Annotated in this window: 57 protein-coding genes; 19 read left to right on the top strand and 38 right to left on the bottom strand. The window is 36.3% G+C overall.

The window, feature by feature from the left end; all coding sequences use genetic code 11:
• Positions 1–399: 399 nt before the first annotated feature.
• Complete coding sequence (locus tag ACM6F9_RS00285; protein WP_047373671.1) at positions 400–744, top strand: zinc ribbon domain-containing protein YjdM; 345 nt, start codon at positions 400–402, stop codon at positions 742–744.
• Between the two features lie 297 nt (positions 745–1,041).
• Here ACM6F9_RS00285 and ACM6F9_RS00280 read toward each other — a convergent pair whose 3' ends face one another.
• Positions 1,042–1,977, bottom strand: coding sequence for a sulfate/molybdate ABC transporter ATP-binding protein (locus ACM6F9_RS00280; RefSeq protein ID WP_414843888.1), 936 nt, complete (start codon positions 1,975–1,977; stop codon positions 1,042–1,044).
• A 75-nt stretch (positions 1,978–2,052) separates the two neighbouring features.
• Between ACM6F9_RS00280 and ACM6F9_RS00275 the strand changes: the two genes are divergently transcribed.
• Positions 2,053–2,712: a YceI family protein gene (locus ACM6F9_RS00275; RefSeq protein ID WP_414843887.1), complete on the top strand. Its 660-nt coding sequence runs from the start codon at positions 2,053–2,055 to the stop codon at positions 2,710–2,712.
• 126 nt (positions 2,713–2,838) lie between these two features.
• Positions 2,839–3,849, top strand: a complete 1,011-nt coding sequence (locus ACM6F9_RS00270) for a phenylalanine--tRNA ligase subunit alpha (protein ID WP_414843886.1) — start codon at positions 2,839–2,841, stop codon at positions 3,847–3,849.
• 270 nt (positions 3,850–4,119) lie between these two features.
• Here the strand turns inward: ACM6F9_RS00270 and ACM6F9_RS00265 are convergent, their stop codons facing one another.
• Positions 4,120–4,890: a DUF3108 domain-containing protein gene (locus ACM6F9_RS00265; RefSeq protein ID WP_414843885.1), complete on the bottom strand. Its 771-nt coding sequence runs from the start codon at positions 4,888–4,890 to the stop codon at positions 4,120–4,122.
• Positions 4,891–5,043: 153 nt separating this feature from the next.
• On the opposite strand from ACM6F9_RS00265, the gene ACM6F9_RS00260 reads away from it, so the two are divergent.
• Together ACM6F9_RS00260 and ACM6F9_RS00255 are read left to right on the top strand one after the other, a co-directional pair.
• A complete protein-coding gene (locus ACM6F9_RS00260) occupies positions 5,044–6,099 on the top strand; it encodes an NAD(P)/FAD-dependent oxidoreductase (RefSeq protein WP_105702597.1) in 1,056 nt (351 codons plus the stop codon).
• Between the two features lie 12 nt (positions 6,100–6,111).
• Positions 6,112–6,441 carry a 2Fe-2S iron-sulfur cluster-binding protein gene (locus ACM6F9_RS00255; RefSeq protein ID WP_034697026.1) on the top strand — a complete coding sequence of 110 codons (330 nt, stop codon included), beginning with the start codon at positions 6,112–6,114 and terminating at the stop codon, positions 6,439–6,441.
• Positions 6,442–6,505: 64 nt separating this feature from the next.
• On the opposite strand, the gene ACM6F9_RS00250 is transcribed toward ACM6F9_RS00255, so the two are convergent.
• The 6 genes from ACM6F9_RS00250 to ACM6F9_RS00225 all read right to left on the bottom strand — a co-directional run bounded on the left by ACM6F9_RS00250 (position 6,506) and on the right by ACM6F9_RS00225 (position 10,752).
• Positions 6,506–6,874 (bottom strand): hypothetical protein, encoded by a 369-nt coding sequence (locus ACM6F9_RS00250; RefSeq protein ID WP_414843884.1) that lies wholly within the window; start codon positions 6,872–6,874, stop codon positions 6,506–6,508.
• Between the two features lie 17 nt (positions 6,875–6,891).
• The gene (locus tag ACM6F9_RS00245) at positions 6,892–7,473 is read right to left on the bottom strand and encodes a TIGR00730 family Rossman fold protein (RefSeq protein WP_414843883.1); all 582 of its coding nucleotides are present in this window, start codon (positions 7,471–7,473) and stop codon (positions 6,892–6,894) included.
• Between the two features lie 201 nt (positions 7,474–7,674).
• A complete protein-coding gene (locus tag ACM6F9_RS00240; RefSeq protein ID WP_414843882.1) occupies positions 7,675–8,094 on the bottom strand; it encodes a hypothetical protein in 420 nt (139 codons plus the stop codon).
• 13 nt (positions 8,095–8,107) lie between these two features.
• The gene (locus ACM6F9_RS00235) at positions 8,108–9,550 is read right to left on the bottom strand and encodes an aminoacyl-histidine dipeptidase (RefSeq protein ID WP_414843881.1); all 1,443 of its coding nucleotides are present in this window, start codon (positions 9,548–9,550) and stop codon (positions 8,108–8,110) included.
• A gap of 81 nt (positions 9,551–9,631) precedes the next feature.
• On the bottom strand, positions 9,632–10,123 hold the full coding sequence (locus ACM6F9_RS00230) for a hypothetical protein (protein WP_414843880.1): 492 nt from the start codon (positions 10,121–10,123) through the stop codon (positions 9,632–9,634).
• Positions 10,124–10,146: 23 nt separating this feature from the next.
• Positions 10,147–10,752 (bottom strand): hypothetical protein, encoded by a 606-nt coding sequence (locus ACM6F9_RS00225; RefSeq protein ID WP_414843879.1) that lies wholly within the window; start codon positions 10,750–10,752, stop codon positions 10,147–10,149.
• Positions 10,753–10,966: 214 nt separating this feature from the next.
• Here ACM6F9_RS00225 and recR point away from each other — a divergent pair, with 214 nt between their 5' ends.
• Positions 10,967–11,578 (top strand): recombination mediator RecR, encoded by a 612-nt coding sequence (recR, locus tag ACM6F9_RS00220; RefSeq protein ID WP_414843878.1) that lies wholly within the window; start codon positions 10,967–10,969, stop codon positions 11,576–11,578.
• Positions 11,574–12,413, top strand: a complete 840-nt coding sequence (locus ACM6F9_RS00215) for a glycosyltransferase family 2 protein (RefSeq protein ID WP_414843900.1) — start codon at positions 11,574–11,576, stop codon at positions 12,411–12,413. Before recR ends, ACM6F9_RS00215 begins: the two co-directional genes overlap by 5 nt.
• 51 nt (positions 12,414–12,464) lie before the next feature.
• Here the strand turns inward: ACM6F9_RS00215 and secG are convergent, their stop codons facing one another.
• The 3 genes from secG to ACM6F9_RS00200 form a co-directional block, all read right to left on the bottom strand.
• A complete protein-coding gene (secG, locus tag ACM6F9_RS00210; protein ID WP_414843877.1) occupies positions 12,465–12,818 on the bottom strand; it encodes a preprotein translocase subunit SecG in 354 nt (117 codons plus the stop codon).
• A 133-nt stretch (positions 12,819–12,951) separates the two neighbouring features.
• Positions 12,952–14,997: an insulinase family protein gene (locus ACM6F9_RS00205; protein ID WP_414843876.1), complete on the bottom strand. Its 2,046-nt coding sequence runs from the start codon at positions 14,995–14,997 to the stop codon at positions 12,952–12,954.
• 53 nt (positions 14,998–15,050) lie between these two features.
• A complete protein-coding gene (locus ACM6F9_RS00200; RefSeq protein WP_414843875.1) occupies positions 15,051–16,364 on the bottom strand; it encodes a M16 family metallopeptidase in 1,314 nt (437 codons plus the stop codon).
• Positions 16,365–16,779: 415 nt separating this feature from the next.
• On the opposite strand from ACM6F9_RS00200, the gene ACM6F9_RS00195 reads away from it, so the two are divergent.
• Both ACM6F9_RS00195 and ACM6F9_RS00190 read left to right on the top strand, forming a co-directional pair.
• A complete protein-coding gene (locus tag ACM6F9_RS00195; RefSeq protein ID WP_414843874.1) occupies positions 16,780–19,110 on the top strand; it encodes an ATP-dependent helicase in 2,331 nt (776 codons plus the stop codon).
• 406 nt (positions 19,111–19,516) lie between these two features.
• Positions 19,517–22,294 carry a TonB-dependent receptor plug domain-containing protein gene (locus tag ACM6F9_RS00190; protein WP_414843873.1) on the top strand — a complete coding sequence of 926 codons (2,778 nt, stop codon included), beginning with the start codon at positions 19,517–19,519 and terminating at the stop codon, positions 22,292–22,294.
• A gap of 75 nt (positions 22,295–22,369) precedes the next feature.
• Here the strand turns inward: ACM6F9_RS00190 and ACM6F9_RS00185 are convergent, their stop codons facing one another.
• The 5 genes from ACM6F9_RS00185 to ACM6F9_RS00165 form a co-directional block, all read right to left on the bottom strand.
• Positions 22,370–24,211 (bottom strand): carbon starvation protein A, encoded by a 1,842-nt coding sequence (locus ACM6F9_RS00185; protein ID WP_414843872.1) that lies wholly within the window; start codon positions 24,209–24,211, stop codon positions 22,370–22,372.
• 193 nt (positions 24,212–24,404) lie between these two features.
• Positions 24,405–25,442 (bottom strand): alpha/beta hydrolase fold domain-containing protein, encoded by a 1,038-nt coding sequence (locus ACM6F9_RS00180; protein WP_414843871.1) that lies wholly within the window; start codon positions 25,440–25,442, stop codon positions 24,405–24,407.
• A 21-nt stretch (positions 25,443–25,463) separates the two neighbouring features.
• Positions 25,464–25,847, bottom strand: coding sequence for a DUF3037 domain-containing protein (locus tag ACM6F9_RS00175; RefSeq protein WP_414843870.1), 384 nt, complete (start codon positions 25,845–25,847; stop codon positions 25,464–25,466).
• Entirely contained in the window at positions 25,834–26,607 is a 774-nt protein-coding gene (locus ACM6F9_RS00170; RefSeq protein WP_414843869.1) for a HipA family kinase, read from the bottom strand. Before ACM6F9_RS00170 ends, ACM6F9_RS00175 begins: the two co-directional genes overlap by 14 nt.
• Positions 26,608–26,622: 15 nt before the next feature.
• On the bottom strand, positions 26,623–27,879 hold the full coding sequence (locus tag ACM6F9_RS00165) for a T9SS type A sorting domain-containing protein (protein WP_414843868.1): 1,257 nt from the start codon (positions 27,877–27,879) through the stop codon (positions 26,623–26,625).
• Positions 27,880–27,939: 60 nt separating this feature from the next.
• On the opposite strand from ACM6F9_RS00165, the gene ACM6F9_RS00160 reads away from it, so the two are divergent.
• Together ACM6F9_RS00160 and ACM6F9_RS00155 are read left to right on the top strand one after the other, a co-directional pair.
• Positions 27,940–28,782, top strand: a complete 843-nt coding sequence (locus ACM6F9_RS00160; RefSeq protein ID WP_414843867.1) for an alpha/beta hydrolase family protein — start codon at positions 27,940–27,942, stop codon at positions 28,780–28,782.
• Between the two features lie 48 nt (positions 28,783–28,830).
• On the top strand, positions 28,831–29,319 hold the full coding sequence (locus tag ACM6F9_RS00155; RefSeq protein ID WP_414843866.1) for a hypothetical protein: 489 nt from the start codon (positions 28,831–28,833) through the stop codon (positions 29,317–29,319).
• A 150-nt stretch (positions 29,320–29,469) separates the two neighbouring features.
• Here ACM6F9_RS00155 and ACM6F9_RS00150 read toward each other — a convergent pair whose 3' ends face one another.
• The 8 genes from ACM6F9_RS00150 to ACM6F9_RS00115 form a co-directional block, all read right to left on the bottom strand.
• Positions 29,470–30,294: a flavin reductase family protein gene (locus ACM6F9_RS00150; RefSeq protein ID WP_414843865.1), complete on the bottom strand. Its 825-nt coding sequence runs from the start codon at positions 30,292–30,294 to the stop codon at positions 29,470–29,472.
• A gap of 164 nt (positions 30,295–30,458) precedes the next feature.
• Positions 30,459–31,706, bottom strand: a complete 1,248-nt coding sequence (gene fahA, locus ACM6F9_RS00145) for a fumarylacetoacetase (RefSeq protein ID WP_414843864.1) — start codon at positions 31,704–31,706, stop codon at positions 30,459–30,461.
• A 53-nt stretch (positions 31,707–31,759) separates the two neighbouring features.
• Complete coding sequence (locus ACM6F9_RS00140) at positions 31,760–32,221, bottom strand: hypothetical protein (RefSeq protein ID WP_126653757.1); 462 nt, start codon at positions 32,219–32,221, stop codon at positions 31,760–31,762.
• Between the two features lie 71 nt (positions 32,222–32,292).
• Positions 32,293–33,423, bottom strand: a complete 1,131-nt coding sequence (gene hppD / locus ACM6F9_RS00135) for a 4-hydroxyphenylpyruvate dioxygenase (RefSeq protein ID WP_414843863.1) — start codon at positions 33,421–33,423, stop codon at positions 32,293–32,295.
• Positions 33,424–33,661: 238 nt separating this feature from the next.
• Positions 33,662–34,453: a hypothetical protein gene (locus ACM6F9_RS00130; protein ID WP_414843862.1), complete on the bottom strand. Its 792-nt coding sequence runs from the start codon at positions 34,451–34,453 to the stop codon at positions 33,662–33,664.
• Positions 34,454–34,591: 138 nt separating this feature from the next.
• Complete coding sequence (locus ACM6F9_RS00125; RefSeq protein ID WP_414843861.1) at positions 34,592–35,866, bottom strand: acetyl-CoA hydrolase/transferase family protein; 1,275 nt, start codon at positions 35,864–35,866, stop codon at positions 34,592–34,594.
• Positions 35,867–36,089: 223 nt separating this feature from the next.
• The gene (locus ACM6F9_RS00120) at positions 36,090–37,601 is read right to left on the bottom strand and encodes a succinate CoA transferase (RefSeq protein ID WP_414843860.1); all 1,512 of its coding nucleotides are present in this window, start codon (positions 37,599–37,601) and stop codon (positions 36,090–36,092) included.
• A gap of 172 nt (positions 37,602–37,773) precedes the next feature.
• Positions 37,774–38,925 (bottom strand): homogentisate 1,2-dioxygenase, encoded by a 1,152-nt coding sequence (locus tag ACM6F9_RS00115; RefSeq protein ID WP_414843859.1) that lies wholly within the window; start codon positions 38,923–38,925, stop codon positions 37,774–37,776.
• A gap of 122 nt (positions 38,926–39,047) precedes the next feature.
• Here ACM6F9_RS00115 and ACM6F9_RS00110 point away from each other — a divergent pair, with 122 nt between their 5' ends.
• Positions 39,048–41,117, top strand: coding sequence for a TonB-dependent receptor plug domain-containing protein (locus ACM6F9_RS00110; RefSeq protein ID WP_414843858.1), 2,070 nt, complete (start codon positions 39,048–39,050; stop codon positions 41,115–41,117).
• On the top strand, positions 41,114–41,575 hold the full coding sequence (locus tag ACM6F9_RS00105; RefSeq protein ID WP_414843857.1) for a thioredoxin family protein: 462 nt from the start codon (positions 41,114–41,116) through the stop codon (positions 41,573–41,575). The genes ACM6F9_RS00110 and ACM6F9_RS00105 overlap by 4 nt, the downstream gene beginning before the upstream one ends.
• Positions 41,576–41,879: 304 nt before the next feature.
• Here ACM6F9_RS00105 and ACM6F9_RS00100 read toward each other — a convergent pair whose 3' ends face one another.
• Both ACM6F9_RS00100 and ACM6F9_RS00095 read right to left on the bottom strand, forming a co-directional pair.
• On the bottom strand, positions 41,880–42,365 hold the full coding sequence (locus ACM6F9_RS00100) for a cupin domain-containing protein (RefSeq protein WP_414843856.1): 486 nt from the start codon (positions 42,363–42,365) through the stop codon (positions 41,880–41,882).
• 3 nt (positions 42,366–42,368) lie between these two features.
• Entirely contained in the window at positions 42,369–43,358 is a 990-nt protein-coding gene (locus ACM6F9_RS00095) for an NADP-dependent oxidoreductase (RefSeq protein WP_414843855.1), read from the bottom strand.
• 92 nt (positions 43,359–43,450) lie between these two features.
• Here ACM6F9_RS00095 and ACM6F9_RS00090 point away from each other — a divergent pair, with 92 nt between their 5' ends.
• Positions 43,451–43,837 carry a winged helix-turn-helix transcriptional regulator gene (locus tag ACM6F9_RS00090; protein ID WP_121490111.1) on the top strand — a complete coding sequence of 129 codons (387 nt, stop codon included), beginning with the start codon at positions 43,451–43,453 and terminating at the stop codon, positions 43,835–43,837.
• A gap of 61 nt (positions 43,838–43,898) precedes the next feature.
• Here ACM6F9_RS00090 and ACM6F9_RS00085 read toward each other — a convergent pair whose 3' ends face one another.
• From ACM6F9_RS00085 to ACM6F9_RS00070, 4 genes are all read right to left on the bottom strand, one after another.
• Positions 43,899–44,753, bottom strand: a complete 855-nt coding sequence (locus ACM6F9_RS00085; protein ID WP_414843854.1) for a glycine betaine ABC transporter substrate-binding protein — start codon at positions 44,751–44,753, stop codon at positions 43,899–43,901.
• Between the two features lies 1 nt (position 44,754).
• On the bottom strand, positions 44,755–45,582 hold the full coding sequence (locus tag ACM6F9_RS00080) for an ABC transporter permease (protein WP_414843853.1): 828 nt from the start codon (positions 45,580–45,582) through the stop codon (positions 44,755–44,757).
• A 1-nt stretch (position 45,583) separates the two neighbouring features.
• Positions 45,584–46,834 (bottom strand): quaternary amine ABC transporter ATP-binding protein, encoded by a 1,251-nt coding sequence (locus ACM6F9_RS00075; RefSeq protein WP_414843852.1) that lies wholly within the window; start codon positions 46,832–46,834, stop codon positions 45,584–45,586.
• Positions 46,835–47,362: 528 nt separating this feature from the next.
• Entirely contained in the window at positions 47,363–47,728 is a 366-nt protein-coding gene (locus ACM6F9_RS00070; protein ID WP_047429381.1) for a DUF1304 domain-containing protein, read from the bottom strand.
• A gap of 64 nt (positions 47,729–47,792) precedes the next feature.
• Here ACM6F9_RS00070 and ACM6F9_RS00065 point away from each other — a divergent pair, with 64 nt between their 5' ends.
• The 3 genes from ACM6F9_RS00065 (at position 47,793) to ACM6F9_RS00055 (ending at position 49,312) form a co-directional block, all read left to right on the top strand.
• Complete coding sequence (locus tag ACM6F9_RS00065; protein WP_414843851.1) at positions 47,793–48,365, top strand: Crp/Fnr family transcriptional regulator; 573 nt, start codon at positions 47,793–47,795, stop codon at positions 48,363–48,365.
• Between the two features lie 63 nt (positions 48,366–48,428).
• On the top strand, positions 48,429–48,860 hold the full coding sequence (locus ACM6F9_RS00060) for a DoxX family protein (RefSeq protein WP_414843850.1): 432 nt from the start codon (positions 48,429–48,431) through the stop codon (positions 48,858–48,860).
• 8 nt (positions 48,861–48,868) lie between these two features.
• Complete coding sequence (locus tag ACM6F9_RS00055) at positions 48,869–49,312, top strand: carboxymuconolactone decarboxylase family protein (protein ID WP_255814085.1); 444 nt, start codon at positions 48,869–48,871, stop codon at positions 49,310–49,312.
• Positions 49,313–49,548: 236 nt separating this feature from the next.
• Here the strand turns inward: ACM6F9_RS00055 and ACM6F9_RS00050 are convergent, their stop codons facing one another.
• From ACM6F9_RS00050 to ACM6F9_RS00025, 6 genes are all read right to left on the bottom strand, one after another.
• Positions 49,549–50,517 carry a cyclase family protein gene (locus tag ACM6F9_RS00050; RefSeq protein ID WP_414843849.1) on the bottom strand — a complete coding sequence of 323 codons (969 nt, stop codon included), beginning with the start codon at positions 50,515–50,517 and terminating at the stop codon, positions 49,549–49,551.
• Between the two features lie 220 nt (positions 50,518–50,737).
• Positions 50,738–51,721, bottom strand: coding sequence for an aldo/keto reductase (locus ACM6F9_RS00045; protein ID WP_414843848.1), 984 nt, complete (start codon positions 51,719–51,721; stop codon positions 50,738–50,740).
• 165 nt (positions 51,722–51,886) lie between these two features.
• Positions 51,887–52,639 carry a type 1 glutamine amidotransferase domain-containing protein gene (locus ACM6F9_RS00040; protein WP_414843847.1) on the bottom strand — a complete coding sequence of 251 codons (753 nt, stop codon included), beginning with the start codon at positions 52,637–52,639 and terminating at the stop codon, positions 51,887–51,889.
• A gap of 2 nt (positions 52,640–52,641) precedes the next feature.
• A complete protein-coding gene (locus tag ACM6F9_RS00035; RefSeq protein WP_414843846.1) occupies positions 52,642–52,929 on the bottom strand; it encodes a putative quinol monooxygenase in 288 nt (95 codons plus the stop codon).
• A gap of 1 nt (position 52,930) precedes the next feature.
• On the bottom strand, positions 52,931–53,815 hold the full coding sequence (locus ACM6F9_RS00030) for an NAD-dependent epimerase/dehydratase family protein (protein ID WP_414843845.1): 885 nt from the start codon (positions 53,813–53,815) through the stop codon (positions 52,931–52,933).
• Entirely contained in the window at positions 53,812–54,429 is a 618-nt protein-coding gene (locus ACM6F9_RS00025; RefSeq protein WP_414843844.1) for an NAD(P)H-dependent oxidoreductase, read from the bottom strand. The genes ACM6F9_RS00030 and ACM6F9_RS00025 overlap by 4 nt, the downstream gene beginning before the upstream one ends.
• Before the next feature lie 191 nt (positions 54,430–54,620).
• On the opposite strand from ACM6F9_RS00025, the gene ACM6F9_RS00020 reads away from it, so the two are divergent.
• On the top strand, positions 54,621–55,367 hold the full coding sequence (locus ACM6F9_RS00020; RefSeq protein ID WP_414843843.1) for a metallophosphoesterase family protein: 747 nt from the start codon (positions 54,621–54,623) through the stop codon (positions 55,365–55,367).
• A gap of 40 nt (positions 55,368–55,407) precedes the next feature.
• Entirely contained in the window at positions 55,408–56,304 is an 897-nt protein-coding gene (locus ACM6F9_RS00015) for a LysR family transcriptional regulator (protein ID WP_414843842.1), read from the top strand.
• On the opposite strand, the gene ACM6F9_RS00010 is transcribed toward ACM6F9_RS00015, so the two are convergent.
• Together ACM6F9_RS00010 and ACM6F9_RS00005 are read right to left on the bottom strand one after the other, a co-directional pair.
• Complete coding sequence (locus tag ACM6F9_RS00010; RefSeq protein WP_414843841.1) at positions 56,281–56,748, bottom strand: GNAT family N-acetyltransferase; 468 nt, start codon at positions 56,746–56,748, stop codon at positions 56,281–56,283. The two genes, ACM6F9_RS00015 and ACM6F9_RS00010, sit on opposite strands and share 24 nt — an antisense overlap.
• The gene (locus ACM6F9_RS00005; RefSeq protein ID WP_414843840.1) at positions 56,749–57,183 is read right to left on the bottom strand and encodes a GNAT family N-acetyltransferase; all 435 of its coding nucleotides are present in this window, start codon (positions 57,181–57,183) and stop codon (positions 56,749–56,751) included.
• Between the last annotated feature and the right edge of the window lie 140 nt (positions 57,184–57,323).

The following is a 57,323-nucleotide window of genomic DNA, read 5'->3' as shown; positions in this document are numbered from 1 at the left end:
GATTGAGTTGATGAGTTTGGGAATTGGAGGAGTAATGTAATGTGATCTAATCTGGTATTATTGATGTAAAGTCAAGCTGTTTATTGATTTTTTAAATGATAGAAATAAATTTTAATCCTGAATTTGTAAAGATTTTCCTAATATTTATATTTTTTATTTGTTGATAATAGCCTTTCACTTTAGAATGAATAAGCCTATGTTTTTTGCTTGATGAAAAATATTTGCTAACAAAATGTACACTGTTCATTACTATACTTTATTTTCTTTGCAGCAAGTTTATTTAATTCATATTAATTCACAGTATTGTGTAAAGTTGACGTACGCTTATTATCTACTATACTGAACTTTATCTCTTGACTTCAACCTCCAAAAAGCTCTACCTTTGCAAAAAATAAAAATATGAGTGATACAGTACTTTGTCCAAAATGCAGCTCTGAGTTTACCTACCCAAGCGATAATATGATGGTATGTTCCCAGTGTTTCTATGAATGGGATCCGGCAGAAGCAGCTTCTGAAGCCGCAAATGAAGGGAAAATATTGGATTCAAACGGAAACGAACTTCAGGATGGAGATTCTGTAGTGGTAGTAAAAGATCTTCCTGTAAAAGGAGCTCCAAAACCGGTAAAAGCTGGAACAAAAGTGAAGAATATCCGTTTAAGACCAGGAAGTGATCACAATATTGACTGTAAAATTGATGGTTTCGGGGCGATGGCTCTTAAGTCAGAATTTGTAAAGAAAGCGTAGGAAAACATTGTTTTTCTTAAGGCTTAAAAATAAGAAAAGGAAAAAATTGGACAGTGTAATCTTTCATAAGACTTAATTGCAAGATTGCTAATGTCCGTCTGGAAGGCAGAAAGAGAAATAACCAAAAATTTCCTTAAGCTTTAGAGATACAAATGTAAGAAAAAGTTTGACAACTGATTCTTATGTTTGTATTTTTTTTATTGATAAGTGTAAGGAAATGTATAAGTTATGCGTGAAATAACTAAAAAGTAAAACGGTGAATTTGCTTTGCAATTTTACTCTTTTGAAATTGAGCCTTTAAACAAAGGAAATAAATGTAGTTCCTGATATTTTTTCATCAGTATATACAACCAGCTCTTTCCCGTTTGCTTTTAGTTTATTCCAATAGTAATTTCCTGCAAATCGACTTTCAAGAACTTCGGCTTCAAGACCGGTTTCTGTGATTTTGATTTCTTTAGGGTAATAGGAAAATTTGGCAATCTGGAAATCTTCAGCTTCGGTTTCACTGAAAATATTCACTTCTCCAAATAATTTAGCTACGTAAGAGTTGTAAGGATTTCTGTACGTTTCTTCCGGACTGTCATTTTGAATCAGTCTTCCATTTTGCAAAATCACGATTTGATCCAGCCATGGCATGATATCCTGAAGTTCATGAGTGGAAATAATTAAAGAAACTCCATGTTGTTTTACGTATCTGAAAAGTCTTTCTCTGAGCTCAATTTTTCTCGGAAAATCCAGATTACTGAATGGTTCATCTAAGATCAAAAGCTTAGGAAGGACAGATAAGGCTCTGGCAATCGCTACTCTCTGCTGTTGTCCACCACTTAAATATTTGGGAAGTACGTTTGCGAATTCCTGAAGACCTACTACTTCAAGAAGCTCGGAAACGGTTTCTTTTTTTTGTTTTAAATTGATATTTGAAATAAACTTCCCTACATTTTCGGCAACAGTAGCGTAAGGCATAAGATCAAAATTCTGTGCTACGAATTTCATTTCCGGTTCTCCGGGAACAAGATTTCCCTTCGGTCCCAAAAGCTTTGTTCCGCTAAAAATAATGTCTCCGCTTTCCCAATCCAAAAGACCATAAATCAGGTTAAGAAGAGTAGATTTTCCACATCCGCTTTCACCTGCAAGAGCTATGATTCTGTTTTCTTCAAACCTTAGGTTAAGGTTCTGAAACAGGGGATTTTCTTTGTTGTGAGAGAAAAATAAATTGTTTATTTCTAATAGCATATTACAAATGTAAGGTTTTTATGAAAACATAATTTTTTTTATTATATTAGCGGAACTAATAAAAATAAATCAAAAATGAGAAAAAAACTGTTTTCATTAGCTATCCCTGCATTATTTATTGCTGCTGTAATGGTTTCTTGTAAAAAAGATAAACCGCTTACCAGCGAGAGTAATGAGGTGACGACAACCAAAGAAGGGAGTCAGTTCACTTTGGATACGCTAAACAGTAAGGTTGAATGGAAGGGATATAAAGTATTTAAATCTGAGAATACGAGCCATTTTGGAACAATCAGGTTTGAAAGTGGAGATGTGACGGTGAAAGACGGAAAACTGGAAAGCGGAAAATTCGTTGCTGATATGAACTCTTTAACTTCTGTGGACTTGAAAGATAGTCCGGAAGACTTAGGGAAATTAAATGGACACCTGAAGAGCGGTGATTTCTTTGAAGTTGAAAAATTCCCAACAGCTTCTTATGAAATTACGAAAGTTACTCCGGCTACAGAAGGTGATTATAATACTCTTTTGGATGGTAATTTAACCATTAAAGGAATTACAAAACCAGTTCAGTTTAAAGCTAATATTTCTGTGAAAGAAGGAGAGGTGAGTGTAGCTACTGAGCCGAAAGATATTAAAAGAGAAGAGTTTGGAGTAAAGTTCCAGGCTCCTGCTGAAAACGGTGTGATTAAAGACGAGGTGACTCTTCAGATCAGCGTTAAAGCTTTAGAAAAGAAATAATTTTTTTATTTAAGTGAAATAAGTGATTGAAGTCTGCCTCCCGAAAAAGAGGCAGATTTTTTTTTGACAGACTTATTATTCAACTTAAAATCGTATTTTTGCAAAACATTTTGAAAGGGTAAAATAATGATAGAAAAGATAGAAGAACTACTGGTCGAAGTAAATGGCTTCAATGCTACCTCTAAGGAAGATATCGAAAGCTTCCGAATTAAGTACAACGGTAAAAAAGGGGTTCTGAATGATTTTTTTGAAAAATTTAAAGAAGTTCCTAACGACCAAAAGAAAGAATTCGGACAAAAGATCAACACGTTAAAACAGGCAGTTGCTGTAAAACTGGAGGATTTGAAAAATGCTTCAGAATCTTCTGTTGTAATAGAAAAAGAAGATCTTACGAGACCTGCTTTTCCATTGGAGTTGGGTTCCAGACATCCTATCAATCTGGTAAAAAACAGAATTATTGAAATTTTCAAATCTATTGGCTTTGCAGTAGCAGACGGACCAGAGATTGAAGATGACTGGCATAACTTTACGGCGCTTAACCTTCCGGAATACCACCCGGCAAGAGATATGCAGGACACCTTCTTTATTGAGCAGAATCCTGATATTCTTTTGAGAACGCATACCTCTTCTGTACAGACCCGTTATATGGAAGAAAACCAGCCGCCGATCAGAATTTTATCTCCGGGTAGAGTTTTCAGAAATGAGGCAATTTCTTCACGTTCTCACTGTATATTCCATCAGATTGAAGGATTATATATTGATGAAAATGTAAGTTTTGCAGATTTAAAGCAAACTATTCAGTTCTTTACCACTGAGCTTTTCGGAAAATCTAAAATCAGAATGAGACCTTCATTCTTCCCGTTCACAGAGCCAAGTGCTGAAATTGATGTATATTGGGGATTAAACTCTGAAACGGATTACAGAATTACGAAAGGAACAGGATGGCTGGAGATCATGGGATGTGGAATGGTAGATCCTGCCGTACTGAAAAATGTAAATATTGATTCTGAGAAATATTCAGGATATGCATTCGGGATGGGAATTGAAAGAATCACCATGCTTCTTTATCAGATGAGTGACATCAGAATGTTCTTCGAAAACGATATCAGAACACTGGAACAGTTCAAAACACTATAAAAAATCAAACCTCCGGAGCTCCGGAGGTTTTTTGTTTTTAATTACTGACCTAAGAAACAAAACGTAATTAAAAACTGATCTTATTGAAAAATTTACACGTGTCTGTTTCTTATGCCCATACTTTGGATCAACCGCTGTTGAATTGAAGTATTGACATGCTGCAGCTCTTGCTGCCTCTATTATAAAGACAATCAATGTTAACATTCTATTACATTGAACATAAAAAAGCCTGTAAAATTTACAGGCCTTATCTTTAAAAACTTATGATTGTTATTTACTGAATTTTAAAGGATATTTTACGTTTTTGTAATCATCAATACTAGCCTTTAGTGCACCTACTGCAAGTTCTGCTTTCAACAGCATAGGAACGTGGTTAGCATCATTGGAAACCCACATGGTTACACCTTCTTTTTCTTTAAATACTCTTCCGCTTTTTACCGATGGAATAATCTTTAAGCAGTTGATAGTCCCGAATTTTGTTTTTAAATTTTCTGTTCCTGTTACTTTCAACTGGAAAGGAAACATTTCATCATCAATCCATACATTCATATTGATGATGGTTCCTACTTTCAGTTCATCCGGGCTTTTACTTCTTAAATAATAAAAACATGAAAGCATATCCTGAACTCCTTTTACAGATTTTAAAACCTTAGAACCATTGGCTGGAGTCTTTTTATCTGTTAAAATTAAAGTATTATTATCATGATTAAAAACCGTTTCAAAATGTTGGCGATAGCTTCCCTCACGTACATTTCTTACGTAGAAACTTGGTAATCCTGTCTGTGTATTGATAAAACTTTCATATAAATCTTCTACTTTGAAGAATGCTTTTACGGCACCAGTAGTCTCTCCTGTACCTTTTACATACAGATGAGGTACCCCTTTGTAATTGGTTTGTTTGGTAGTAAGGTTTGCTGTTCCTGCATTAAGGAAGCCGTAGTGGATCCTAAGAGTGATGGATTCGCCGTCCGCGATATTATCAATCTGGGCTGAGCCAAAAAAGAATATTAATAATGCAAAAAGGATTGAAATTTTCTTCATAACAAGACATTTACAAAAATATTGCCAAATTTAAAATCTTAATTAATAGATATTTGACAAATCTCAGGTTTTTATTTAGAATCAATTAAATATGCTTCGCATTAAAATTAGTAAATTTGCAGTTACATGTATAATTAAATTATCTTAAATATTATGATAACCACTGATATATTGATCATAGGTGCGGGACCTACAGGACTTTTTGCAGTTTTTGAAGCTGGTTTATTAAAAATGAAGTGCCATATTATAGATGCGCTTCCACAGCCGGGAGGGCAATTGGCGGAACTTTATCCTAAAAAACCTATTTTCGATATCCCAGGTTATCCTTCAGTGAATGCTGGAGAATTGGTGGATAATTTGATGGAACAGATCAAGCAGTTTCAACCTGGATTTACTTTGGGAGAAACAGCTGTTTCCTATACAAAAGTAGATGACGAGTGGTTTGAAGTGATTACGAACAAAGGAACTGTTCACAGATGTAAAGCAATTGCTATTGCAGGTGGATTAGGAACATTTGAGCCTAGAAAACCTACTTTCGACAATCTTGCTGATTATGAAGAAAAAGGTCTTGAATATTTCGTTAAAGAACCTGAACATTTCAGAAACAAAAAAGTAGTGATCGCCGGAGGAGGAGATTCTGCTTTGGACTGGAGCGTTTTCCTTTCTAATGTTGCCAGTGAAGTGACTTTAATTCACAGAAGAAATGAGTTCAGAGGAGCTTTGGATTCTGTAGAGAAAGTTCAGGATTTGAAAAATCAAGGGAAAATTAAATTAATTACTCCTGCGGAAGTTACTGGTGTTAAAGGTGACGGAAAAGTTGAAGCTATCACAGTACAAGTTGAAGGGCAGGAAGCTTACGATATTGAAACAGATTACTTTATTCCATTATTCGGATTGACTCCAAAATTGGGTGAGATCGGAAACTGGGGACTGAATATCGAGAAAAATGCTATTGTTGTAAACAACGCACTTGATTATCAGACGAACATTGATGGTATTTATGCGATCGGGGATATCAATACATATCCTGGAAAATTAAAGTTGATCCTTTGTGGATTCCACGAAGCTACTTTAATGTGTCAGAGTGTTTATAACAGATTAAACCCAGGTAAAAAATTCGTATTAAAATATACAACCGTAAGTGGTGTAGACGGATTTGACGGTAGCCGTAAAGAAGCAGAGAAGGCAGTTGTGAAAAAAATTGACTAATTTTGCAGAATTATGTCAGACGTTAATATTAAAATCACCGACAGAGAAGGTGTAACCCACGATGTCGTAGCTCCTACGGATATGTCCATGAACTTAATGGAAATTATCCGTTCCTATGAATTGGCAGAAGAAGGTACTATTGGTGTATGCGGAGGAATGGCGATGTGTGCTTCTTGCCAGGTATATGTAATTAATGATCCCGGTTTGGAACCGATGGGAGATGAAGAAGACGCCATGCTTGCTGAAGCTTTCCATGTGAAAGACAACAGCAGATTGGGATGTCAGTTACATATTGCCGATGCCATGGAAGGGCTCGAAGTGGAAATTGCTCCTTATCCTTAGAAAATATTTTTTAATCTTAATAAGAAACCCGTCCGGATTTTCCGGACGGGTTTTGTTTTTATATTTATTTCTGAGAACATATATACTCGTGTCTGATTAGAGTGTCTTCTTTAATGATTTCTAAGTAACTTTCACCTTCATTCTTTACAAAGTAATCTCCTGGTTCTATTTCATCTTTATAGGAAACCCACCATTGGCCGTTGTCATAACATTCACAAGGCTGATTGCTTTCAGGAATAGTTCCCTTTAATTTAAGAGATTTTATACCTTCAATACTTTCGACTCTAATTTTACATTTTTGCTTCTTGACTCTTTCCATCGCAGTCTTACAATCTTCCATAAAATAAGAAGAAAGAGCCGGAACAATAACGAGCATAGTTACAAATACTGTGGCAACTCCAAGCATTTCTTTATTAACGTTGTAGTTATTCATGTGAAAGACTATAAAACTTATATTTCCTCCTTAGAAATCCATTTTCCAACTGTAGGAGCCTCATAATTTCTCATCTGATCCAACAAATCATCTATATTTTCACTAATCAGCACCATATCCTTATTGGCTTGTTTTAAAAATCCTTTATCCACCATGGTCTGAACCAGATTGATCAGATCATCATAAAAACCGTCAATATTCAAAATTCCGATCGGTTTTTTATGAAGTCCGAGCTGTGCCCAGGTGATCATTTCGAAGAATTCTTCCAATGTACCATAGCCGCCGGGAAGAACGATAACTCCGTCGCAGAGTTCATTCATTTTGGTTTTTCTTTCGTGCATGGTTTCTACGATGATAAGCTCAGTCAGATTTTTGTGAGCAATTTCTTTGGTTTGTAAAAATTGGGGCAGCACTCCGATTACCTTGCCATTTTCACTTAAAACACCATTGGCTACCGTTCCCATTAAGCCCGTTTCCGAACCGCCATAAACAAGTTGTATATCTTGTCTGGCTAAGGTCTTACCAAGTAAAAAAGTCTGTTCTTTATAAATATCATGCGAGCCAAAACTTGAGCCGCAGAATACGGTGATACTTTTCATTGTATAAGATTTGTTTTTTATGTTATTTTTTAGGTGCTTCGACAGGCTCAGCATGGCGCTGCTAAAAATTAATCTCTAAAAAAGCAGTTAGTATTAGAGATGTCATGCTGAGCCTGCCGAAGCATTTTTTATTTCAATTAAAACTAAAAATATCCAAAATCATAAGACTTTGGATATTTAATATAGTAATTTTATACTTACTTATTCTATTTTGATCATTTCCCAGGTGCCTTTTACTCCAATAAGAAGACAAAGTAATTTGTTAATGAAACCACTTCCTTTTATTTTCCATTGCCCGGAATAAAAATCTTTAAGGTCTGAAATGCCGGTATAATAAATGGGGGGATGTTTTTCTTTTTCATTTTCCAACCTTTTTCCATTCATAGACACCATTGTTTTAATAGGCATTTGTTTAATAAATTCTATACTGTTATTATTAATCTTTCCTGTAATAGTTCCTACACCTCTGGTTCCATAATCGTGATCATTATCCTGTACTGTTCCTGTAAAATTTTCACCATCAAACTCTGTTATTTTTAATAGGAATTCAACTTCCTTATCGTAAAACTTGGAGCTTTTTTTAATGTTGTATTTATACTTTCCTTTCCAGCTTCCGATCATAGCTTTAATCTGTTTATTTCTGAGGAATATTCGCTAAAATATCTTTCAGGAAGCTCCAGAATTTCTGTGCTGAAGGAATATTCGCTCTTTCATCCGGTGAATGCGCCCCTCTAATGGTTGGTCCAAAGCTTACCATTTCCATTTCAGGATAGTTGGCACCGATAATCCCACACTCAAGGCCTGCATGGCAAGCTACTACATGAGGTTTTTCGCTGAACTTCTCAGTATAAAGTTTCTCCATCAATTGTACAATCTCTGAACCTGGTTTTGGTTTCCATCCCGGGTATGAACCGCTGAATTCAACATTCATTCCAGCCAGTTCTGCTACAGATTTCAATTGCTCTGCTACTGAATATTTGGAAGAATCTACAGAAGATCTCGTAAGGTTTAAAATCTTAAGTTCTCCGCCTTTTAATTCTACTCTTGCTACGTTGTTGGATGCTTCTACAAGATCAGCCACATCCGGACTCATTCTGTAAACTCCGTTGTGAAGCGCTTTTAGAGTAAGAATTACTTTTTTGGAATCACCTTCTGAAATCGCTTTGTCAGAAGACGTAGAGTTCTCAATATTGATCTGGAGTCCCGGCTCTACCGTTGCAAATTCTTCTAAGATATCTTTTTTAAGAACAGTAGCATTTTCTATAAATTCCTGAGCATTTCTCACAGAAAATAGAGCAGTACCTTCTCTTGGGATAGCATTTCTTAAACCTCCGCTGTCGATAGAAATTAATTCAATATTCTGGTTTTCCAGTCCGCTGTAAAGAAGTCTTCCCAAAATAATATTGGAGTTTCCGAAGCCTTTATGAATATCCATTCCGGAGTGTCCTCCCTGAAGTCCTTTTACTTCAATTCTTACAATTTGTCCTTTTGAAGCTTCTGTAGCATAGGTTTGAGTGATGGTTACATCTACACCTCCTGCACAACCGATATCAATCTCATCATCCTCTTCCGTATCAAGATTCAATAGAATTTGTCCTGTCAGTTGCCCTGGTTTTAATCCTAAAGCACCTGTCATTCCTGTCTCTTCATCAATTGTGAAAAGAGCTTCCAATGCAGGGTGTGGAATATCTGAACTTTCAAGGATAGACATGATAGTAGCTACTCCTAAACCGTTATCAGCTCCTAAAGTAGTTCCTTTTGCCTTTACCCAGTCACCATCAATTTCCATTTTAATTCCTTCCGTTTCAAAATCGAAATTCACATCATTGTTTTTCTGACAAACCATGTCAAGGTGCGATTGAAGCACAATAGATTTGCGGCTTTCCATTCCTGCAGTAGCAGGTTTTTTAATAATAACGTTTCCTACTTCATCTACCGTAGTTTCCAGTCCTAAATTTTCACCAAATCCTTTGATAAATGCGATCACTTTTTCCTCCTTTTTTGAAGGTCTTGGAACAGCATTTAACTTGGAGAAATTTTTCCATATAATCTGCGGTTCTATATTAGATAATTCCATTGAATTTTATTTTTCTCAAATTTACGAAATAAAAAATGCTTCCGTGAGACACAGAAGCATTTTTGTATGATTTTACTTGTATTAACATCCGCATTCTCCATAGATCGGAGTAGTGAATGTAGTGCCATCCGGTTTCTCAATCGTCAGAGTCCCTTCAAACAATAAAGCTTCCTCGCCTTTTATTTTTTTACCTTTAACAGAAATTTTATAGTCATCATTTTCTATTTCTTTGGTAAGCAGTTCATCTACTTCCATATCGCTTGATGAAATAAGATTAAGAGCCAGCCTTTTGCCATCCAGCATCATATAAGCTGTTTTTCCGGCATCATCTGCATAGATGTATTTTTCGTTTTCAAAATCAGCTTTGCTTACAGCAAAATAGCATGAGCATTCCTTGATTTCTTTCGGAAAAGGAATCGTTCCTACCAAAATATTTCCGGATGAAGAACCTGCTGAAGCAGAATCTTTAGCAATAGTTAAAGAATCGGCTGTTTTGGATCCTGAAACAGTTTCTTTTTCCTTTTTACAGGCTACCAGTAGAAATGCGGAAAATACAATGATTAAATATTTCATGTTTTTGTGGTTTTATTATTTGTTTATCCTCTTGCTCTTTCAAGAAGTGTCATCATTAATAAAGAAAGGATTACCAAGCTTTCATCTTCATCATCAATATCGATCAGTCTGTCCAGCTGGAATCTTCTTCCGAAGAATGAAGGCATTTTTTTCAGTTTAAAATAAGCCTTTCCATCAATTCCTGTTACAGTATAAGATGGATTAAGAAAATACCCGGTGAACATTCCTATGATAGGAAGTTCTCCTACAAAGCTATCCCAGAATCTTACCCATGCACTGTCTTCCTGAACTTTAAACTTAGGCTGATCGTTTGCATCCAGAATATCATAACTTGCTTTCCAGATAGAACGCATTCCTTTTCTGGCTAATCTACCAAAGTTTTTATTGTCAATAAGATCATTTAAAGAATAAGAAGCATTGAAATCAATCCATTTATTGGCTCTGATTCTGAAAAGCTCCTTAGACTTGCTCTCATCATTAAAAACTACAACATCTTCTTTCAACTTGAACATTTTCTGGCGAACATATGCTACATAATTTCCATTTCTGTCCGTAATGTTGAAGTCGCTTGCTAAAGTAGTGATTTTGAATTTGAAATCCAGAGGATAATTGAGATTGTTAAGTACCATGTTAGTTAATTTTTTTCATATTTAATTAGAGCCGCAAATATAGAGGTTTTTTTAGAGTTCTCAGACAGGGGAGAAATGTAAAATATCATCATGGGACATTATATTGACAGGAATTTAGAAGATTATTTATGTTATCCAGAAATTCATAAGCAAAGCGAATTAACGATTCATTATTAACTGTTAATTATCAACTTTAATCCTTATTTTTGTACCTATGGATTACCCAAGTAAAGTGTTGGCAAAGGCAGTAGATGAGATTTCAGGACTGCCTGGGATTGGAAGAAAAACGGCCTTAAGGTTAGCATTACATTTGTTGAAGCAACCCAATTCCAGAGCCGTAAGCCTTGGAAACTCGCTGATTAATCTTGTCAACGAAATAAAATACTGTAAAGAATGTCATAATTTTTCAGATTTTGACATCTGTGAAATATGCAGCAATGAAAAGAGAAATGGAGAACTGATCTGTATCGTGGAAGATGTAAGAGATGTTATTGCTATTGAAAATACCGGGAAATACACTGGGAAATATTTAATTCTTGGAGGTAAAATTTCACCCATGGAAGGAGTGGGGCCAGGCCAATTAAATATTCCAAGCATTGAAAAGAAGCTGAATGAAGGGCAGGTAAAGGAATTTATTTTCGCTCTGAGCGCGACGATGGAAGGAGATACCACAGCGTATTATATTTACAAGAAATTTAAAAATTCCAATGTGAATTTTTCGAGCATTGCAAGAGGAATTTCAGTAGGGGATGAATTGGAATATGCTGATGAAATTTCTTTAGGTAGGTCTATTATCAACAGGTTGCCATACAACGAAAAGGATTAATATGAAGCTGTCCATTATTATTGTTAATTATAATGTTACCCAATTACTCAGAAGTTGTCTTCTGTCACTTCAAAAATACATACAAGAAGTAGAATATGAAGTGATTGTGATTGATAATGCTTCTACAGATACTTCCTGGGGTGATCTTATCCCTGAGTTTCCCAACGTACATTTTATATCTTCTGAAACCAATGGCGGGTTTTCAAAAGCCAATAACCAAGCGATCAAAACTGCAAAAGGTGAATATATTTTGCTTTTAAATCCGGATACAGAATTTGAAGGGTTTTATATGAAAGAATTGCTGGATTTTGCAGATGCTCAGCCTTCATTTGGATGTTTGGGAGTGAGAATGCACGACAGGGAAGGATATTTTCTTCCTGAAAGCAAACGTTCAGTTCCGGATATGTTTAACTCTTTTGAAAAGCTGTTTACCAATTTTAAAAAGAATACTTCTAAATCCTATTACAGAAGTGATATAGAAGAAAATGCTGTTGCAGAAGTAGAAGTGATCACCGGAGCATTTTTGTTGGCTAAAAAAGCGGTTTATGAAAAAATAGGAGGGCTGGATGAAGCGTACTTCATGTATGGAGAAGATATTGATCTCTGCTATACGTTTTTAAGAAACGGATATAGAAATTTCTACTACGGTAAAGTGTCTATCCTTCATCACAAAGGAGAAAGTACAATTAAGAATGAAGTATATCTCAGTAGGTTTTATGGAGCCATGAAGATCTTCATTGATAAATACTATAAAGAATCAAAGCCTGTACAATATTCGTTTTTAAAGGCAGGATTGAAGCTTCGCCATCAGATTGAAAAGATTAAGCTCAAATAAAAAAGCAACTCAATTTGAGTTGCTTTTGTTTTATATAAGATGATATTCTTCTTATTTAGCCGGTGCTAGAGGAGTTTTAGCCGGAGTTGTTGTAGAAGAAGCAGGAGCTGACTGTTTTGCAGGAGCTTCTTTCTTCGCTGGCTGCTTTTGTGTAGGAAGTGCCTGAGAAGGCTTACCTGTAATAACAACGCTTAAAAGGATAAGAACGATGATAGTTCCGCCTAGAGTCCATGTTGCTTTTTCCATGAAATCATTGGTTCTTTGTACTCCGAACTGTGCAGATGATGCACCTCCGAATGTACTTGAAAGGCCTCCTCCTTTAGGATTTTGTGCCATAACAATAATTACCAATAAAACACTGGCAACCATAACAAGAACCATCAATAGTGTAAATATAGTATCCATTAATTCTGATATCTTTTTGAATGGGCAAATTTAATGTTTTTTTACTGAATGACAAAAAAAGATGTCGTCAAATGTTGATAAAAATAAAAACGGCAACAATTGTTGCCGTTTTTTCTATAAAAAAAGGATGTTATTATTTAAAATCAGCATCAGTAGCCTTATTGATCTCATAAGACTTTACTGTCATCGTCATATCCATTCCCATTTGGTTTATAGAGATTGTGTAAGGCATTTTTAGACCTTCTACCTCTTTGTAGTTAGAGAATGTTGTAGGAATTGTAATCTCCTGACCTTTAGCTTTTACTTTTTGGGTTTCTCCGGTCTTTAATCCTGTTGCAACACTGTAGTAATAGGTAGTATCACCACCTTTAATCACGTAAGAATCTTCACCTCCGATTTTCTCAATTCCGCTTAATTTATAATCTGTAGATTTTGCAAAGCCTAATTCCTCAAAAAGTTCAGTGTTCTTTTGTTTCTTAGCAATTTCTTCTGGTGTAATATCCACTTTCTGACCCATTTGCATAGAGTAACCTGTTTTTCCGTCAAATACCTGTTTTTGAACTACCTGTCCCATTGTTGTTACCGTTCTTAGTTCCTTTCCACCTTGTGCTTTAATGATTTTTAAATCAATATTCTGTCCTTGCATAGATATTGAAGCATTTGTTGTATAAGATGTGATTTTTGCCAGATTAGCTTTTCCTCCGATAGCATTGATGTATTTATCCACTACAGAGGCTACCGTTACACTGGCGTCCACATTTTGTACAGTTGGCTTAGCAACCGGGTTGGCATCTTTATCGAAATATTTTACAGGATACCCCAGTTTTTCCAATCCTTCAGAAATATCAGACGCTTTACCAGCGATGAAAATTCTACTTTGGTTAGGTAAAATGGTAGTTTTTACAGCATTTGAAACATCTGCAGTAGTTACTTTGTCAATAGATTTTAAATAATTGGTATAGAAATCAGCTGGTAAATCCTGAACTTTTTGATCTAATGCAAATGTTGCTATTGTCTCTGGCTGTTCTAAAGACATGATGAAAGCTCCCTTCAGTTTCGATTTAGCATTGGCCAGCTCTTCTGGTTTTATCGTAGAAATTCCGTTAAGCTCGTTCATGAATTCCTTAACCGCTTTGTCGGTAACTTCATTTCTTACTTTTGCACTTGCAGAGAATTCCGGTGAATATTTACTGGCAATCATTTCTGAGTAAGCACCATATGTAAATCCATTTTTTTCACGAAGGTTCATGAAAAGTCTTGCTTCACCACCACCACCAAGGATGTAGTTGGCAATTGTTGCAGGGAAATAGTTAGTATCCTTCATTTTCAGAGTGTTCAGGTTGCTTAATGAAACAATAGACTGTACCGCAGAAGGAACATCCACTACGTTGATCTCTGTTTTAGTAACATTAGAAGCCAGTTCCAAAGATGTAACAGGAGTGTTTGCTTTTTTCCAGCCATTGAAAGATTTTTCAATTAAAGGCTTTACCTGATCAAATTTTACATCACCAACGATTACTAAGTAGGCATTATCCGGAGCGTAATATTTTTTGTAAGTATTCTGAACGTCAGCAAGCTGAATTTTATTGATAGATTCAACTGTTGCAAACTCACCTCTTGAAGTATTTTTTCCATAGATCAAAGCATTGGAAACTCTTTGTGCGATAGCAGAAGCATTTTTTTCTTGAGATTTTAATCCTTCAATGGCTCTTTCTTTAGAGTTTTGAATTTCTTCAGCAGAGAATTTAGGATTAATGATTGCATCAGCCATTAAGTTTAAAACTTCCGGGAAATATTTTGAAAGTGAATTGGCTGAAGCACCTCCCGAATAGAAATTAAGATTTGCTCCAAGATAGTCTACTTTTTTGTTGAAATCGTCTTTGCTGATGTTGGTAGTTCCGTTTTCGAACTGTTCAGCCATAATTCCGCTTACTCCGGTTACAACTCCTTCATTGTACGGAGGTCTGTCCATAGAAAGGCTTGCGTTTACTCTTGGAAGTTTGTTGTTTTCCACCACCATTACTGTAAGACCGTTACTTAGCTGAAAAGTTTTTGGCTTAGCAATGTTGATTGAAGGAGTAGGCCCTGGCTTGGGCATTGCATTAAGATCTATTTTTTGTGCTGAAACCATTCCTGTAAAGAAAAACGCTGCAGCTATATATGTTAATTGCTTTTTCATTTGTAAAAATTTAATTTTTAATAATCATATTATCACCTAAAAAGATGAATTGATTACTTTTTCTCAGGTAAGTAATTAATGATTATTCTTTGGTTAGAATTAAGATACTTTTTAGCAGCATTTTGAAGATCCTGTCTTGTGATAGATCTGTAAATGTCGATTTCTTTGTTGATCAAATTCGTGTTACCCATCAATACGTAGTTGGTTGCCAATGAAGCAGCAATTCCCTCAATGCTTGAATTGGCATTTACAAACTGATTCTCATACTGGTTCTGAAGTTTCTGATAATCCTCTTCAGAGATTAAATTAGTCTGAAGTTTCTTGATTTCAGCATCAATGTCAGACTGTAAAGTCTGTTTTGTAGTTTGTCCCATTGGAATCGCATAGAATGCGAAAATACTATAGTCTTCATAACCTTGGTTGAAAGCTCCCACTTGAAGGGCTTTTTTATCCTGGTCAACTAATTTTTTATATAAAACTGAAGATTTACCATTGCTTAGATAAGAAGAAAGCATATCCAGAACATAAGCATCATTTTCTTTATTAGATGGTGTTCTGTATGAGAAAATATAAGCAGGAGTCTGAATGTTCAAATCAGTAGCAGTCACTTCTTTTTCCTTAGTAATAGGATCATCTTTCGGGAAATCTTTCGGATAAAGGGTTCCTTTTGGAATTCCTCCATAATACGTTTCTATCCATTTTTTAGTCTGCTCAGGTTTGATGTCTCCTGCCACTACCAAAGTTGCATTATTCGGAACGTAATACTTTTTATAGAAGGCCTGGAATTCTTCTAATTTAGCAGAACCCAGATCTTCCATTAGTCCAATATTAGGATTATGATAAGGGTGTTTAATAAATAGATTTTCTTGAATTTTGTGCATAAAATTGCCATAAGGCTTATTATCATATCTCAATCTTTTCTCTTCTTTTACAACCTCTCTTTGTGTATCAATACCGATCTGATTGATAACAGGGTGACGCATTCTTTCAGCCTCCATCCAAAGTCCAAGCTGTTCGTTGTTGGAAGGGAATGTTTCATAATAATAAGTTCTGTCAAGGGTAGTATTAGCATTGTTTTGCCCCCCGTTTGAAGAAACGATTTTAAACCAGTCTCCTCTTTTGATATTAGGAGTTCCTTCAAATAAAAGATGTTCAAAGAAATGAGCAAAACCACTTCTTCCTTTTTCATGATCTTTACCACCAACATGATACATTACGCCTGTCGTCACAATAGGTGCTGAGTTATCCTGATGAAGAATTACATGAAGACCATTGGGAAGGTCATACTCTTCGAATTTGATTTGCTGTGCTTTTAGCATTAGCCCGAAGAAAGCTATAGCAACAGCAGAAATAAATCGTTTTTTCATAAAATTTTAAGTTGTTTGACAATTAGTATAAAAAGTGAATTAAATGTTACAAAATATATAGAAATATAAGTTTGAAGAAGAGAAATGTCAGAAAAAAATAACTTATTTTTTTAATGAATTTGTATTTTAACGCAAGGTTTGCTAAGAAATTTTATAATTTTTAAGAATGATTGCAAAGGCGTTTCACTCAGCAATAGTTAAAAGTTGATATTCTAGCTGAACGAAGTGCCTTTGCGAACGGAATAGATAAGTTTAGAGATAATCATTGCGAACATTAGCGTTTAATTCAAATTATAGTTAATGTATAAAGTACTTAGTATCCAAAACTGAATCCCTCAAATTCCTAACTTCTATACGAAAGTTTGAATTCTCCTCCGAATACCTTAATTTTGTGTTCCCAAAATTTTTTTGCTGTATGGACTATTTGAAAGGACTCAACGAATCACAATATGAAGCCGTTACCTCTTTACAGGGACCTCTGATGGTACTTGCTGGAGCTGGTTCCGGGAAAACGCGTGTGCTTACCATGCGTATTGCCCATTTAATACATAACGGAATAGACCCTTTCAATATCCTGGCTCTTACCTTTACCAATAAGGCGGCACGTGAAATGAAAGACCGTATCGCAAAAGTAGTAGGGGACAGCAATGCAAGAAGCCTTTGGATGGGAACATTTCACTCGGTTTTTGCAAGAATTCTGAGAATTGAGGCCCATTATCTTGGGTATCCTTCCAATTTTACCATTTATGACCAGCAGGATGCTTTGAACGTGATCAAAAAAGTTCTGAAGGATATGAATATTGATGCTGATCTTTATAAACCTAAAAAAGTTCAGGCAAGAATTTCAACCTATAAAAATAACCTGATTACAGTAAAAGCTTATTTCAACAATCCTGAACTGATGGAAGCGGATGAAAAAGCGAATATGAAATTCATCGGGCAGATTTATCAGAAATATGTGGATCAGTGTTTCAGAAACGGATCTATGGATTTTGATGATCTTTTGTTGAAAACCAATGAACTGTTGACCCGTTTTCCGGAAGTATTGGCAAAGTATCAGGACAGATTCCGATATATCATGGTGGATGAGTACCAGGATACGAACCATTCTCAGTATCTTATTGTAAAAGCTTTGGCTTCAAAATTCGAGAATATCTGTGTAGTAGGGGATGATGCACAGTCTATCTACTCCTTCCGTGGAGCGAATATCTATAATATCTTAAACTTTAAAAAAGATTATACAGATGCCAAAACAGTATCATTGGAACAAAATTACCGTTCTACACAGAATATTGTAAATGCGGCTAATGTAGTTATTGCTAAAAACCTTCAGCAGTTTAAGAAAAATGTATTCAGTGATAATGAAGAAGGGGATAAGATTAAAATTTACCGTTCTCTTTCTGATGCTGATGAAGCCAACTTTGTAGCAGGAAATATCTGGGAGCTTCGTAACCGTGACCAGAGAAAATACAGCGATTTTGCTATTTTATACAGAACAAACTCTCAGACACGTGCTTTTGAAGATGCGCTGAGACGTAAAAATATTCCGTACAAAGTGTATGGAGGACTTTCTTTCTACCAAAGAAAAGAAGTAAAAGACCTTATTGGGTATCTTCGTCTTCTGATCAATGAAAATGATTCTGAAGCATTGATGAGGATTATCAATTATCCTGCAAGAGGAATCGGAGAAACAACTCAGAATAAACTGATCGTTTTTGCAGATGCTCACAATCTTGCGGTTTCAAAAGTATTGGAGAATCTTCCGATGTATGCACCACAATTAGGTCTGAACAATGGCGTTTTAAACAAACTGAATGACTTTTGGTCAATGATAAAAGCTTTTCAGGTATTGCTGAAAACAGATACGGCTTACAGTGTTGCTATGGAAGTGGCGAAGCGAAGCGGTTTAATCAAGTTTTTAAAAGATGATCAAACGCCGGAAGGGATTTCCAGAGTGGAAAACGTACAGGAATTGATGAACTCCATGCAGGGATTCATTGAAGAGCAGATGCAGCTTGAAGATGGTGATCCGAGTCTTTCCAATTTCCTTGAAAACATTGCACTTTCTGCAGATACTCAGGATAAAGAACTTGGAGATGATATGGTTTCTTTGATGACGATTCACCTTTCAAAAGGATTGGAATTCCCGGTGGTACACTTAGTAGGACTTGAAGAAAATCTTTTCCCTAGCTTTATGAGTTCAGCTACCAGAGAAGATCTGGAAGAAGAGAGGAGATTATTCTATGTGGCATTGACAAGAGCCGAAAAACAGGTCTTTTTCTCCTATGCTGTTTCCCGTTTCCAATGGGGGAAAATTACGGATGCGGAACCTTCAAGATTCTTAAGTGAAATTGATGATCAATATATTGAATTCCTTAATCCAGCTTTGGAAAAAAGATTTATCAATAATTCAGGAGTGAAATCCAATATTTTTGATGAACATCCTTCGGAAATGAAATCTTTCAAAAAGGTTGAAAAGAAAACTATCGATAGAGGAGATACTTCGAAGCCAGCCCAGGAAGTCAGAAAGCTGAAGCCTGTAAGCACAGCTAAAATTATCAATCCAAGCGGCGCTTCTTCTCAGGATATTGAAGTAGGAGATAAAGTGAGACATGACCGTTTTGGTATAGGGGAAGTTTCTTTCCTGGACGGAACAGATCCTCAGAATATCAAAGCAAAAGTCATTTTCATCCATGAGGGTGAGAAAAACCTGATCCTGAAGTATGCTAAGCTAACTAAGATTTAATTTTAAAATAAAAATATAAAGAAAAACGGATTCAATTTTTGGATCCGTTTTTTTATTGTTTAAACACGAAGTTCGCGATGTGACTATTACGCTGTGTATGTTTTTTCGATCGCTAAGGCGTTTCACTTAGCAAAGTAACCTGTATTGCTGAACGGAGTGCCCTTGCGATGGTCAGAATAATATATTTCTTAGCGTGCATGGTATTTTTAATATTTACTTTGGATTTAACTTTCTATAAAACAATGTTTTTATGAATATTTCCTTAATTTATCTTAACTTTAATAGGGGATAGAAAGAAACGATAACTCTTTTTTACAAAAACAAAGTCTATTAGTTTTGTGGACTAGTAAATAAATTCTACATTTGCACCTTGTAAAAAACATAAATGTTAATCAAATTCTAAACTATGAATAATAAGAAAACTATTCTTTCGGCCTCTGTCCTGTTTTTCCTCGGCGTGTTTACTTACGGGCAGGAAAAAGACAGCATAAAAACAAATAAAGACACCATAAAGACCAATAATGTAGAAGAAGTAGTAGTATTGGGTTCCAGAGCCGGAGCCAGATCTAAAGTAGACAGCCCGGTTCCCGTAGACGTATTCAATGTAAAGGAATCTTCAATTATACTTCCACAAACCAATATCGGACAAATTCTGAATGCTGTTGCTCCATCATTTACTTCCACAATTCAGACCAATTCTGATGGGACAGACCATTTGGATCCTGCTCAGTTGAGAGGTTTAGGGCCAGATCAGGTTTTGGTTTTGGTAAATGGAAAAAGAAGACATACTTCAGCATTGGTAAACGTAAACGGAACACCCGGAAGAGGTACTGTTGGTACAGACTTGAATGCCATTCCTTCTTTTGCTTTAAACAGAATTGAAGTATTAAGAGACGGAGCTTCCGCACAATATGGATCTGATGCCATTGCCGGAGTTATCAATCTTGACCTGAAAAGAGATACGGGAAAACTTGCAGGACAGATAAGTTATGGTGGAAATCTTACTCCAACGGCTAACGACCATACCGGAGATTTTGACGGTCAGAATATTCAGCTGGATTTGAACTATGGGAATAAAATCGGAACCAAAGGTGGTTTCTTTAATATCACATGGTCTTCACAGTTCAGAAACCCAACATATAGAGCAGGGACAGAAAGTGGAAAAATCTATAACGCTTATAATGCCATAGAGCAACGTGCCTTGAATGATGGAGTAAACCTTTCTTCTCTTTTTACCAATATAAATAATACTCCCAATTCACAGCAAATTATTAATTATGTACATCAGTATGCTCAAGGGGTAAACTACTTTAGTGCAACTCAACTTTCTGACATACAAAATACAAATACATTCAAAGACATAACGGATGCTTCAGGGAATGTTCTTCAGAAAGGACTTTGGTCTCTACTCAGTGCTGACGTGACAGATCAGGAACTTGCTTACAGAGGACAGGCTAGAAAGGATTTTAATATGCAGGTTGGACAATCTAAACTAAATAATCATCAGTTTTTTTTGAATGCTGAAATCCCTGTAAGTGATAACTGGAAAGTGTATACCTTTGGAGGATACAGTATAAGACACGGAACTTCCGGAGGATTTTACAGAAGACCAAGAGAAAACAGAACTTTTACAGGATTATATCCTAACGGCTATCTTCCACAGATCGGAACAGATATTCAGGATATCTCATTAGCTGCCGGAATCAAAGGTAAATGGGACGGCTGGAATATTGATTTCAGTAATACCTACGGACAGAATTCATTTACTTATAATATTCAAAATACAGGAAATACATCCTTACGTTTTGCTTCACCTACTGAATTTAATGCAGGTGGATTAAGATTTACTCAAAATACCATCAATTTAGATTTGTCTAAAAAATATGATGTATGGGAAGGAATCAACATAGCGTTTGGAGCAGAGCACCGTTATGAGAATTTTAAAATTACCCAGGGCGAAGAAGCTTCTTATGCAACCTATGATGCTTCCGGAAATGTATGGAACGGAAACTCTGTGAGACCTACCGACTTCTTTGGAGCAGAGCTTCCCGGAGGATCACAGGTATTCAACGGATTTAAGCCTGGAAATGCTGTAGATAAAAACAGACAGTCGGTAGCAGCCTATGCAGATGTGGAATTTAACTTTACCAACTGGTTATTGGTAGATGCTGCGGCCAGATATGAAAATTATTCGGATTTCGGGTCTACATTCAATTATAAATTAGCTTCAAGAATCAAAGTAGCACCTAATTTCAATGTTAGATTTGCAGGATCTACAGGATTCAGAGCACCATCTATCCACCAGATCTATTATAATGTAACTTCTACGTTATTTACGAATAATCAACTTTTGGAAGTGGGAACTTTCAGTAATGATTCTCAGCTGGCAGGATTGCTGGACATGCCAAAATTGAAGCAGGAAACTTCCAAATCTGCAAGTGTAGGATTTACCTACAAAATTCCTTCGGCTAATCTTACCTTTACAGCGGATGGATATTTCACGAGAATTGACAACCGTATTATTCTTACAGATCAGTTCTTAAGAAAAGATGTACCTGCTGATGCACAAAAAGAATATGATAAATTAAATGTGAATGGTGCCCAGTTCTTTACCAATGCCATTGATACGGAAACAAAAGGTTTAGATGTGGTGATTTCACACAATGCCAGATTCTCTGGATTTAAATTAGATAACAACTTCGCTATTAACCTTAATAAAACAAAACAAGTTGGTGATATCCATTCTGCAGGACTTTTACAGTCGCCACAGCTTGAAAAAGTATACTTCTCTGAAAAATCAAGAGTTTATCTGGAAGAAGCTGTACCTAGAGTGAAAGCCAGTCTTTCTCATACGCTTTCTTGGAAGAGTGCTACTTTCTATTTGAGAAATACCTATTTTGGAAAAGTAACAGGAGCTGATATTATTGATGTAAACGGAGACGGAATTATTGATTTTAATGAACACCAGCCGATTGGAGATAAAATTATTACGGATTTATCTGCCGCTTATCAGTTTACTAAAAATGTAGGATTGACCTTAGGGGTAAACAATTTGTTTGATATCTATCCAACGAAAAACCTTACCGCTTCTACCAATAACGACCAATTCATCTATTCACGTTCCACTTCACAGTTTGGACAGAATGGAAGATATGTCTTTGCTAGGCTTAATTTCAATTTTTAAATAAAACAAAAGATAATGCTTATAAAAAAACAGTTCAGGATTTCTGAACTGTTTTTCTTTTATATAATCTAAATTTTATCTTTCTACCAATTCCTTCACAGGCTCACCATAATGATCAATTTCAGTGGTGTTGATCTGAAGCAGCTGATACCATTTTCTGAAAGCTCCAATAAATACAATAAGCATAAGAATCATGGCCGTTGCTGCTAAAACTGCCAATAAATATTGTCCTTTGGGAATATAAATAGCGGTCACTTGAATATAACCCGCCCAGAACGTAATTCCAGCCATGAAAACACCCGGAATAGCCGAGCATAAAGCATATTTTCCTCTTTTCATCCTAATAAGCATTGTTGTACAAACAATAAGTCCACAGGCAGCGAGCAGCTGATTACTGATTCCGAATAGCGGCCAGATGCTGTTTACATTTCCTGTGTACACCAGATATCCCCATGCAAAGGTGAAAAGAATACTGCTGATGATGATTCCCGGAATCCAGTTTTTATCATTAAATTTTGGAATAACAGACCCCAGCATTTCCTGTAAAAAGAAACGTCCAACCCTTGTTCCGGCATCAATAGCCGTAAGAATAAATACCGCTTCAAACATAATCGCGAAATTATACCAATAAGCCGTTAGCTGATCCATGTACGGGATTTTATTGAAAATATGAGCCATTCCCACCGCCAGAGATACAGCACCTCCGGTTCTTCCGTACAGATCAATGCCTATTTTTTGTGAATAATAATCAATATCTACTCCGTGTAGAGACGGATGTGCAGCCAGAAAAGAATCATAAGCCTCTTTGGGAGTATTGATCGCAAAATAATCACCCGGCATCAAAGTACATGCTGCAATAAGTGCCATCAGCGCTACAAAACCTTCCACAAGCATCGCTCCATACCCTACAAAAAGAATTTCTCTTTCTTTGTTAAGCATTTTCGGAGTAGTTCCCGTAGCAATCACCGCATGGAATCCGGAAATCGCTCCACAGGCAATCACAATGAAGATAAAAGGAAGTACCGGACCGCCAATAATAGGCCCTCCGCCATTCACAAAAGCTGTAATAGCCGGCATCTGAATAGTAGGATGAATCACAATTACTCCAATAGCCAGCATGATAATAGTTCCGATTTTTAAATAAGTAGAAAGGTAATCTCTGGGAACCAAAAGAAGCCATACTGGTAATACTGAAGCGATAAAACCATAGAGAGGAATCGCAATAGAAATGGTTTTAATATCCCAGGAAAATAAACCATTCATAGTTGGGTTCTGCATCAGGGTGTGTCCGCCTATAATCCCTGCAATCAGAAGAATTCCTCCCAAAATACTTGCAAACAGAACACTGTTCTTTTTATAACGCATAATCAATCCCATAATGATCGCAATAGGCATTGTGATCACAACCGTAAAGAGAGACCAGGAAGCTTCATGCATCGCATTGATACAGGCTAAAGATAAACCTGCAAGGGTAAGAATCAGGATGAAAAGAATCGCAAATCCTGCTATCGTTCCCGTTGTTTTTCCGATTTCTTTAGAAGCAATAGTCGCAAGACTTTGTCCTTTATGTCTCACTGAAGCAAAAAGTACAATCATATCATGTACGCCGCCTCCCAGGACACATCCAATCAATATCCATAATGCACCGGGAAGATATCCAAACTGTGCAGCAAGAACTGGTCCTACCAAAGGTCCAGCCGCTGCAATAGCTGCAAAATGATGTCCAAAAAGTACGTTTTTATTAGTAGCAACATAATCTTTACCGTCTGCAAATTCTACAGCAGGTGTCATATTCTGGTCATTAAGCCGGAGAACTTTATTGGCGATGAAAATACCATAAAAACGGTACGCTATCGCAAAAATAAGAACAGATACAAAAATGAGAGTAAGCGCATTGATATTGTTTAAAGATTCCATATTGCTTATTTTGTTGATGAAAAATTAAAGTATTGGTGTTTTTGTTGTAAATAATTTAAACAATAGCCAAGGTAATTAATTCTCAATGAAAAAATATCAATAAGTATATCAATCTAGCAAATTTGTTGAATGTTTTTAATGTATTATTTTGATTTTTAATATATTGTATAGAAAATGAATAAGTGTATGTATATTATTTTTTCTGTGAAATAACGAAATCCACCATCTGATCTGTCATCTGGTCTAGATAAGCTTTATCAGTTGTTCCGAATCCGTGTACTCCGCCTTCTATGATGATGAGAGAGTTTTGGATTTTGGCTCTGTTTAATTTTCTGTGAAGCTTTTTAGACTGGTTTAAAGGAACAATTTTATCATTATTGCCCTGAACAATTAATGTAGGGACTCCTCCGGAAACAAAATTAACGGGAGACATCGTTTTAAGATAATCAATAGCGCTGTCCTGATCTTTTCTAATGTCATATCCGGAAATGCCTTTAACAAGATTTTCCTGTAAACCAACAATTTTTTTGGACATTAATCCAATCAGCGCTACCGGAATCGTTCCTAATTTTGTGTGAAAAAGCTTGTTGAGGTCTGCAGGACCATAATGATCAATCACATAATTCACTTTAGCAGAATAAGACGAAAGTTCCGGATTACCGAGATAAGAATTATCCGGAGTATAAGCTGCCATCAGGGAAAGGTGAGCTCCAGCCGAAGCCCCGAACAACCCAATATTAGTAGTATCAAAATGATATTGCGCTGCATTTTTTCTTACCCATCTTACTGCATCTTTCGTATCTTCCAAAGGGAGTGGGAAATGCGTGCTGTCATTCAAAAGAGTATAATTAATGCTAATTACAGCATATTTTTTTGCCATCAGTTTGGCAATGGTAGTTTCTACATAATTATCAGCGTGAATTACTTTATCGCCTTCTACCCATCCACCTCCGTGAACATAGATCAGTACAGGAAGCATCTGGTCTGCAGTTACATTTTTAGGAGTAAAAACATCCAGTTTTGCAGCATTTCCTTTTCTGTTGGTTTTATAAACAATATCTTCAGAAAGATTAGCTATTTCAGGAAGTAATGTACTTTTTACAGGAGGGGTCTTTATCTGTACCTGTGAAAAGTTCTGTGAAAAAAATAAATTAGAAGAGCTTATAATTAAAACAAAAAACAGGTTTGTGAAAAACCTGTAGATTGATATGTTGTTTGTCGATAAATTCATAATAAATTTTTTAAGGAAGTCTTACTTTACTAACTCCTCAAAAAGCTTACCAAAAGTAGCATTCAGGTCCTTGGATTTCCCCGGATGAGGTCTTGAAGTCTGTACAACAGAACTTCTCACGGCCGTCAGCCAGCGAAAGCGTTCCGGAACATCAAGAAAGGCAATAGGGCCGCCGTCTTTATCACCATTCGCGATCTTCTGAAAGCTTTCCAGATTGTGAATAACATCATCATAATCCAGTTTGCTGTGCATCAGTTTGAATTTGTCAGGACACAAATAGAATTCCACTCTGATGAATTTTTCCTTCTTAGAAAACATTACTAGTCCGATATTGAAAAATTCTTCTCTTTCAACTTTGGGTACCAGGCGTATTACCGCGTATTCATATATTTTATCCTCTTGCATTTTTCGCTTCGTTTACAAAGATTTGAGAATTTTCTAATCTGGTTTTCATAAATTGAAAATAGATTTCACGGATTTCTTCTGGCGTTTCATCAGCATCATTCCACTGTAACCAATCTTCAGGAATCATGTTGACAATTTCTCTGAAAAGAGTATCATTCAGTATTTCATGGGCAAACTTGTCTGCCTCGTCAAGCATTTTTGCTTTAGGCAGCAGTACATGGTCTTTCACATATTTGAAAGGTGTTTTGGCTGCCGCATCAAAATTCTGCCATGAATGGTGGAAATAGAACGAAGCACCATTATCGATGATCCAAAGTTCTTTATGCCACATCAGCATATTGGTATTTTTAAAAGTACGGTCGATGTTGGTAATAAATGCATCCAGCCACACTATTTTTGAAGCTAAAAGCGGATCCACACTTACTCCCGGATCATAGGTAATGGAGCCGGAAAGATAATGTAACCCAAGATTCAGACCTTCGGAATGTTTCAGAAGATCCTGTATTTCCTCATCGGCTTCTGTCCTTCCAAAATCCGCATCAAGATTGATAAACACAAGCTCAGGAATCTTAAGTCCCAAAGCTTCCGTAATTTTTCCACCCAAAAGTTCGGAGATCAACATTTTTACTCCATGGCCGGCACCACGGAATTTTAATATATATTTGAAATCATCATCAGCTTCTGCCAGAGCCGGAAGAGATCCTCCTTCTCTCAGTGGCAGAATGTAACGCATCACGGTTACAGTTCTTAAATTCTGCATGAAGCAAAAATAAGGTTATTTTTTTATAATCTTTTTAGTGGATTCCTTTTCACCTGCTTTATATTGTAGAAAATAAACTCCACTGCTCAAATGCTGAAGTGGTAGAATATATCCTGAATCTGTTTTATTCAAATGAAATTGAACTATTCTTCCGGAAGCATCTTTAAGTGAAATTACTTCAATCCTCTTTTTAGAAGTAATGTTAATATGATCTTGAGCAGGATTAGGATAAATTTGAATTGGATTCTCAATAGCTGTTTCTGCTGTATTTAATGTGTTTATGACAACCAACTTTGTTTTGGTAGTAATTGTTCCACAGGCATTTGTTGTCAGTTTAACATTATAACTTCCTCCTGTATTATAGGTGTGTACGGGACTTTCTATAGTAGAAACCGAACCATCACCAAAATCCCATGAATAAGAGACTGCATTCTGTGTACTATTCATAAACTGAACTGTTCCGGTTCCGGTAACCTGATAGGAGAATCTGCTGTGAACATCATTACTGGTTACAAGCCATTTAGCAGGCTGATTATAAACCTCTGTTTTAACGATTTCCTTGATCAACTGAGCCTGTGCCGGACTAAGATTCCCATTAAAAGGGATCAGCGAAGGATCTTTCTTGAATAGAATAGTGTAAAATGTATATGCAGCAGCCATAGACCCAATATAGCTTGGGTGTGATTCGTCCTGATCATACAATTCAATAGCTGGATTTTGCTCTCTGATTGTTCTCCATACTTTACCTACAGGTGAAACAATGCCTTCATTGGCAGCTGCCATTTCCATATATCGACTATAGATTTGGTGATCCATGCTTTGATAAGTGCAGGTTGCCGGTATATTGGGGCAGTTAGCGGCATCACCATTTTTACGTCCCCAGGTCATATAAAAAATAATGTTTCCGCAGGGATTTGATGTTTTAATCAAATTTGAAAGCTGAAGTGCATAAGGATACATCTGATTTTGAACCTGAAAATCCGGAAATGATGGAAGCTGGCTCTGTTCCTGTAATACGACATAATCCCAGTTTCCTTGATTGATAGCTGCGATCACTGTCGGGTTATTAAAGTGATTCTGTAGTGTTGATCCTCCCGGCGTTTGGCTACTATGTTCCAATAAGTCACCATTAGAAGCAGCTATGTTTTTGATTAAAACAGGTAAATCATTAACATATGTGTAGCTGTTTCCAATAAATAAAACCCGTTTGGTTGCCTGGCTATGAGTAAAATAAAAAATGATCAGGAATAAAAGAAAAATAATTTTTTTCATATATTTATAATTATATTAACTTTATATGTGTGATTGTGTTGATTATAACGAATTTGTTTTATGAATATTGTTTTAAAAAAAGAGGTCGGTTTAGAGAATAAAGAAACAAAAAAATTTTTAGCTGATGTTTTTTATCCTGATATAGAAAAAAAGCTTCCACTGATTATATTTGTTCACGGATATAAAGGTTACAAAGATTGGGGAGCCTGGAATCTGATGGCAGAAAAGTTTGCGGAAGCTGGATTTTTCTTTGTGAAGTTTAATTTTTCTCATAACGGAACTACAACAGATGATCCGTTTAACTTCGGAGATCTTGAAGCTTTTGGCAATAATAATTATTCTAAAGAGCTTTCTGATCTTGGAGTGGTGATCGATCATTTTAGTAAAGATCCACATGTGGATAATGAAAGAATTGTTCTGATAGGACATAGTAGAGGAGGAGGAATTTCTATTATTAAAACTTCCGAAGATGAAAGAATCAACGGTTTGATTACGTTGGCAAGTGTAGACACATTAGACCGTTTTCCAAAAGGAGACGCTTTTGAGAATTGGAAGAATAATGGAGTGTATTATGCACTGAATGGACGTACAAAACAAGAAATGCCTCATTATTACCAATTTTATGAAGATTATGCGAGCGATATTCACCGTTTTGATGTAGAAAGAGCGACTGAAATGGCTAAAGCTCATATGCTGATTATTCATGGAACAAACGACGAAGCTGTAGAAGTAAAACAGGCAGAACACCTTCATCTTCTTCACCCAAATTCTGAATTATTTCTGATTGAAAATGCCAATCACACATTCGGAGCAAAAGAACCATGGACAGATTCTGATTTACCAAAAGATTTGAATAACGTAACGGAAAAATGTATTGATTTTATAAAAGAAAAATTGAAATAAAACGTTCAAAACTACGTTGTTATAAATTAACCACCATAAAATATAATTATGAAAAAAATTATTGCAGGCGCATTTGTGCTTTCACTATGTGTTATTTCCTGTAAAAAAGAAACAAAAACAGAATCTTCTGTAAATACAGATACTTTGGGTGCAGTAACACCTAAGGATTCCGTATCTGCTCCAAAAAATGATTCTGTTGCTACTCCTCCTTCAAGATCAACCGATATTATTACTAAAAATGTAGGAAAGTATCCCCATGATATTAAATTTTTTGAAGATAAGACCATAACAGAAAGGCTGAAAAAGTTAGTAGAAACCCAATATGACGAATTGGTAAAGAATTTCAATGTGGAAAGTCCTATTGCTTTTGAAAACGGAATCTATAAGCTGACAGGATGTAAACAGCATGATTGCCCGGGATTTGCTACAAGCATTTACTATAACGCTAAAAATGACAATCTGAGTGTTTTCATTGAAAAAAATCGTAAAGTGATACATTTTGATGAAAAAGGAAAATTATTTTTTAAGAATCATTAAAAGCTTAATAAGAAAGGGAGCTGGAAGACAGAAGCTGGGAGCTATTGACGTTTTTCCTATCTATTGAAATCAAATACGTATGGACTTCCAGTCTCCAGCTTCTAACTTCCATTATCCAATAAAAAACGGTCTGAAATTTCAGACCGTTTTTTATTGGATTGTGAGCAAAACCCACGCTTCTTCAATTTTGCTTTCCAGAAGCAGCTTCTGGGCATCCAAATGAATATTTTCATCAGCATGGAAATCGCCCGCAGGTAATACTTCTGTATTGGCAAGCATTCCAAGGTCATTTCCTGTAAATACTTTACTGTACTTTATGGAATCCGGCAGCAGATCAAAACCAATTCCTTTTGTTACCAAAGGTTTAGGTACTTCAAAAAGACTGTTCTCATTGCTTCTGGAATACCAGTTGCTGCCTAAACGGGCTACCATATCCAGTTTTTTCTGATCCAGATTCCCTGCTTCGTTCAGATATTCTTCCCTGATATGAATTTTCTGCACTTCACAGATCACCAGATTTCCTGCACCACCCTGATCTCCCAATGGTTTTACCTCTAAAACTTTACATTCAAAGTTAACAGGACATTCTTCAATCAGTTTGGGCTGTACAAGATCTGCATCTTTCATGGTAAGACCGGATTTGATAAACTCATTAACTCCCGTTTCATATTCTGTAGAAGCTAAAGAGATCTGTTGTACAATCGGAAAATTCACAGTTCCGATTACCACTTCCGGTACTTCAAGAACATTTTCCAGCGTATGTTTGGTCGTATTGTCCCGAACTCTTCTTGAGGGTGAAAAGATCAAAATCGGAGGAACCGTACTAAACATATTAAAAAAACTGAATGGAGATAAATTATTATTACCGTCTTTATCTACCGTAGAAGCCAATGCAATAGGACGTGGTGAAACGGCTGTCTGCATAATCGTCTGAAGCTGTACGGAGGTTATCTCGGAGGGGATTACTGTTTTCATGTTTTTAATTTTAACACTTAATTCAACGTTAAGTATTCAAATAATATTAAAAAGATGCTTCGACTATAGCTCAGCATGACACTCTAATGCTAACTGTTTTTACAGGATATTTCTAGCGATGTCATGCTGAGCGATGTCGAAGCATTTAATGATTAACTTTTATATTAGAGAGTTGGGATAATTTTACCTGAAACTTCACCGAAACCTACTCTTACACCGTCTTTTTCAGCCCATGCCTTCATTGTAACGGTGTCATTATCTTCAATGAATTTTCTTTCTTCTCCGTTGCTTAATGATAGAGGGTTTTGTCCTCTCCATGTAAGCTCAAGCATAGATCCGAAAGATTTTGGGTCACTTCCTGAAATGGTTCCGCTGGCGTATAGATCGCCCACTTCTACGTTACATCCGTTTACAGTGTGGTGTGCCAGTTGCTGAATCATATTCCAGTACATGTGTTTGTAGTTGCTTTCGCAAATCAGGTTTTGATCTCCGTTTTCAGGCTGGATATATACTTCAAGGTTGATATCGTAATTTTTATCACCTTCAAATTTTAAATACTCTAAAACCTCAGGATCCTGAGTTGGAGAAGCTGTTCTGAATGGTTCTAAAGCTTCAAGCGTAACTACCCATGGAGAAATAGAAGAACCGAAGTTTTTTGCAAGGAATGGACCTAATGGAACATATTCCCATGCTTGAATATCTCTTGCAGACCAGTCATTGAAAACTACCATTCCGAAGATGGCATCTTCAGCGTCTTTGGTAGAGATACTTTCTCCCATTTCTGTATTCTTATTGATGATGAAAGCCATTTCCAATTCGAAATCCAGCTGTTTAGATGGACCAAAAAGCGGTTTGTCTGCATCTGCAGGTTTCGTCTGACCTTTCGGACGGTTGATATCTGTTCCTGAAATTACGATAGAAGATGCTCTTCCATGATAACCTACCGGTAAATGTTTCCAGTTTGGCAATAAAGCGTTTGCAGGGTCACGGAACATTTTTCCAACGTTGGTAGCATGTTCAATGCTGCTATAGAAATCTGTGTAGTTTGGAATGTGAACAGGCATCATCATTTTTACTTTATCCAAATCATAGAAGGCTTCTTCAATGGTTTTTTGATCTTTTGACAAAGTAGATCCTTCCTGTAACAAGGTTTGGATTTTAGCACGAACAGCATTGGTAACAGGTTTACCAAGTTCGATAAATTCGTTGATGGTATACGCTTCAAAAACATTGTCGTCTAATCCTTCAATATCTTCAAAATAACCTAAGTCGTACAAGGTGGCAAGATCAATTACCTGATCTCCGATTCTTGTGCAGCATCCGATATATTCTTTGTTAAAAACTGCGACTCCAAAAGGAATATTGTGTATAGAAAAATCCGAATTTGAGGAATAGTCTACAAATGATTTCATAAGTTTAGATTTTAGTTAGATTACATATCATCCCGAGAAATTCCCCGGAATATTTATTTTGCCTTTTTAGAGAAAGATGCTTCATCTATCCATCTGTCTTTGGTATTGACATCAATGAGGTACAGGATATTGTCCTGCTGGGTCAACAATAAAGTTTTGGTAACAGGCATTGGGATTTTTTTATTTTCAAGCATATCTGCCCGTAAAGAAATAATATTTTTTTTCCTGATGATATCGCCACTGAAAACATTAGAACTGCTTTCTCCTGTTGCTTTGTCATCAAAAACTTCTACATACGTGGCATTATTCCCTTTGATGATAATAAAGTCCCGCTCTGTATGATCGGCCTCATCTTTAATGAAGATGAACTTCTTATTGTCAATATTTACATTTTCAAGATGTTGATTGATGCCTTTTCTTTGTTCAAGTCTTTCAAGGATTCCGTTTAAAGAACCAAATTGAGCTTTAAGCCCCAATGTTCCCAATAGAAAAATCCCGATTAAAAATTTTCTCATGTACTGTGTTTTATAAAAAAGTTTTGCCAGAATACTTTATCCTGACAAAACTTGTATTTTTTAATGTAAAATTAAAGATTACCTCTTCTTTCCTGCTCTCTCTCTAATGCTTCGAATAGAGCTTTGAAATTTCCGGCACCAAAACTTTGTGCACCGTGTCTTTCAATGATTTCGAAGAATAGAGTAGGACGGTCTTCTACAGGCTTCGTAAAGATCTGTAACAAGTATCCTTCTTCATCATGATCAATAAGTATACCTAACTGCTGAAGTTTTTTAAGATCTTCATCAATATGACCAACTCTTTCAGGAACCATATCATAATAAGCCTCTGGTGGAGCAGAAAGGAACTCTACACCACGCTTCTTCAATTCAGTTACGGTGTGGATAATATCTTTCGTAGCCACAGCGATATGCTGTACTCCTTCTCCTTCATAGAAATCAAGATATTCTTCTACCTGAGATTTCTTTTTACCTTCTGCAGGTTCGTTGATAGGGAATTTTGCAAATCCGTTTCCATTTGACATTACTTTAGACATTAATGCAGAATATTCTGTGTTGATCTGCTTATCATCAAAAGAAAGGATGTTTACAAATCCCATTACTTTTTCATACCATTCTACGGTTGGGATCATTCTGTTCCAATCAACATTTCCTACACAGTGGTCTACATACAATAAACCTGCTTCTTCAGGCTTATAATCACTTTCCCACTTTTCATAACCTGGCATAAATGCTCCGTTATAATTTTTTCTTTCAACAAACATGTGAACGGTTTCTCCATACGTATAGATTCCGGACATTCTTACCTCACCCTGCTCATCAGTTAACGTTACTGGTTCTAAATAAGGTTTTCCACCTCTTTTAGTTGTTTCTTCGAAAGCTGCATAAGCGTCATCTACCCAAAGTGCCAAAATTTTTACTCCGTCACCATGTTTTTTTACGTGCTCGCTGACAGGAGAGTCAGATTTTAATCCGGTAGTTAATACCAATCTGATTTTTCCCTGTTGAAGCACATAAGATGCACGGTCTCTTACTCCTGTTTCAGGACCGGCATAAGCTACAGACTGAAAACCGAAAGCGGTTTTGTAATAATGGGCAGCCTGTTTTGCATTTCCTACATAAAACTCAATATAATCTGTACCGTTAATCGGTAAGAAATTTTCTGCTTGAGCTATTTTCTCGGCAAATGTAAGTGTTGACATATTTTCTCTTTTACTTTTATTTTATTGGTATGCAAATTACAAAATTCTTAGATAAGGCGAAAATAATACCGCGGATTCATTGAATATATTTAACATAAAGTTAAAGAAGAGTTTACTTAAGTATATTTAAGTTTCTTAAGTTTAAAATTGGCTACTTACATTTGTTATACAAAAGACAAGTGAAAAAAATATTTCGAAACATGAAAGCCGTAGAGATTCTCCACGGCTTTCTTATTTTTCAGAGCGTTTCAATTCTTTTGTTGAGCATTCCTGCATCGGGATTATAGTTATCCCAGATCTTCCAGGTGTCATTTATTTTTCGGATAAAATAGATCTGAGTGCTCAATTGATTTACAAAATGTTCTTCTCCGGTTTCTCCTACTTTGAAGAGAAGATTCCAGAATTCCTGAGATTCTAATATTTTTTTGTCTGGTTCGTCAGTAACAATATGAATATCAAATACTTCATAGTTGGATCTGTTGTTTTTGGTAACCAGATGAAAATCCCTGTCGCACAGTTCTTTACTGAATTGTGATGCTCTTTCGAGGAAAGGAGAATCATCAAATACCAAATCTTTTAAAAGTTCAGTGTTATGAATGGGGAACAGTTTATAAAACTCAAAAGCGGATGCACAGTAATCATAAACCATCTGGGTTAGATAGGAATGGTCATCAATTTCTTCGTCGTCTTCTTTCCTGTATCTTACCGTAAGGATGTAATCGTTAAGGTCTTTATAGCCCAAGAAGATACAAATCTTATCTAATGTTTTTAAAAATCTGAGATCACTGTGGGTTTTATCCTGATAATCGTTTTCAAAAAAACGTTGAAGGGTAACATGTGAAATGGTATTTCCAATTTCAAATTTTTTTCCTCCTTTCAGCTCTTCAGCTTCAAAGAGTTCGTCTTTAATAATTTCGGAAAGAATAATATAGTGGCTTCTTTTCCAGTCACTCACATTCCCCAAAACAGAATTCCTTACCTTAGAATGCTTTACAACTTCTTCTCGTATCGAATTATATATAGTTTTCAATTTCCTTGTTTTTGAAAGAGTTTTATCAAATATACTGCCAAAATTTTAATATTTTCGTATGATTTTGAGATGTTGATTTCAAAATATGTTTTAAGTTTTCGTATAAAAAACAATTTTGGAGTCTTTATGATTTGATTATCAGTGTTTAAACCTTTCAAATGCAGCTCTTTCTAACATTTCTCTGTCATCCGGATGAGCAATACTTATAAGCTCCTGTGCTCTCTGGCGAAGATTTTTTCCATACAAATAAGCTGTTCCGTACTCAGTAACTACGTAATGAATATGGCCTCTTGTGGTGACTACACCGGCACCCTGTTTAAGAAAAGGAACAATTCTGGAAATCCCTTTCTTCGTTCTTGCAGTAATGGCTATGATAGGTTTTCCGTCATCACTTAAAGCAGCTCCACGCATAAAGTCCATTTGCCCTCCGATTCCGCTATACTGCATGGTTCCGATAGAATCTGCACATACCTGTCCTGTAAGGTCTATTTCAATGGCAGAATTGATGGCTACCATTTTTTTGTTTCTCATAATATTGATCGGGAAATTAACTTCACTTACATCTCTGAAGGCAAACACAGTATTGTCATCCACATAATCATAGAGTTTTCTGGTCCCGAAACAGAAACTTGTAATGGTTTTATTATCATTGTAGCCTTTGTATTTATTGTTGATCACATCATCCTGAATCAAGTCAATAACACCATCACTCAGCATTTCTGTGTGAACTCCAAGATCTTTGTGGTTGGTAAGACATTTCAAAACAGCATCAGGAATAGTTCCGATACCCATCTGAAGGGTAGATCTGTCTTCAATAAGTTCTGCTACATTTTTACCAACAAGCATTTCTTCAGGGCCTACTTTTGAACCATAATCTACGGTAGGAAGCTCTTCTTCATGCCAGACCAGTTTATTGATTCTGCTGATGTGGATCATTCCGTCTCCATGCGTTCTTGGCATTCTCGGATTAACGATGGCAACAATGATTTTTGCTGTATCTACTGCTGCTCTGGCAATGTCTACAGAAGTTCCCAATGTGCAAAAACCATGTTTGTCAGGAGGAGAAACTGTGACAATGGCTACATCAAGAGGTAGAATATTTTTTCTGAATAAAATAGGAATTTCACTTAAGAAAACCGGAACAAAATCACCACGGTCAGAATTTACGGCATCACGTACAGGAGTGGAAACAAATAAAGAATTGATGAAAAAACTGTCTTTATATTCCGGCTTTGCAATTTCCACATTTCCCTGCTGGGTAATGGACACCATTTCCACATTTTGTAATCGGCCAGACTGTCTTGCCAGCTCATCAATCAAATAATTGGGAGTACATGCACTGCCATGGAAAAATACACGGTTTCCGCTTTTTATCGTATAAATTGCTTCTTCTGCACTGATGTAATTATTCATATTTTGTCTTTTTTAAGTAGGTGTTAAAAGTATTTACAGGAGTCGTAAAATACTTCCATTCTTTCAAAGATAATCTTTATAATTTTATATTCATATAAATATTTTGAGGATATTATACAGACTTTTGTCATGTAAATAAGACAGGTAGTATTACAAAGAAAAAGAACCGAATGCATTGGTATTCAGTTCTTTTTTTTTTTATTTATTATTTTGATGAGAAATCTTAATTGGCCTTTTCTACAACTGTTTTTTGCAGCATGCTTCCGGTTTCTGCAAATCGTAAATGCCAGCTGAATGCTTCCTGCAGCAAATGAGGAGTATGACCTCCTTTTTCACAAGCTCTGTCGAAGTAAGATTGTAATTCTTCTTTATAATCCGGGTGAACACAATTATCTATAATTTTCTGTGCTCTTTCTCTTGGAGCCAATCCTCTTAAGTCAGCCAATCCAACATCTGTTACCAGAATATCTACATCATGTTCTGTATGATCAGTATGAGAAACCATGGGAAGAACGTGGGAAATATTGTTGCCTTTTGAAGCTGCCTGAGTTACAAAAATACTTAAATAGGCATTTCTTGCGAAGTCTCCGGATCCTCCGATTCCGTTCATGATTTTTGTTCCTCCGATATGAGTAGAGTTTACGTTTCCATAGATATCGAACTCAATGGCTGTATTGATGGCGATTACTCCTAATCTTCTGATCAATCCTGGTGTATTGGAAATATTCTGAGGTCTTAGAACGAATTTGTCTTTATATTTTGAAAGGTTTCCTAACACTCTTTCATAGCATTCCTGAGAAACAGTAATGGAAGATGCAGAAGCAAAACTTAGCTTACCGGAATCTATCAGATCAAATGTACTGTCCTGAAGAACTTCAGAAAACATGGTCAGATCATAAAAATTACTGTCTTTGAATCCTGTAAGAACAGCGTTGGCTACCTTACCGATACCTGCCTGAAGAGGAAGTAATCTGTCGGTAAGTCGTCCTAAAAGAACTTCATTTTCAAAGAAGGCAAGAAGGTGTTTGGCGATGGCTGTTGTTTTTTCATCTGGCTCTGCAATATCGGCCGGGCTGTCTTTACGGTTGGTAAAAACAATCGCTTCAATTTTTTCAGGATCTACAGGAATGCTTTTTCTCCCGATTTTGTTCCAAGGAGCGACGATTGGGATCACATTTCTGTAAGGATAATCCTCTGCCTGGTAGATATCATGGATTCCGTATATTTCTTCAGGAACTTCGGTGTTGATTTCAATAATCACTTTCTTAGCCAAAGCTGCAAAGGTCACTGAATTTCCTACAGATGTAGTAGGAACAATACTTCCGTCTCTTTCAATATAGGCTGCTTCAATAATTGCTACATCAATGCTCTGAAGATTTTTAGTGTGAAGAAGTTCTGCACTTTCGCTTAAATGTTGATCGATGAAGAGAATTTCACCGTTATTGATCTTGTTTCTTAAGATAGGATCTACCTGAAACGGCATTCTTTTCTTGAGGACATTAGCTTCTGCCAGTTTTCCGTCTGTACCGTGACCCAATGAAGCTCCCGTCATTAGAGTGACTTTCAGGTCTTCCGTTTTTCCTCTTTCTGCGAGTGCTGGCAAAATCGCTTTGCTGTCACCTGCTTTTGTAAAGCCGCTGGACCCGATGGTCATACCGTCTTTAATGATTTTTACTGCATTTTCAGCTGTAGTAACTTTTTCGTGTAGACTTTCTAATCTGATTCTTTCTAACATGTAATATTGATTTTGTTTTAAACCACCATTACTTAGGATGCGTTATGAAAAATAATGATGGTTAATATGGTAACCATACTTCACAAATTTACGAAAAAAGACGCTTTAAATAAAGGATTTAAAGCGTCTTTTGTATGTATTCAGTAATACTTTTTTTGATAATTTTACTGTTTTATTCCAACCATGAAGTTTTATAAGAAGGATCTTCTACTTTTAAAGCTTCTTCTGTAATTTTTAAAGGACGGAAAGGGTCTACCATTACGGCATATTCTTCCGTGAATTTTTTACCGATACTTCTTTCCATAGCGCCTGGGTGAGGTCCGTGTACAATTCCTCCCGGGTGAAGGGTGAAGTCCATCAGGTCAATATGGTTACGGCTCATGAAATCACCTTCTGTGTAGAACAATACCTCATCAGAATCAATGTTTGAGTGATTATATGGTGCCGGAATTGCCTGTGGATGATAATCATACATTCTTGCACAGAATGAGCATACTACGAAATTGTGTCCTTCGAAATTCTGGTGAACCGGTGGCGGTTGATGAATTCTTCCGGTAATCGGTTCGAAGTTTTTAATATTGAATTTATAAGGATAAAAATATCCGTCCCAGCCAACTACATCAAACGGGTGTGTTGCATAGATGAAATCTGTAATCTGGTTTTCTTTTTTTACTTTGATCAGAAATTCTCCTTTTTCATCAACAGGTTCTTTGTAAGTAGGAGCAATCATATCTCTCTCGCAGAACGGAGAATGTTCCAGAAGCTGCCCGAATTCATTTCTGTATCTTTTTGGAGTATAAATAGGAGAGTGGCTTTCTAATATAAAAAAGACTGTATCATCCGACTTCAGTTCTACCTGATAAATGGTTCCTCTTGGAATAATAAGATAATCTCCCGTTACGAATTCAAGATCTCCTACAAATGTTTTCAAAATTCCGGTTCCATTATGAACATACAAAAGCTCATCACATTCTGCATTTTTGTAGAAATAATCCATCGATTTTCTTGGCTTTGCCAATCCCATTTTCAGGTCGTTGTTCATCAAAAGGATCTTTCGGCTGTCCATAAAATCATCTTCAGGAGTCACATTCATTCCCTTAAACATTCTTGGAGCAACATTTTTTTCCACAGCAATTTTTGGAGTGACATCTTTCGGTTCACCGATAGATTTTATCTGTGTAGGGCGGTGGATATGATATAACAGAGAAGAAATACCATGGAAGCCTTCTGTACCGAAAAGCTGCTCATAGTAAAATTTATCTTCAGGAGACTTAAAGATCGTATGCCTTTTTGGTGGGATATTTCCCAATTGATGATATCTCATTTTACTTTCATATGTAGTTTCTCAAATTTAATCATTTTTCATGAATTGACTCAATCTATATTTTTGCATTAAGTTTCGTATTTGAAAAATAATTGTTAGATTTGTCTAACAATTTTAATTTCATGAAACGAATATTATTTTCTATTACTTTTTTATCAACTTATTGTTTTGCGCAGGAGACAGACAGTTTGAGTTTACAGCAGGCTAAGAGTCAGGATTCTGCAAAAGTTATGAAGAGGGAAATCAAGACAAGTAACATTGAAGATGTAGTGGTTACCGGTACCATAAAGCCGATGAGCAGGTCCAAAAGTCCTGTAGCAGTAGAAATTTACAGTCAGAAATTTTTTCAGAAAAATCCTACTCCCAGCATTTTTGAAGCCATTGCGATGGTGAATGGTGTAAAACCTCAGCTGAATTGTTCCGTATGTAACACAGGAGATATTCATATCAACGGACTGGAAGGACCTTATACTATGATTCTGATTGATGGAATGCCGATTGTAAGTTCACTTTCCACCGTATACGGATTGAGCGGGATTCCGAATAGTCTGGTAGACAGAATAGAAGTTGTAAAAGGGCCGGCTTCTTCCATTTACGGTTCTGAAGCAATGGGAGGAGTGATCAATATTATTACTAAAAATGCATTGACCGCTCCTAAATTAAGTGTTGACCTGATGACAACAAGTTGGTTTGAAAATAATCTGGATCTTTCCACCAAGTTTAATGTAGGGAAGAATGCCGCTTCATTATTAAGTTTGAATTATTTCAGTTTTCAGGAAAGAATAGATCAAAACAAAGATAATTTCACAGATACCACTTTACAAAGCAGAATTTCCGTATTCAACAAGTGGAACTTTAAGAGAAAAGAAAACAGACAGGCAAGTTTTGCTTTGAGGTATCTGTATGAAGACCGTTTTGGGGGAGAAATGCAATGGAATAAATCTTTCCGTGGAAGTGATCAAGTATATGGAGAAAGTATTTATACCAACAGAGCGGAGGTTTTCGGATTGTATGAATGGCCCATGAAAGAACATATTGTAACTCAATTTTCTTATAATTATCACGACCAGAATTCATTTTATGGATCCAATCCGTTCAATGCGACACAAAAAGTGGCTTTCGTGCAGACGTATTGGGACAGAAGTTTCGGGAAACATGATATCACAGCCGGACTTACTTTCAAAAGAACTTTTTACGATGACAATACACCAGGAACATTAGCTTCAGATGGTATCACCAATGCCCCGATGAAATCTCCTATCTGGGGAGCTTTTATCCAGGATCAGTGGGAAATTAATGATAAAAATACGTTGTTGCTTGGGTACAGATATGATTATGATAAGGTGCATCATTCCGTACATTCACCGAGGTTTGCATGGAAATTTAATCCCAATCCGTATCACACTTTACGTTTCAACTTTGGAACAGGTTTTAGAGTGGTTAATTTATTTACGGAAGATCACGCAGCATTGACAGGTTCGAGGGAAGTTGTGGTAAAATCAGATTTGAAGCCGGAAAGATCCATCAACGGAAACCTTAATTATATCTGGAAAATTCCTGTAGGCAGCCGAATGGTGAATCTTGATGCTTCTGCATTTTATACTTATTTCAGTAATAAAATTGTAGGGGATTTTGATTCCGATCCCAATAAAATTATTTATGACAACCTTCACGGATACGGAATTTCAAGAGGAGCTTCTTTGAATGTGGATTTTAGCTTTCAGTTTCCTCTAAGTGTTAATCTGGGAGTAACTTATCTGGATGTATACCAGAAATTTGATAACGAAAATCAAAAAACACAACAGCTGCATGCTCCAAAATGGAGTGGAACTTATAACCTGACTTATAAGTTTGCCAATAATCTGACCATCGATTTTACAGGACAGTTCTACGGACCGATGAGACTTCCTGTTTTAGTGAACGACTACCGCCCCGAATATTCACCGTTTTATTCTCTGGCCAATATTCAGGTGTCCAAGAGTTTTAAATCCGGATTTGAAGTGTATTGCGGGATGAAAAATTTATTCAATTTCAGACCTAAAGATCCTCTAATGAGACCGTTTGACCCATTTGATAAGCATGTTGATGATCCCATCAACAATCCTAATCATTATACTTTTGATACGGCATACGGCTATGCACCGATGCAGGGGATCAGAGGTTTCTTAGGAGTAAAATATACTTTAAAATGAAAAAAATAGCTTTATTTTTAATGTTAGTGCCCTGTTTTTATCTGTCTCAGATGAAGACAGGCACTTTTTCTGATCTTGAAGTTCAACAGAAAGAAAATCCTAAGCCGGTTGTGATCCATCTTTATACAGACTGGTGCTCGGTTTGTAAGATTGAGTCTTTCCGTATGAGTAAAGATAAGGAGCTGGTTGATATGATCAATGATCATTTTTATTTTGTCAATTTCGAGGCAGAGAAGACGAAGGAAAAAATTCATTTCCAGAATCAGCAGTTTGAATATCTACAGAACGGAAATTCCGGGATTCATGAGTTGGCACTGGCATTGTCTAAGAATAAAAACCAGCCTGTTTATCCTTTGTGGGTATTCCTGGATAAGCATCAGAATCTGGTGTATTATCAGGAAGGACAGATGACTCCTGAAAAAATGAAGGCGAAGTTGCTGGAGATTTCTGCTTTGTAAATTGTGAGATTTTTGTTGGGAAAACGCAAAGACGCAAAGTATTTCTTTTATTATGCTGTAAGACGCAAGGATTTTATCTGTGATAAAATTGTATATTCCTATACTTTATAGATTATTTCTTGCTGAAAATCTTCGATTTTCTTGCGCCTTAAAACAGTATGATATTTATTTTCTTTGCGCCTTTGCGTTTTTCTAACCTTGCAAAATTTTATTTCCCACAGATGCCACAGATGCCACAGATTTTTTAGCTTGTTGAACTTTTAAAATTTGTAAGAATTATCCCAATCTTTAAATTTTTAAATAATTAAATCTTTCCATTCTCACCCTCAGCATCAATCAAAACAGCCAGCTGAATGCAAGGCTCGTCAGAACGGTTGCTCCATGCATGATTTGTTCCTCTTTGAATAACGATGTCGCCCGGTTTGAGAAGTGATTCCCCTTCTTCCATGATGAGGTAAAGTTCACCGGAAAGGATAATGATATAATCCAGTGTTGGCGTTTGATGCATCATCGGATGAGGTTCATTCTTTTTCCATTCTACACCTAAATCTTTATCTGGTGGAACCACTACATATCGAAAGTAGGTACCATTTTTAGGAGTTTGCGGAAATCCGGTATTGGGAATTCTTGTTTCAAAATCCAGGCTGGCCGGCATTGTCTGAGTATTCCACACATCTGAAATGATAAGCCCCGGAAAATGTTCCACAGCGTTTTCTACCTGTTGGTCTTCTATAATAACAGATTTTCCGTCTTTTATTCCTGTTACGATTCTTCTTGGTATTTTGTTCATAGATTAATGCTTCATGATAAGTTTATGACCTTGAGTCTGATTGTTTTTTAATAGAAAATGTGCATTCAGAACGGTATCTAAAGAAAGATTTCCAACAGTTTTATATTGTGGAGGGAGAATCGTTTCATTTTCAATAAGTCTCTTTATTTCAAGCAAACTGTTTTTATAGTATTCATATTTTTTAACCATTCCATAAGTATAATTGGAGATATTCATAATCAATGTCCCTTTATTGAAGAGGGTTTCGTGAGCATCTTTAGTGACCAAAGCTGTCACGTCCACATAGGTTCCGTTAATTTTTAAAACTTCTGCTGTAACTTCAGACATATAGTTTCCAACCAGATCAATTCCATATTCGAAAGGCTGGTTATTATTGGCTTTTACAATATTTTGAATAAGATTTTCTTCCTTATAGTTGATAATCTGATGATTTTTCAATCCCAGACTGAGAAGAATCTGCCTGTTTTCTTCACTGCCCACTGTGGCTGTGATTTTCCGGATATTATGTGCTAATAAAAGTTTGATCAGAAATGAACCTACACCTCCGGTTGCTCCCGTTACCAGAACTGTATTTTCGGGGTTTAATTTCAAACGGTTAAAAATCTGTAAAGAAGTAAGTCCAGCCGAAGGAATAGCCGCTGCCTGTTCAAATGAAATATTTTTTGGTTTAAAGGAAACAATGGCTTCAGGAACGGCAATATATTCAGCGTAAGTGCCGTTGCTTCCCATGGAGCCGCTTCCGCAATAGACTTCATCACCAATATTAAATGCTGTAACTTCGGAACCTATATCCACTACAATTCCTGACAATTCTCTTCCTAATATCGGGGAACTGATCAGTTTTCGTTCCAATTCATTTTCCAGCATCTGATAGTCGATGGGATTGAAGCCACTTGCTTTGATTTGGATTAAAACTTCATTGTTTTTGGGTTTGGGTTGTTCTGCAAATCCATCTTCCAGCTTTCCGTTTTTATTTAAAATAACTGCTTTCATTATTGTTAATTTGATACACAAATGTAAAAAGGGAATAGTTTATATTTGCTACTAGTTAACCAATGGTAACTAGTTACCTTCATGAAACTATTATGGCAAAAATCATTGAAAACGGTATCGAAAGAGAGGCCAGCTGTACAGAAGAATTGTTCGCGATGCGGGACAGTCTGGATGTTTTAGGAGGAAAATGGAAACTGATGATCCTGCGTTATCTTACTAACAGACCAGATCAGATGATTCATTTTAAAAAGCTGGAACGCAGTATTGAAGGAATCTCTGCGAAAATGCTGAGCAAAGAATTAAAAGAACTGGAAACCAATCTACTGATCACAAGAACCATTCAGGATACAAAACCTATTACGGTAACCTATGCTGTAACTGAGTACGGGAAATCTGTATTTCCTGTGACGGAAACATTGGTGAATTGGGGAATAATCCATCGGGAAAAAATTAAAGAATCAATGAGTTCTTCTGATTAATAAACAAAAAATCCTCAGACCTGTGTAGAGTTGAGGATTTTAAATATTATTCAATTGTTGATTAGTTTTTATCTAACCAAGACTGTATCAGTTCAGAGTGATCTTCGACCCATTCTTTGGCGGTGGCTTCTTTGTTTTTGCTCTGTGCCATTTTCATTAAAAGATCAGACATGTTTTTATCATCAAAATGAAGTTTTGAAAAGAATTTTGCCAGCTCCGGATGATCTTTTGCAAAGCTCTTTCTGGAATAGGTTTTAATCTGCTCTGCTTCACCAAATATCTTTTTGGGATCATCAAGAAACTTAAGCTTCATTTTCCCAAACATCCAATGAGGCTGCCATCCGGTCACCACAATCCATTCTTTACGCTGTATGGCATTCTGCAACTCGGTGATCATGGCAATGGTAGAAGAGTTGATCTGGTGATAATCCAGTTTATAATCAACAATCGCTTTGTCTGTTCCGGTGGTTAATCCGGCTCCTTTTTCAATTCCAATAATTCTTTGATTGAATTGATCTTTATGCTGATTGAGCTCTTCAATGGAATTAATGGTAACGTATTCCGGCACAACCAATCCTATACGGCCGTTGTCATAATTGGTTCCAAGATGAGTTAGTCCCGGAAATTTAGCCAGTTTTTTAGCATGAGTGTAAGGAAGCCAGACTCCCATGAAAAGGTCTGTATCTTCATTATTCATTGAAGCCATAATCATATCTGTAGAGGCTTTTTGGATAATAACATGATAACCTTCTTTATCCAGAATGGCTTTCGCAACATGCGTCATCGCCACATCTTCTGCCCAGCCGTCTACCATTCCTATGGTAATGTATTTTGAGTTTTTTATGTTTTCACACGAACTTAATGCTGTAAATAGTAACATTAAAACGGGTAAAAACAGATATTTAAATTTTTTCATTTTATTGCTTTTTTTTTACAAATCCCTGGGTAATTCGGTCGAGAATAATGGCTAAAATCACTACAGATAAACCACTTTCAAATCCTAATCCGATATCCAGATTATTAATTCCTTCCAATACTTTCTCTCCCAAACCTCCTGCAGCAATCATTCCTGCAATAACGACCATGGATAATGATAATAGTATGGTTTGGTTGATTCCTGTTAAAATTGTTTTCATAGCTAAAGGAAGCTCTACTTTAAACAGAATCTGTCGGTTAGTCGCTCCAAAAGCTCTGGCAGCTTCTAGAATATCTTTTGGAACGGCTTCAATTCCCAAAGTTGTTAATCGAACCGCGGGAGGCATCGCAAAAATAATGGTTGCAAAAGCTCCAGGAACCTTACCAATACTGAAAAACAATACAGCCGGAATCAGATAGACGAATGCAGGCATGGTTTGCATCAAATCCAGTAAAGGACGAATAATTTTGTCGGCTATTTTACTTTTAGCCGCCAAAATCCCCAGAGGAATAGAAAGAATAAGAGCCGTAATGGTGGACACAAAGATAAGTGCCAGTGTTTCCATGGTTTCTTTCCAAAGTCCCATTAAAAATATTAAACTTAATCCGGCTGCTGTTACTACAGCGATGCCTTTCCCGGCTTTCCATAATGCCAGCAGCGTAAAAAAGAGAATGATTACATAAAAAGGAGTGTTTGTTAAAACCCATTCAATTCCCATAATGGAGGAGTTTCCCAGATGTTTTATGACATCAAATACAGGCTTACCGTTTTCTGTGAGCCAATTGATTGCAGTTTCTACATATTGGCCTATATCTATAGTTTTATTCATCTTATTGATTATTTGCGATTTCTTTTAATTCTATGATCTCTTCTTCGTTAAACTTGGTGGCTTCTATGATGAGCGATAATTGGGTGATAAGACCTAAGAATTTATTGTTTTCATCTACCACAGCGATGGACGATTTATTTTCAGAAATTAATGGTAACATTTCTTCTACAGTCACTTCAGGATAAACTGAAGGGACATTGCTGTTGATAATAGATTCTACTGTAGGTTCTTTCTTTTTGGCGATGCGTACAACATCGTTAAGGGTTACAAAACCAAGAAATTTATTTTGAAAGTCTACGACAGGTAAGTTTTCCAGACCTGTAGTTCTCATTTTTCTTAAAGCTCCTTCAGGACCATCTTTTCTGAAACGTACCACCGTCGCTTTGTCAAACATTAAAGATCTTGCGGTAATAATCGTTTTACGGTCTACTTTCTCTACGAATGCTTTTACATAATCGCTGGCAGGATTGGTTAAAATATCTTCGGCTGTTCCTATTTGCTCTATGACCCCATCTTTCATGATGACGATACGGTCCCCGATTTTAATAGCTTCGTCCAAATCGTGGGTAATGAAGACAATGGTTTTTTGTAATGTATTCTGCAGTTCAAGCATCTGATCCTGCATTTCTGATTTGATCAAAGGGTCCAGTGCGGAGAAGGCTTCATCCATCAGCAAAACTTCAGGATCGTTAGCCAACGCTCTTGCTAATCCTACTCTTTGCTGCATTCCTCCTGAAAGCTGGGAAGGATATTGATTTTCAAAACCTGTTAATCCTACGATATCCAGCGCTTTCTGTGCTTTTTCATCGCGGGAAGTCTTGTCTTCTCCTCTTATTTCCAGCCCGAAACCTGCGTTATCGAGAATTGTATGGTGTGGCAGTAATCCAAACTTTTGAAAGACCATACTCATTTCTGTTCTCCTTACTTCCAGTAGTTCTTTGTTGTTTTTCCCGGTAATATCATCGTAATTGATGTATACTTTCCCGGAAGTAGGTTCATTCAGTCTGTTAAGACAGCGCAGTAGAGTAGACTTTCCACTTCCTGAAAGTCCCATGATCACAAAGAATTCTCCTTCATAGATTTCAAAACTGGCTTTGTTGATCCCTATGGTACAGCCTGTTTTTTCAAGAATTTCCTTTTTGGAAAAACCTTTGTCCAGCAGTTCCTGTGCTTTTTCTTTGTTTTTACCAAAGATGATGGTCAGGTCTTCCACTTTAAGTTTTACTTTTCTAGTGTTTTCATTTTTTTCCATATTCAGAATTTTTCAATTAATAATTTGATATAAAAAATTGTACACCAATTCATTATATACATTTAGCTTTCGTTGTTCTGCTGTTGACGATAGGATAAAATAATTTGCTAAGCCTTTAGTGATAAAAGCTTTAAACAAAAAAATAACAGCATAAAGACCTGCTGGCCTTATGTTTATTTTAAATATTTCAATAGATTATACTCTAGAAAAAGAGTGTATTATGTAAAAAGAAACTGATCTTTTACATAGATTCTACAATTAAATTACTGATGAGGTAATTACAGATATGTGTACTGAACAACTTGAATGGCTACATTTGATCAAAATGCTTGCCAGCATCAAAAAACTGTATATCAATTTTTTATGACGGTGCAAATTTACGAATTATATATTAAATGGATTTTCATGTAGGCAAGTTGTTGATTTTCAGTAGTGTTTTAAAGAGGTGGTTTCATGACAAATTTTCTCTTATCATTCAAGGTAAGAGAAGATGAATATGGTAATTATTTTAAAAGATAACCTGTAAGATTATTTCAATAAAACGGCAATAATGGCAAGGATAGCGGGTAAAGCCTGAACGAAGAATATTTTTTTTGTAGCCGAAATTGCTCCATAGATTCCTGCTACGGCTACACATCCTAAAAAGAATAGTGCCACATTGGTCTGCCATTGCGGATCTTTAATCAAAAAAGACCAGATCAGTCCGGCGGCCAGAAAACCATTGTAAAGTCCCTGATTGGCAGCAAGTCCTTTCGTTGGTTTAAACATTTCTGCTGGCAGAGCTGCTTTAAAAACTTCCTTTCCCTTGGTTTCCCATGCAAACATTTCCATCCAAAGAATATAAAGGTGTTCCAGTGCAACAACAGCGATCAGAATTTTAGCAACAATTTCCATGATTCAATATTTTCTCATTGTAAAACTAAAAAAATAAAGTTAAGTTTGAGTATTAATTCTTACAATGGACTCATTCAAATCACATTTAAACAAATTCATTACTGTAACTGACGAGGAATTTGCTTCCATCATGTCTTTTTTTCAGGTTTTAAAAGTGAAAAAGAAAGAAAATCTGATGCTGGAAGGTGAGATTTGTAAGCATAAATATTTTGTTTTGGAAGGCTGCCTGAGAAAGTTTTTTGTTAATGAAAAGGGAGTGGAGCAAACCACAGAATTTGCAATAGAAAGCTGGTGGATGTCTGATACTTTTGCTTTTGAAAAACAGATGAAATCAGATTTTAATATTCAGTCTGTAGAAAATTCCAGGATTTTGGCGATTGATTTTCAGTCTCAGGAACTTTTATTGGAAAAGCATCCTGTTATGGAGCGTTATTTCAGAATGGTGTATCAAACGGCTTATGCTGCTGCTGAAAAAAGAATCCGATATATTTATGAGATGACCAAAGAAGAATATTATGTGCATTTCAGTACTTTGTATCCCTGGTTTATCCAAAGAATTCCACAATATTTAATAGCTTCTTTTTTAGGTTTTACTCCAGAATATTTGAGTGAAATCAGAGCAAAATTACGATCTTAAACCAGTTTAAGTTTTTTACCAGTCAGAAGTCGGAAATTTGCCATGTGATTAAAAGTTAACACCATGACAGATACCAAAAACCAATTTCCGCAACTCTTTTTAAGGCTGGCTCTTGCCGTTACGATGCTTTCTGCAGTGGCAGACCGATTCGGGCTATGGAGCAAAGAAAATTCATCATGGGGAAACATGGAGAGTTTTAAAGAATATACAAGAACGTTGACATTTTTCCTTCCAGAAGCTTTAAGTACGGTTTCAGCGTACGCTGCTACTTTTTTAGAAATCCTTTTTCCTTTGATGCTGATTTTTGGATTTAAAACAAAGTTTGCAGCCTATGGAAGCGGTATCTTAATGTTAATTTTTGCGATATCCATGACCATTGCATCAGGACCAAAAGCTCCACTGAACTATTCTGTATGGGTGGGAAGTGCAGCCGCGCTTTTACTGGCGGTACAGCAACGTTATTCTTTTAGTATAGATCAATTAACCAAAAAATAATACATATTATGAGCGCAAGATTAAATATTGCAACAGTAGATTCCGCAGCCTATAAAGCAATGCTTGGATTGGAAGGATATTTACAAACTATTTCTTTAACACACATTCAGAAAGAGCTGATTAAAATCAGAGCTTCCCAGATCAATAAATGTGCTTTCTGTCTTGATATGCATACCAAAGATGCTATCAAATACGGAGAAACTCCTCAAAGAATTTTTATTCTGAACGGATGGACAGAAGCAAAAGAATTTTTCACTGAAGAAGAGCAGGTGCTATTAGCAATGACAGAGGAGATTACACTGATCAGCGATAAAGGATTAACCGAAGAAACGTATCAAAAAGCGAAGTCTTTCTTTGATGATAATCAGATTGCTCAGATCATCATGGCGATCATTACCATTAATGCCTGGAATAGAATTGCAGTAAGTACTCATCTTCCGATTGCAAAATAGTGAAGATGGATGCAGGAAGTTGGATGTAATGAAGACTGCATCATCTACGGATGTTTACTTTATTTTAAAAAACGGCCTTTCAAATTTTTGAAAGGCCGTTTTGATATAAGATACAAAGTGACAGTGTAACACAGTTTGGATATTAATTCTAAAAATAAATTCTTTGGTTCATTTTATTTTTTAAACCGGAATTACATTGTCTCTTCGTTTCTCAGATTATATTTTTAATATTTACATTAATAGATCGCCACAGGATTTACATTCACTTGAGTAGAGCCTACATATAAAGGCTGTCCCAGAACGAATAGAAACTCCCAGATTTTCTGCTTTACCAATGGACGGCTGTCTATCAGTTCCAGATTATAGATTCCTTTTTTGGCCAGCATAAACTGATTGATAGGGAATTCTTCTTTACTTTTGGGGTTTGGATAAACTTCTGAAGCCCAGGTGTCACCACCAAAAGCCACAATTCCCTGATCGGCAAGCCATTTTGCGGCCTCCATTCCGATTCCGGGTTCTGTTTCCAGAAATTGTTGGTTGTTTTTACCAATTAATTCAAGCCATCCGGTATTGAAAAGAATGATATCACCTTTTCGTAGAGTAAGTCCCTGTTTCTTTAGAACAGATTTGATGTCTTCTACTGTAAATTCAGTTCCTCCAGGTACAATTGGCTTTCCATAATGAGCAGTCATATCAAGGACAACACCACGGGTAACGAAAGGTGGAACTTTTTCAACTCCCAATTTTTTTACTCCTTCTACAGTTACAAAATCTGTCGCTTTATTTCCGTTGTAGTAAATGTTATCAATACCAATGTGTCCGATACCGTTTAGCTGTGTTCCCACTCCGGTCCATCCGTTTACTAACTCGTCATTGAAGGTGAATTTATTAGGGCCTATGCTTTTTCCACCCTGTTCTCCCGGTTGAATATTATATAAATTGAAACTTCTGTGTCTGAAAGCAGGCAGGTTTTTATCAATTGGAACAGCAAGTGCTAATGTTTTGCCTTGTTTTACAAGTCCTAAAGCCTGTTTTACAACTTCAGGTGTTAACAGATTGGCCGCTCCAATCTCATCTTGCGCACCGTAAGCAGAAGGATACCATGATTTGTCTTCGGGATTAACAAGGGTTTGCGCTTTTAATGTAATGCTGTTAATAGTCAATAGCGTTGCTAACCCGAATATTTTAATCAGATTATTTTTCATTTTCTATGATGTTTGAGGGTTAAGGGAGGGAAGCTGGGAGAGGGAAGGGGGGAGTTATATTAGTGTGTTGATAATTAGCAGGTTTTTATTGCGCTATTCTGCATGTAATAAGAGATTCTTCCTTCGTCGGAATGACAGTTGAAGTTAAATTATAAACCGATCTATTGATTATCCGACATCAATAACTTCCATCTTCCAGCCTCCTTCTTCCAGCTTTATATTATATCTCGCTCAAAGCCGAATTGATGAAGTTCAATTCTTCCTGTGAAAGGTCAATAGACATTGCTTTTGCATTTTCGATGGCTTGCTGTGCATTTCTTGCTCCTGCCAATACGACTGTAATTGCTGGTTGCAGCGTTGTCCATCTTAATACCAGCTGAGAAAGGCTTGCTCCTTTTTCCTGAGCAATAGGTTCTATTTTTTCTAAGAAAGTTTTTACTTTATTCAGATCAAACTGTGAGAAATATCCGTTTCTGTGATCGTTATCTTTCAATTGGGTTTCTTTGAAATATTTACCCGTTAAAAGACCTCTTTCCATAGGGCTGTATACAATAATTCCTGTGTTGTTTTCCAAAGAATAGGGTACAAGATCGTTTTCAATAGCACGGTTCAGCATGCTGTAAGAAACCTGGTTGCTGGCAAGTTTTAAAGTTCTGTTTGCTTCTTCCATTTGAGCTACGCTGTAATTGCTTACTCCTGCCGCACGGATTTTTCCCTGTTGAATCAATAATTCCATAGCTTCCATTGTTTCGGAGATAGGCGTTGTGCTGTCTGGCCAGTGAAGTTGTAGAAGATCAATATAATCTGTACCTAATCTTTTTAAACTTTCTTCAACTTCTTTGATGATATTTTCTTTAGAAGCCAATTTATAAACCGGAAGGGTTTTTCCTTCGTCTTCTGCGTCAAAGAAAAACTCTCCTTTACCATTATTGCTTCCGTCCCATACCAATCCAAATTTTGTTAAAAGCTGGATTTTTGAACGGTCTTTTCCTTTGATTGCTTCACCGATCATTTCTTCACTGAGTCCGAAACCATAGAAAGGTGCCGTGTCAATAGAAGTTACCCCATGATCCAATGATGCGTGAATAGAATTGATGGAATCCTGTTTTTCATTACCACCCCACATGTTTCCGCCAATGGCAAAAGCTCCGTGTGTGATGGTTGATAATTCTAAATCTGTATTTCCTAATTTTCTATATTCCATTTTGTTTGTTTTAAAATTGTTGTTGTGTTAAACCACCCCGTCAAAAATTCTTTGAATTTTCGCCACCCCTTCTGAGGAGGGGAATTATCGCCGTTTCAATAGTGACACTTCTAAGAACTTAAGTGTCTGAAAACTATTGTAGCTTTTGTGGTTAAAAATTGTCTGTTATTTATTTAATTCTTTTACGATAGCTTCTCCAACGCTTTTTGCTGACTGTGGATTCTGTCCTGTGATCACTCGCTGATCTGTAACCACATGATTCTGCCAAAGTCCGGATTTTTCAAATTTTGCACCTCTTTCTTTCAGTTTATCTTCCAGTAAGAAAGGAACTACGTTGGTTAATTTTACTTCGGATTCTTCTTCATTGGTAAAAGCATTGATTTTCTTACCATCCACAAGATATTTACCGTTATTCAGTTTGATATTCACCAGACCTGCTGGACCATGACATACAGCCGCTACAATCCCACCGTTTTCATAAATTTTAGAAGCAATTTCTGCCAGTTCTTTATTGTCTGCAAAATCCCACATCGCTCCATGTCCGCCTGCATAAAAAATGGTTGAATATTCTTTTGCGTTGACCTGTGATGGGGTCATCGAATGATCAATCTTGTTTTTATATTCCTGATTTTCCCAGAACTCTTTATTGATAGGATCTTTCAAATCGAAGCCGTCTACCGGAGGAGTTCCACCTTTCGGACTTACAAAGTCAATTTCATATCCTGCTTTGTGAAGAACTTCCCACGGATGAGAAACTTCACCCAGATAATATCCTGTATCTTCACCGGTACTGCCTTTTTTATCATGGCTGGTAACGATGAATAAAATTTTCTTTTTCATATTCTTTGATTTTTTTGTTTGTGCCTGAGCAAATCCTATCGTAAAGACTGCCAGCATTAAAAACGCTAATTTTTTCATTATTAAAGAAGATTAGTGGTATAAATTTGTGGTTTTTCCTGAAGCTTTTCATCCACCAAAGCTCCGAAAGCCTGAATATAAGGCTGCTGGTTGTGCTGATCCAATCCTTCTTTACTTTTCCAGATTTCATAGAAAACAAATTCATTTTTGTCTTCAATGCCCTGATGTAGACTGTAAAGCTCACAAGCTTCTTCTTTTCTTGTTTCTTTTACCATATTTTGAAGAACTTCCAATACTTCTGCCTGATGTTCTTCTTTGGATTTTATAATTGCTGTAAGATGAATTTTCATATTAAATAAAATTTTCGATTGAGTTATAAATAGGTTTCCAATCCAGTTCTGCTCTGGCTTTATCTGAGCTGCATCTGCTGTTGGATGCAAAACCGAAATAGCCACCTGCAGGACCAAATTTATCAACTGCTTCCTGAATACTTAATGACTTTGCAGGCTTTAAACTGTATTTTTTACTGATGTTTTCTGCAATATTTTTTAAAGAAGATGAACCATTTTCTGCATAATACATAGAACCTGCTTTTGCTTTTTCCAATGCAAGTACATACAAATCTGCCAGGTCTTCAATATGTAAGTTTGACCAAATGTTTTCGCCTTCACCAAAATACACTCCATGTCCTTTTTCCTTAGAAAAATTAATGAGAGCCGGGATCTGGATACTGCCTTTTTTTATTCCCAGGCCTTCTCCGTAAACCATTGTAGGAACAACAACAATACTTCTTATGCCTTTGTTTGAAGATTGCAGTACATAATTGTTGATCAATACTCTTGAGGCCATTTCCAATCTTGGCTGCAAAGGAAAATCCTCTCTGAAGATAAAGTCACTTTTTCTCCCATTCTCTTTTCCTCCAAAAATAGCTGATCCTGAGGTGAAGATGAACGTTTTGTGACTTCCTTCCAGAGCTTTGATAAAGTTATCTGCTGCATAAGCATCATCTGCTGAATCTGCGTTATGAATCACAGCATCAATATCAGAAACAGCTGTTTTAATAAGGTCTTCATCATGAATATTCCCCACAATAGTTTTGATTCCTAATGATTCCAGTTCCTGAACATGAGCCTCATTACGAACCAGTCCTGTCACTTCATAATTCCTGTCAAGGAGTTTTTTTGCGATAGTTCCGCCGATATAGCCGGTAATACCTGTGATCAGTACTTTTTTCATGATACCAACTCCGGTTTCAATTCTTTTTCAAATACATTTCTTACGTGCTCTCTGTACAATTTCATATCACGCTCAATATTGGCATTTTTCTCTACATCATGAAAGTGAAAGCTTTCCATTTTTTCTAATGAAACAAAGGCATTCATTCTATGGAATCCAAATAACGGGCCTTCATCCACACTTTTTTCGCTGAAAAATTCTCCGGGAAGTGTGAAGGCAGTTGCAGGAGCATTCCAGCTGGTAGTCAGCATATATTTTCTTCCTCCAAGCATTCCTCCCGTACCATAATTGATTTCTGGATTCTCAGCTTTTCTTCCGTCACTCATATAAATCCCTTTAGCATGGCCAGCTGTGAATACTTCATCAATATATTTTTTCAGTCCGTTAGGAAGCTGGAACCACCAGATAGGAGTGTGGTAAATGATGTAATCTGCCCATACAAACTTCTCTACCTCTTCATTTTTGTCATAGTTTTCACTTACATTCGTGATCTTTACCTCTACGTTCTCAAATTCTTTAAGAACTGTTAATGTATTTTCCGCGATTGTTTGATTATATTTTCCTCCGGAATGTCCGAAATTTTGTCCACCGTTGATGATTAGTACTTTTTTCATTTTTTTATGATTGTTTAAATTTTACTCTGCAAAGTTAGGATGGATTATTGTATAATTAAAATAGTATAAATTATAATTATCTATTATAAAAATAATAGTTTTATTTTTATTATTTATGTGAAATGTCATGCGCTCTGTTGATCCTGATCTCACAGCTCTCTTGTAAATTTGTTATGATAAATAGAATGAATATGATACAGATTGCAGTCTTTAGTGATGTACATGGAAATCTTCCTGCGTTAGATTCGGTGTTGAAGGATATAGAAGCAAGAGGAATTCAACATAAATTCTGCCTTGGAGATCTCGTAGATTTTGCACCCTGGGGTAACGAAGTAACTGAAAAAGTAAAAGCACTGAATATTCCGTGTCTGTTAGGAAATCATGATGAAAGAATTGCTTTTGATATTCCTGTTGTTCCTTTATCCAAACATTCTGAAGAAGAGACTGAAGCAAGATTTATAGCGATTGATCATTCTAAAAAGCATATTACAAAGGAGAATAAAAGGTTTTTATCAGAATTGCCTTTTCATTTAAAATTAAACTATAAAGTAGGAAAGAAGCACTGGAATATTCAGTTGGTTCATTCCAATTTATCAAGTAATGACACTTATTTGTATGAATCAGAAGAGGATGAGATTTTTATAAGAATGCTGGAAGACGCTCAATCTGACGTCATTGTCATGGGGCACACCCATTTATCTTTTAAAAAACAGTTTGAAAATAACACATGGGCCATTAATTGTGGTTCTGTAGGACGTTCTAAAGAAGAAAACAGGCTGGCTTCTTATTTGGTCCTGACTTTGGATGAAGAAAAGATCACTCCTGAAATTGTACAGTTACCTTATCCGATTGATGAAACTGTCCGCCAGATACGGGAAAGTGGAATTCCGGATTATTATGCATCCTTTTTAAAGAATGAAAATATATTAATATTGTAATTATTTTGTAATTTTGTATCAGAATATTAATAAGTAAGTCATGGTTAATTTAGAATGGTATCGTACTTTTAAGGCGATCTATAAAACCGGGACATTGACGGGTGCAGCTGATGCTCTATTCATATCACAACCCGGAGTGAGTTTGCATTTAAGTTCTCTGGAAGCTTATGTAGGATATAAGCTGTTTGACAGAACGGGAAGAAAAATGATCCCTACAGAAAGAGGAAAAGTATTGTTTAATGCAGTTGCCGAGCCTATTACCAAACTCGAAGATGTAGAGAAAAACTTTCAAAAGTCTACAGAAAAGCATACTCCAACCATTAGTGTTGGGATGTGTTTTGAAACATTTCAGACCACCTTGGAGCAGTATGTTTCTTCATTACCTTTTAATCTGATTATCAGCTTTGGAGAATACCCCGAAATGCTGGATCAGCTGGACAAAGGAATTCTTGATCTGATCATTACTCCGAAAAAAGGATCTTCACCCAATATTGAACATGAAGCATTCTCTTCCGAGCAGATCATCCTGGTAGGAGGGAAAGATGTGGATAAAACAGCTTTCAATAAAGTGTTGAAAACAAAAGATGCAGAGCAGATTGAAGAATGGCTGAAGAACGAAAAATGGTATGGAACCACCGGAGATATGGAACATCTTTTTCAGTACTGGATATTGAATTTCGGACATAAACCCAATTTCCGCCCCAATTATATTGTTCCCAACATGAACTCAATCATCCGTTGTCTCAAAGGGGGAACAGGATTAGCCGTTGTTCCCGACTTTCTATGCAGAAAGGATATTGAAAGCGGTGATATTCAGCTCATCTGGGAAGGAAAGAAAAAGTTCGAAAATACACTGTATTTCGGATGTCGTAAGAAAACCAATTATCAAACCGAAATTGAACATATTAAAGGTTTATTCCGTAAGGTGATGGCTTAATAAGACCATGTCTCTCATCTGTAAACCGTTTTCATAAATGGGAGTTGCATAATTTTCAATAAAGAAATCTTTCAGAATTCCACTTTTGATGAAACCGTTTTTCTCATAAAATCTGATCTGTTGGAAACCGGTATCCGATGTTCCAACAGTCAGTGTTTTATATTGATTTTCTTTCGCAATTTCTTTTGCTTTATTCATCAGGATACTTCCGATTCCTTTGTTTCGGCAGTTTTCAATCACAGCAATGTTTTTAATTTCCAGTTCGGTAGTACTTTTCTTATACAATGCCATTACGGCAATGTTTTCAGTACCGTCGTGTAAAAGATAAATGTCAGAATTGAAAATATATTGATTGATCGCTTCTTTGGTTTCATCTGCCAGCAGCAATAGATGATAAGAAATCTCCGAATCAGAATGCAATAGATTGAAAGTGAAATTTTCCATTTACAGGCTCATATGAATAAGTGGATAGTCTTTTCCTGAACCATCTTTCTCGGATCTTCCGGTCTTTTTGAAACCCATTTTTTCATAAAATCCGATGGCTTGAGGGTTTTGTTCATTCACATCCACTTTGGTCAGTCCGGTTTTCTCTTTCATAAACTGATAAAGTGTTTTTCCGTAGCCTTTTCCACGCATGTCATTATGAATGAAAAGCATTTCCAGATTGCCTTCTGCTACGGATGCAAAACCTTTAGATTCATTATTTTCAGTAATTAAATACACTTCCAGATGAGGAAGGTAATCTCTTGGAATGGCCTCTTTGAAATAATTGAAATCCTCTTCGGCAAGAAAATCGTGTGTTGCTTTTACAGCTGATTCCCATATTTCCATAATTCTTGGATAATCCTCTGCTGTAGCCAATCTGATATTCTGTGACATGATTTTAATTTTAAACAAAAATAGAGAAAATAGAGAAGAGATGCCAGCAGTAATAAATTTGAACTATAGGAATGATTTGATATCAATCATTAAGTTTTTTCATCCATAAGTAAATATCTTCTTCAGAAGGGATGTTTAGC

Origin of the sequence: Chryseobacterium sp. IT-36CA2 (assembly GCF_949767875.1) — a bacterium.
Classification (GTDB): domain Bacteria; phylum Bacteroidota; class Bacteroidia; order Flavobacteriales; family Weeksellaceae; genus Chryseobacterium.
The sequence above is the reverse complement of the archived record's forward strand: the minus strand, read 5'-3'. Positions and strand labels throughout refer to the sequence as shown.

Excerpts from the sequence above, each read along its gene's own strand:
- ACM6F9_RS00285 (WP_047373671.1), top strand. The coding sequence starts at position 400 with ATGAGTGATACAGTACTTTGTCCAAAATGCAGCTCTGAGTTTACCTAC.
- ACM6F9_RS00280 (WP_414843888.1), bottom strand. The coding sequence starts at position 1,977 with ATGCTATTAGAAATAAACAATTTATTTTTCTCTCACAACAAAGAAAAT.
- ACM6F9_RS00275 (WP_414843887.1), top strand. The coding sequence starts at position 2,053 with ATGAGAAAAAAACTGTTTTCATTAGCTATCCCTGCATTATTTATTGCT.
- ACM6F9_RS00270 (WP_414843886.1), top strand. The coding sequence starts at position 2,839 with ATGATAGAAAAGATAGAAGAACTACTGGTCGAAGTAAATGGCTTCAAT.
- ACM6F9_RS00265 (WP_414843885.1), bottom strand. The coding sequence starts at position 4,890 with ATGAAGAAAATTTCAATCCTTTTTGCATTATTAATATTCTTTTTTGGC.
- ACM6F9_RS00260 (WP_105702597.1), top strand. The coding sequence starts at position 5,044 with ATGATAACCACTGATATATTGATCATAGGTGCGGGACCTACAGGACTT.
- ACM6F9_RS00255 (WP_034697026.1), top strand. The coding sequence starts at position 6,112 with ATGTCAGACGTTAATATTAAAATCACCGACAGAGAAGGTGTAACCCAC.
- ACM6F9_RS00250 (WP_414843884.1), bottom strand. The coding sequence starts at position 6,874 with ATGAATAACTACAACGTTAATAAAGAAATGCTTGGAGTTGCCACAGTA.
- ACM6F9_RS00245 (WP_414843883.1), bottom strand. The coding sequence starts at position 7,473 with ATGAAAAGTATCACCGTATTCTGCGGCTCAAGTTTTGGCTCGCATGAT.
- ACM6F9_RS00240 (WP_414843882.1), bottom strand. The coding sequence starts at position 8,094 with ATGATCGGAAGCTGGAAAGGAAAGTATAAATACAACATTAAAAAAAGC.
- ACM6F9_RS00235 (WP_414843881.1), bottom strand. The coding sequence starts at position 9,550 with ATGGAATTATCTAATATAGAACCGCAGATTATATGGAAAAATTTCTCC.
- ACM6F9_RS00230 (WP_414843880.1), bottom strand. The coding sequence starts at position 10,123 with ATGAAATATTTAATCATTGTATTTTCCGCATTTCTACTGGTAGCCTGT.
- ACM6F9_RS00225 (WP_414843879.1), bottom strand. The coding sequence starts at position 10,752 with ATGGTACTTAACAATCTCAATTATCCTCTGGATTTCAAATTCAAAATC.
- recR (WP_414843878.1), top strand. The coding sequence starts at position 10,967 with ATGGATTACCCAAGTAAAGTGTTGGCAAAGGCAGTAGATGAGATTTCA.
- secG (WP_414843877.1), bottom strand. The coding sequence starts at position 12,818 with ATGGATACTATATTTACACTATTGATGGTTCTTGTTATGGTTGCCAGT.
- ACM6F9_RS00205 (WP_414843876.1), bottom strand. The coding sequence starts at position 14,997 with ATGAAAAAGCAATTAACATATATAGCTGCAGCGTTTTTCTTTACAGGA.
- ACM6F9_RS00200 (WP_414843875.1), bottom strand. The coding sequence starts at position 16,364 with ATGAAAAAACGATTTATTTCTGCTGTTGCTATAGCTTTCTTCGGGCTA.
- ACM6F9_RS00195 (WP_414843874.1), top strand. The coding sequence starts at position 16,780 with ATGGACTATTTGAAAGGACTCAACGAATCACAATATGAAGCCGTTACC.
- ACM6F9_RS00190 (WP_414843873.1), top strand. The coding sequence starts at position 19,517 with ATGAATAATAAGAAAACTATTCTTTCGGCCTCTGTCCTGTTTTTCCTC.
- ACM6F9_RS00185 (WP_414843872.1), bottom strand. The coding sequence starts at position 24,211 with ATGGAATCTTTAAACAATATCAATGCGCTTACTCTCATTTTTGTATCT.
- ACM6F9_RS00180 (WP_414843871.1), bottom strand. The coding sequence starts at position 25,442 with ATGAATTTATCGACAAACAACATATCAATCTACAGGTTTTTCACAAAC.
- ACM6F9_RS00175 (WP_414843870.1), bottom strand. The coding sequence starts at position 25,847 with ATGCAAGAGGATAAAATATATGAATACGCGGTAATACGCCTGGTACCC.
- ACM6F9_RS00170 (WP_414843869.1), bottom strand. The coding sequence starts at position 26,607 with ATGCAGAATTTAAGAACTGTAACCGTGATGCGTTACATTCTGCCACTG.
- ACM6F9_RS00165 (WP_414843868.1), bottom strand. The coding sequence starts at position 27,879 with ATGAAAAAAATTATTTTTCTTTTATTCCTGATCATTTTTTATTTTACT.
- ACM6F9_RS00160 (WP_414843867.1), top strand. The coding sequence starts at position 27,940 with ATGAATATTGTTTTAAAAAAAGAGGTCGGTTTAGAGAATAAAGAAACA.
- ACM6F9_RS00155 (WP_414843866.1), top strand. The coding sequence starts at position 28,831 with ATGAAAAAAATTATTGCAGGCGCATTTGTGCTTTCACTATGTGTTATT.
- ACM6F9_RS00150 (WP_414843865.1), bottom strand. The coding sequence starts at position 30,294 with ATGAAAACAGTAATCCCCTCCGAGATAACCTCCGTACAGCTTCAGACG.
- fahA (WP_414843864.1), bottom strand. The coding sequence starts at position 31,706 with ATGAAATCATTTGTAGACTATTCCTCAAATTCGGATTTTTCTATACAC.
- ACM6F9_RS00140 (WP_126653757.1), bottom strand. The coding sequence starts at position 32,221 with ATGAGAAAATTTTTAATCGGGATTTTTCTATTGGGAACATTGGGGCTT.
- hppD (WP_414843863.1), bottom strand. The coding sequence starts at position 33,423 with ATGTCAACACTTACATTTGCCGAGAAAATAGCTCAAGCAGAAAATTTC.
- ACM6F9_RS00125 (WP_414843861.1), bottom strand. The coding sequence starts at position 35,866 with ATGAATAATTACATCAGTGCAGAAGAAGCAATTTATACGATAAAAAGC.
- ACM6F9_RS00120 (WP_414843860.1), bottom strand. The coding sequence starts at position 37,601 with ATGTTAGAAAGAATCAGATTAGAAAGTCTACACGAAAAAGTTACTACA.
- ACM6F9_RS00115 (WP_414843859.1), bottom strand. The coding sequence starts at position 38,925 with ATGAGATATCATCAATTGGGAAATATCCCACCAAAAAGGCATACGATC.
- ACM6F9_RS00110 (WP_414843858.1), top strand. The coding sequence starts at position 39,048 with ATGAAACGAATATTATTTTCTATTACTTTTTTATCAACTTATTGTTTT.
- ACM6F9_RS00105 (WP_414843857.1), top strand. The coding sequence starts at position 41,114 with ATGAAAAAAATAGCTTTATTTTTAATGTTAGTGCCCTGTTTTTATCTG.
- ACM6F9_RS00100 (WP_414843856.1), bottom strand. The coding sequence starts at position 42,365 with ATGAACAAAATACCAAGAAGAATCGTAACAGGAATAAAAGACGGAAAA.
- ACM6F9_RS00095 (WP_414843855.1), bottom strand. The coding sequence starts at position 43,358 with ATGAAAGCAGTTATTTTAAATAAAAACGGAAAGCTGGAAGATGGATTT.
- ACM6F9_RS00090 (WP_121490111.1), top strand. The coding sequence starts at position 43,451 with ATGGCAAAAATCATTGAAAACGGTATCGAAAGAGAGGCCAGCTGTACA.
- ACM6F9_RS00085 (WP_414843854.1), bottom strand. The coding sequence starts at position 44,753 with ATGAAAAAATTTAAATATCTGTTTTTACCCGTTTTAATGTTACTATTT.
- ACM6F9_RS00080 (WP_414843853.1), bottom strand. The coding sequence starts at position 45,582 with ATGAATAAAACTATAGATATAGGCCAATATGTAGAAACTGCAATCAAT.
- ACM6F9_RS00075 (WP_414843852.1), bottom strand. The coding sequence starts at position 46,834 with ATGGAAAAAAATGAAAACACTAGAAAAGTAAAACTTAAAGTGGAAGAC.
- ACM6F9_RS00070 (WP_047429381.1), bottom strand. The coding sequence starts at position 47,728 with ATGGAAATTGTTGCTAAAATTCTGATCGCTGTTGTTGCACTGGAACAC.
- ACM6F9_RS00065 (WP_414843851.1), top strand. The coding sequence starts at position 47,793 with ATGGACTCATTCAAATCACATTTAAACAAATTCATTACTGTAACTGAC.
- ACM6F9_RS00060 (WP_414843850.1), top strand. The coding sequence starts at position 48,429 with ATGACAGATACCAAAAACCAATTTCCGCAACTCTTTTTAAGGCTGGCT.
- ACM6F9_RS00055 (WP_255814085.1), top strand. The coding sequence starts at position 48,869 with ATGAGCGCAAGATTAAATATTGCAACAGTAGATTCCGCAGCCTATAAA.
- ACM6F9_RS00050 (WP_414843849.1), bottom strand. The coding sequence starts at position 50,517 with ATGAAAAATAATCTGATTAAAATATTCGGGTTAGCAACGCTATTGACT.
- ACM6F9_RS00045 (WP_414843848.1), bottom strand. The coding sequence starts at position 51,721 with ATGGAATATAGAAAATTAGGAAATACAGATTTAGAATTATCAACCATC.
- ACM6F9_RS00040 (WP_414843847.1), bottom strand. The coding sequence starts at position 52,639 with ATGAAAAAATTAGCGTTTTTAATGCTGGCAGTCTTTACGATAGGATTT.
- ACM6F9_RS00035 (WP_414843846.1), bottom strand. The coding sequence starts at position 52,929 with ATGAAAATTCATCTTACAGCAATTATAAAATCCAAAGAAGAACATCAG.
- ACM6F9_RS00030 (WP_414843845.1), bottom strand. The coding sequence starts at position 53,815 with ATGAAAAAAGTACTGATCACAGGTATTACCGGCTATATCGGCGGAACT.
- ACM6F9_RS00025 (WP_414843844.1), bottom strand. The coding sequence starts at position 54,429 with ATGAAAAAAGTACTAATCATCAACGGTGGACAAAATTTCGGACATTCC.
- ACM6F9_RS00020 (WP_414843843.1), top strand. The coding sequence starts at position 54,621 with ATGATACAGATTGCAGTCTTTAGTGATGTACATGGAAATCTTCCTGCG.
- ACM6F9_RS00015 (WP_414843842.1), top strand. The coding sequence starts at position 55,408 with ATGGTTAATTTAGAATGGTATCGTACTTTTAAGGCGATCTATAAAACC.
- ACM6F9_RS00010 (WP_414843841.1), bottom strand. The coding sequence starts at position 56,748 with ATGGAAAATTTCACTTTCAATCTATTGCATTCTGATTCGGAGATTTCT.
- ACM6F9_RS00005 (WP_414843840.1), bottom strand. The coding sequence starts at position 57,183 with ATGTCACAGAATATCAGATTGGCTACAGCAGAGGATTATCCAAGAATT.